This window comes from Legionella qingyii (assembly GCF_003184185.1).
Genome location: NZ_QHJG01000015.1, coordinates 8,137 through 65,807, shown reverse-complemented (window position 1 = coordinate 65,807; position 57,671 = coordinate 8,137). Strand labels below are relative to the sequence as shown.

Sequence of the window (57,671 nt, the reverse complement as noted above, 5' to 3'; positions counted from 1 at the left end):
AATTCTTCTGTTTTTAGAATACGGCGGTGCAGGGTTCCATTAAGATCCACAAAGGCTACTTCACCGGGTAAAATATCTCCGCGAGGTTCGAAGCCCAATGCATAAAAAGGAGTAGTTTCTGATGCAAAAATAGTATCAACCGTTCCATCGGGATTTTCACGGGTTCCCCAAACCAGTGGGCGGATACCATGAGGGTCGCGGAAGGCAACAAGACCCTTGCCAATAATCACAGATACAATCGAATAGGCCCCTTCAATTCGTTCAAAAATATGCGAGACGGCTTGAGTCAGCAGTTCGAAAAAGCTATCCGTATTTTCTTCATTACTGGACGCATTACTGGCCAGATTATCTGCAAGCATGAGCAATAGTGCTTCAGAATCAAGAGAAGTATTAAGATGACGATGTTGTTTTAAACGAATCTCATCCGCCAGTTCTTGGTAATTGGACAGGTTGCCATTGTGGGCAAGCGCGATGCCGCGCGGACTTCCAATCCATAATGGCTGGACATCTGTTGCCGTATAGCCACCGGCAGTAGGATAGCGTACGTGACCAATGCCGATGTTACCTTCTAATGCGGAAACGTTATCGGATGTAAAAATTTCCCGCACCAAACCTAATCCATGTTTCGTATAGAAACGCTGATCACAAGTGAGTATGCCCGCAGCATCTTGTCCACGATGTTGTAAATGGATGAGACTCTCATACAATTCGGAGGCTACTGGTTCATGACTGTAAATACCTACTATCCCGCACATTCCTTACTCTACCTTAAATAACTTGCGACATGGCGCATGATCCGTTGCTCTACAGGTTCTTTATGTTCTGCAAAACTGAATTTTGTTCCTGTGATACGTTCATACAATTGAATATATCGTGAGGAAAGTTCTTCAATTAATTCTTGTGGTGCTTGAGGAAGTTGCTCATCGTGATAAGGATCTGAATTTTTTGCAAACCATAGCCGCAAGAATTCCTTATCAATATTTTCTGGTTCTAGGCCCTCAGCAATGCGTTTTTCATAGCTTTCGGCAAGCCAATAGCGGCTTGAATCAGGAGTATGGATTTCATCCACTACTATAATGTTCCCATCCGCATCGCGACCGAACTCATATTTAGTATCTACTAAAATCAAACCATGATCTTTAGCAATTTCAGTACCACGTTGGTAGAGTTTAAGTGCTAATGCACTGGCTTCTAACCAGTCTTCTTCAGTCATCCATCCGTCCGCAATAATTTCTGCTGGAGAGATAGGGCGGTCATGAATTTTTTCTTTAGTCGTGGGGGTTAAAACAGGTTGTTCCAGTTTTTGATTTTTTCTTAATCCTTCAGGAAAAGTAATTCCGCAATACTCACGGGTCCCATTTTGATACTGAGTCCATAAAGAAGTGCTGGTTGTACCACTAATATACCCTCTTACTACAAACTCAATCGGAAAAACGGTGCATTTTTTGGCAATAACGACATTCGGATCAGGAACTGCAATGATGTGGTTAGGGACAAGATGTTTGGTTTGTTCAAACCACCATGCACTGGTTAAATTAAGTACGGCACCTTTATAGGGAATCAATGCAAGATGTCTATCAAATGCGGTGAGTCTATCTGTTGTAACCAGCATGATGGAATCACCCAAATCATATGAGTCCCTTACTTTTCCTTGATATTTTTTGCCCACAGGCAAATTTGTTTGGTCCAAGCAAAAAGCTAAGGCTTCTCGAATTTCATTGTCATAATGAGTGGTCGTAGCGGTAGCATTCATGAGCATAAGGGTTCCCGATAATATGAGTTAATAAAATATGGTCTATTAATGCAGATACATTGGTTTCATCGCTGGTAAATTGCCATAGAACACCATGATTTATTTTATTGATTTTAGGCACTGCGTAATGGGTATTAAGAGTTTGTAATGTTTGCTGTCCCTTCAAGTCTTCTTTTGCGCGAACAAGATAAGCCAAGGTATTTGGAGCGTCCAGTTCGTTTAAAGAAACTTCTCGTTCTTTGCGATCAGAATATAAAAGGCCAGTTTTTTTGAGTTGAGCGAAACTCTCTGCCGAGTCACACTCAACTTCCCAGTGTTCAAAACGATGTACGGTTACTGGAAAACCTAAGCGTCTTAACGTTTTTTGTACGGTCAAGGCTTGGTTATCGGTGATAATCAGTTTAACAAGGCTGATATGGTTACTTGGAGTTTTGCTGAAGTGTTTGAGGTTGACCGCCATTTCGTCCGGCAACGTGTTCGAGGGATCCCATTCTGGACGTGGACAAGCCGCGGAGCGTAGGTTCTGCGGAGCTGCTTTATCTTCACCCAGGCCAAAATTACGTTCTTTTATGTAATCACGCATTGAAGCAAAAATCGGATCACCATTTTTCGTGCGTTCAGGATGTGGCATCATGGCCATGACATTGCCAGCATGGTTGGTAATTGCCGCAATATTGCCCGCAGAGCCATTTGGATTAATTGGGAAATTATCAATGATATGGCCTTCGGCATCACAATATTGAAATAAATTTAAACCGTGTTGCTCTATCTCCTTCAACAAGGAGTCTGGCATAAGAAAACGTCCCTGGGCGTGAGCTATAGGCAGATGAATAAAATCTTTAGTTGTAAGATGGCGAGTAAACGCATTATGTTGATGATTATCCGCCAAGCGCATATGCACCCAGGCATTATAAAAACCTGTTCCAACTATTTTTCCATGGGCAATACGCTTATTTTCTGTGAGCGCCATACTGATTTCATGATGATTTAAGTCCGGCACCAAACCTGATTCAACGAGTATTTGTGCGCCATTGCAGATTCCTAATATGGGCTTTCCTTGTTCGCTTTGGGCTTTGATTTCCCCAATCACGGGATCAAGTGCGGCGATGATTCCTGCACGAGAGCGATCTTCATAGGAAAAACCGCCGATAAGGATATAACCATCGAGAGTACGTAGTTTTTCTAAAGGTTCATTCCACAAAAACTCAACAGGTTCCATTCCGACCCGTTTTACAGCGAGTGCAGTTTCGCGTTCACAATTGGAGCCTGGGAATTGAATTAAGCCAATACGTATCATAACAGCCTCACCTTTTGATCTCCTTTTACTACGCGTCCGATTTCATAAAGAGGGAAGGAAGGAAAATCGCGGAGTACTTCGCGAATAGCCGATAATGTATCTGGTGCGATAAAAAGAACTAAACCTGCACCCATATTAAAAGTACGATACATGTGTTCATCATCTAGATTTCCTAACTTGCGCAATAGATTAAATATAGCTAGTTCAGGAATCTCTTTTTTATGAATTTCGACACCGCATTGTTTGGGTAAAATACGGGGAATATTTTCCAGTAATCCTCCACCCGTGATGTGTGCCATTCCTTTAACAGGTATGTTTTTTTCCAAAATACTTAAAATCGGTCTAGTATAATTCAGATGCGGTGTTAAGAGTTCTTCACCAATGCTCTGTGAGAACTCTGGAAATTGAGATTCTACTTTATAACCAGCAACGTCAAAAAGCAGCTTTCTTGCTAATGAATAACCATTAGTATGCAAACCACTTGAAGGAAAAGTCACGACGAGATCCCCTTCACAGATCGTTTTGCCTTCAATCGCTTTATTTTTTTCGACCACACCCGTAATGACACCAACTAAATCCAGCTCGCCTGGCAAGTATGTACCTGGCATCTCGGCGGTTTCACCGCCAACTAAAGAAATGTTGTTTTCTTTGCAGGCTTTGACCATGCCGTTAATGATTTGTTCGATAATTTCGGGTTTTAATTTGTCGTTTGCAATATAATCAAGGAGGGTAAGCGGTTTTGCTCCCAAAACAATAATGTCATTCGTCGTTGCACTGACTAAATCAATCCCGATGGTATCGAATTTTTGCATCATTTTCGCAACCATCATTTTGGTGCCTACGCCATCAATACTTTGCACGAGAACAGGATGCTCATAATCTTGCAGCAGGTTTTTAAGATCATACATGGCGCCAAAGCTGCCGATCCCGGTAAGAACTCGCGGTGAAAAGGTACTTTCTACCGCTTTTTTAATACTACGAACTGCTTCATTACCTGCTTCTATATCTACACCTGCAGCTTTGTAATCAATAATTGACATTATATGAGCCTCTCAACTAAACCATTTTCCCAGGCAGTTTTGGCTGCACTGATTGATAGATTGATAACCGAATTGATTACCAGGGTTGGGGTTGCTGTTGTTTCACCTATGGGCTGAAATGCTAGAGAATAATTCCGGAATATTTGTTCTAGTGCGCTTAATTTTTCCAGCGGGACTTCGAGGATAAATCCACCGCTTTCCGCAAACAGCTTTTTATCATTGGGTAAATCACCAGGAATAAAAACATTCACCCCAATTTCATTTTTAAAACTCATTTCTGCTAGAGCAACGGCAATACCACCTTCAGAGATATCATGTGCTGATAACACCAGACCGGCTTGCATGGCTGCATGTATGGCGCTGATTTCATCAGCAAATGTAGCAAGATTGGGTTTAGGTAGTTGACTGCCTAGTTGGTTGTGTAATTGGTAATACACACTACCCCCACATTCATTTTTGCGTTCACCAATCATTAAAAGAACCGAATTAGGCTGCTTGAAGTCATAGGTTATGGTTTTGGAATAATCGTTGATTGAACCGATACAACTGATAATCGGACTCGGTGGAATTGCACCTTGAGCTGACTCATTATAGAGCGACACATTACCCGATATAATGGGTAGGGTCACATTGCGATCAGTAAACATTTTTACCGCGGAGCATGCATCGACTATGCCGCGTACTGCATCAACAAACTCGCCCATTTGTTCTGGATTTTCAGGATTACCAAAACACAGACAATCAGTTAAAGCAAGGGGCCAGGCGCCTACGGCAACGATGTTACGTACTGATTCGACAACGGCATTAACTGCACCCCAATACGCATCAATTTTGTTATAACGCGGATTATGATCGACGGATAAGGCGACACCAGTATACTGAATTTCTAGCGGATATTTATCTTCATTAAATGGCGCAATTACTCCGGCATCAGCCCATCCTGGTTCAACGACCGAACGACCTTGAACTTGTTTGTCATAACTTTCATAAATTGGAGCACGGGAAGCAATGTTTTCATGAGCAAGTAAATTCAATAATTGTTCATTGAAATCGCCCACTGCAATGTGCTCTGGTTCGCTATGAATGTTTTGTTTCGCACTGTAAGGGCGATCATAAAGAATCCCCTTGGTAATGTCTTCTGCGCGAGCGGAGACAATTTCTTTTCCTTGGGCCTTCACAACGTATAAGCCATCGGTTCTAATTGTTCCCACCACAGTTGCTTGTGCACCATCGCAGATTTCTGGCAGGGCAAACCGTTCGTTATAATGTTTTAAGAAGGTATCAACCAGTTCTTGAGGAACAACCCACATAAAGCGTTCCTGTGTTTCTGAACAAAGGACCACCGCGGGTAGTAAATTATTCATGCTGGTTGGTACAAGATCAAGGTTGATTTCTGCTCCATAGCCACTGGCTTCTGCCAATTCAACGCTGGCACAAGCAATTCCTCCTGCCCCTAAATCTTTGAAGCCAACGCGATCAATGAGATTGTTTTCGCGCAAGAATTCAAACATGGCGTAATTGGCTTTAAGAATATGTCGTTGTAAGAACGCATTAGGTTCCTGGACTGCTCCCTTATTTTGCTCTTGTTGTTCTTCACTCAATGTTGCTGAAGCAAATGCCGCGCCGCCAAAGCCGCTATTATCTGTGGGCTTACCAACCAATATAAATTGATAGCCATCTGCATTGGCTGGAGCATAGGAATGGATTATTTGATCTTCCCTGACTACACCTAAAGTAACTACAGTAACCAGACAATTTTCATTGTAGGCTTCATCGTAATAGGTATCACCACCCAAATTTGCGATACCAAGAGGATTCGCATAACCCGCAATTCCCTGAACTACTCCGTGATGTATCCATTTTGTTTTTGGGCGATCAATATCGCCGAAACGCAAACTATCAGCCACTGCAATTACTTCCGCTCCCATGCAGCAGACGTCGCGCACATTCCCACCCACCCCTGTTGCAGCACCTTCAAATGGTACAAGTTGTGAAGGGTGATTATGCGATTCATGACTTACCACGATGCCATAACGTCTGCTTTGTTTGTCCATCGCTACAGCAACAATTCCGGCATCCTCTTTGGGACCTAGAATGACGTGGGGGGCTTTCGTTGAGAACTGGTTAAGGTGTTTGCGGCTGCTTTTATAGGAACAATGTTCGGAACCCTGAATAGACCATAAGATACATTCTGCATAAGTTGGTGGTCGTTTTAATAGGGAATTTTGAATGGTGAGGGCTTCATCAGGAGTTAGGCGCACGCTAAAACGTTGGAGTAAATTAGTTATTTCCTCCAAGGACAGCTGCGAAAAATCAAAATAATCGGGGATTTCTTGCATTTTAGGGGATCTGACCTATAGCTAAAACGTCACTAATTTTAAGCGTATTTTGAGTTTAAAGCAATACATTTTTTTCATTTACTTAACAAATTGATCAAAAATTCACAAATTTTGAGCGCGAAAGAACGTAGCCTGGATGAAGGCATCAGCCGTAATCCCAGGTTTGAGCTGCTGAGTCCTTGGCTTACGGCTGTGCCTTCACCAAGGCTGCGTTTAATAAAGAAATGAATTCATTAGAATTGACTCGATTCCCTCCATAATTTTTCCACGATTTGTGGATTTGCTAAAGTGGATATATCCCCTAATTCGTCCAGGCTTTGTATTTCTTTTCCTGCAATTTTACGCAAAATACGGCGCATGATTTTACCCGAACGTGTTTTGGGTAAATCATTAACGATATGGATTACATCTGGTTTTGCAATAGGGCTTATTTCCTTATTCACCTGTAGGATTAATTGAGCTTTTAAGGAGTCATCTGCCGTTATATCTTGTTTTAAAACAACATAGGCATAAATACCCTGGCCTTTAAGATCATGGGGGATGCCTACTACTGCTGCTTCAGCGACAGCGGGATGACTCACAAGCGCACTTTCGATTTCTGCTGTACCCAAGCGATGCCCTGAAACATTGATGACATCATCGACCCGACCCGTAATCCAATAATCACCATCCTCATCTCGTCTCGCACCATCTCCCGTAATGTAATAACCATGATGTAAATACGTCATACAATAACGTTGGTGATCGCCCGCGATGGTTCGCGCCATAGAAGGCCAGGGATATTTTATTGTTAAAAACCCTTCACCTGCTCCGGTTATTTCGTGGCCATTTTCATTGAGTAATACAGGAATAATGCCTGGTATAGGTTGGCGTGCCGAACCTGGTTTATTAATTGAATCATCAGCTCTGGGACTAATCATCACCGCACCAGTTTCGGTTTGCCACCAAGTATCCACAATTGGACATCTGGCTTGACCTACTTTTTGATAATACCATTGCCATGCTTCGGGGTTAATGGGCTCCCCAACAGAGCCAAGCAAGCGTAAGGAACTTCGTGAGCTGGAAGCCAACCATTCATCGCCGGCACGCATTAACGCACGGATGGCGGTGGGGGCTGTATAAAATACGTTCACCTGATGCTTGTCAACGATTTGCCAATTCCGAGAGAAATCAGGCCAGGTAGGAATTCCTTCATAAATTAGGGTTGTAATTCCATTACAAAGAGGACCATATACTACATAACTATGCCCCGTAACCCATCCTATATCTGCGGTACACCAAAATACTTCATCCTGTTGACAATTGAAAATTAATTGATGTGTATATGCTGTTTGTACTAAATAACCTCCAGTGGTGTGAACTACTCCCTTGGGCTGGCCAGTACTTCCTGATGTGTACAATATAAATAACGGATCTTCTGCATCCATAGGTTCCGGATCACAGTGTGCGCTCACTTGTTCTTTGAGCTCATGCCACCAATAATCCTTATCTTTATCAATAGCAACAAGATCATCACTCGTTTTGATGATCAGCCTTTTTAATGATAAATCACTGCATGCCTCGTCAACTTGTTCCTTTAAGCCAACCAACTTACCACCCCGATTAAAATGGTTTGCAGTGATTAGGCAGGCACATTCAGAAGCAAGTAGGCGTTGTCTTAATGCATGGGCTGAAAATCCAGCAAAAATTACCGTATGTATGGCGCCAATACGTGTGCATGCCAGCATGGCAATTGCTGCCTCAGGAATCATCGGTAGATAGATGGCAACTTTATCTCCTTTGTTCACTTTTAACTGTTTGAGTACATTACTCATCCGACACACTTCGGCATGTAATTCAGCAAAGGTCAGTATTTTATGCTGACTTGGATCATCTCCTTCCCAGATAATTGCTGGTTGATTTGCTTTGTGGGGTAAGTGTCTGTCTAAACAGTTACTACTGACATTTAATTTTCCACCTTTGAACCACGTTACATCACCATGTTTTAACCCGCCGGTGAGTACTGTATCCCAAGGTTGAAGCCAATCAACCGTCTGTTGGGCTACTTCAGACCAAAACTCGCTTATTGAATCTTCTGTTGGCGTTAATTTGGGGTTGCGCAAATGAGAATGCATGTTATACCTCTGTGCCTTGGGAAATTAGTTTAATAATTGCAGAAAAATCTAAATCGCCCTGGCCCTGGTCAATAAAGTGCTGATAAAGAGTAGCTGCTTTAGCTCCCAAAGGAGTATTTACATTGACCGACTGAGCTGAATCTTGGCTGAGTAACAGATCCTTAAGCATCATGGCCGCAGCAAATCCAGGTTGGTACTCGTTGTTTGCAGGGACGTTTTCCAATACTCCGGGAACAGGTGCATATTTGCTCATTGCCCAGCATTGTCCGGATGCGTTAGTCACTACTTCAAAAAGTTTTTGAGGAGACAATTGCAGTTGTTCTGCAAGGACAAACGCTTCTGAGATGGCAATCATGGAGATCCCCAGGATCATGTTATTACATATTTTTGCTGCTTGTCCGCTTCCTGCGCTGCCAGTATGAATTATTTTTTGTCCCATAGCGGCTAAAATAGGTTGCGCCTCATGGAACGCTGGTTCTTCGCCGCCAACCATGAACGTTAATGTGGCCGCTCCTGCTCCGGCAACGCCACCAGATACCGGTGCATCAACAACCTGGAGGTGGTGTTGTTTGGCCAGATGATGCAGCTCACGCGAACTGTTGACATCAATGGTGGAGCAATCGATAAATAAAGCTCCTTTTTTTGCCGCTTGGAACAATCCATTACTGCCATGACACACGTTCAATACTTGTTGTCCATTTTGCAGCATAGTAATCAATACATCTTTTTCTTTAGCAATTTCTTGAGCATTTTGTGCGATAAGACCACCAGATTGGGAAAAGTGTTGCAAGGCAGTTTGTTGTAAGTCATATCCCGTGACTTGATGCCCCGCTTTAACAAGATTAATTGCCATGGGTAATCCCATATGCCCCAGTCCCACAAATCCTATTTTTGCCATTGAGTTCTCCATGTATCAAGACTTACGAAAACCCCCAATCTCTTCGTTAAAAAATGTTTTTACTTCAGTCATTTAATCTATCAAAACTCCCTCATTAAAAACATTTTTTGCCTCGAATTTGGGGTTTTTCGTAAGTCCTGTGTATGCAAAATTTAGCCTGAGGTTAAGACCCTCGCCATTTAAAACTTATGTCATTCCCGCGAAGGCGGGAATCTATCCCTAAAATAGGCATGGATTCCCGCCTCCGCGGGAATGACAGCTTATTTAGCGGGAATGACAGCTTATTTAACGGTAGTGGGAATTATGGCTTCGCTTTTACCCAGGCTACATTAATTATTCTATTTTTAATCATGCGTTGGCATGATAAAAGCACTTTCTTTGATTTCACTAACAGGCCATTTGCTGGTGACTGTTTTGCGTCGAGTATAAAAATTGACGCTTTCTTGCCCGTGCATGTTGGTGTCACCAAAAGAAGAATGTTTCCAGCCGCCAAATGGATGATTGGCAATAGGAACAGGAATAGGAATGTTAATTCCTACCATTCCAACTTGTACGCGTTGACTGTATTCACGCGCACTAAATCCATCGCGCGTGAAAATTGCTGTTCCATTGCCATATTGATTTCTATTCACCAAAGCGAGTGCTTCTTCAAAATTATTGGCTCGAACAATTACGAGAACTGGCCCAAAAATTTCATTTTGATAAATGGACATATTTTCATGAACATGATCAAACAGGCACGGTCCCATGAAGAAACCTTGTGGATGTTCAGGATGTTTAAATGTTCTACCATCGATAATTAATTTGGCACCTTCGTTTATCCCTTTATCGACGGCTGCGAGTACTTTCTCTCGATGTGCCCCACTAATCAATGGCCCCATATCTGTACCAGGTACATCACCCGCATTGATCCGCGTTGCTTTAATTTGCGGTGTCATTTTTTCAATTAAGGCATCAGCGGTGTGATCCCCTACAGTCACAACAACAGATATCGCCATGCATCGCTCACCTGCGGAACCGTAGGCTGCGCCCACAATTGCAGAAGCGGCTTGATTGAGATCGGCATCAGGCATCACGATGCAATGGTTTTTAGCACCACCAAATGTATGGGCCCGTTTTCCATGAGCTGTTGCTGTAGTATAAATATATTGCGCAACTGGTGTTGATGCTACAGCAGTAAAGGCGGCGATGTCTGGATGAGCCAGTAAATGATCTACTGTAGTTTTATCGCCATGCAAGCAATTGGCAACGCCAGCAGGCAATCCTGCATCACTTAATAATTCAAGGAGACGAACTGGAGCGGAAGGGTCCTGTTCGGAAGGCTTCAAGATGAAGGTGTTGCCACATGCAATTGCCGGAATCATCATCCAAACCGGAACCATAACAGGGAAATTAAAAGGAGAGACACCAGCACAAACACCTATTGGTTGGCGTAATGTATGGCAATCAATGCCATTGGTTACATCTGCTGAGAAATCTCCTTTGAGTTGATTGACTAGGCCGCAATGTAATTCAACTACTTCTATAGCACGTGCTACAGAACCTTTTGCATCATCCAAAGTCTTGCCATGTTCACGAGTGACGATCCGTGCCAGATCCAATTGATTTTTTTCTAATAAATCGCGGAATTTAAAAAGAATTCGTGCTCTTTTTATTGCAGGAGTTTGTGCCCATTCTGCTCCAGCTTCTTTGGCAGTAGCGATCGTTTTATCGCACAGTGATTTGGATGCAAAATGAACTTGGCCGATTACTTCCCCTAATGCTGGATTATAAATAGGATGGGTAGTCGTATTCGTTTCATTGATTAATTGTCCACCAATATAATGTTGTACAATGTAGCTCATTAACAAACTCCTTTTTATTATTTTTATCAAATTAAGTGATTATTGTAATTGTTTCATGGAATTATTTATACAATAATAACGAAGAGATTAGGACTAATATAACCTCTTTTTGAATAATCCTAAGGGAGTTTTTTAAACCGAGGTAAGTCGTTAAGGAAATTAATCGATGGGAAAAGGAATTATTTTACGTGTACCGCATGGTACCGAATTATCAGCTGAATTACTCGAAGCCTTAGCAATTCGCTTTCCTGGCTATATTCTAGAAACTTACCACAAGAAGCCTGATAATCACCGCAGTTTCGTACGTCGGGTTAATAGTCTCCATAAGGCGTTCTCCTTTCTTCTTGATGCTTATCCATTAGCGCCGCAAAGCCGTTTTTTGCTCAAAAGCACCTTAGAAGAGTATGTGAACGAATGCGAAGAAGATGCTTTGCATGCAAAAGGCTCAATGGATGAATTGCATAAGGAATTAGAAAAATACACTGCGAAATTAATTGAATTGATTGCTTTGGGGTGGGGTACTTCCATTAAAGAAGCAATTGAGTTATTGAATGAAGCAGAACAATATGAATTAATGCGTCAAGGTCGCTACGATCTGGCAACATTAACGCCCATGAAGTTGAATGATGACGATTACATTCTCCAGATCGACGAATCGCTTCCTCCTTACTATGAACAATTTATAAATGAATTAAAACAAATTAAGGCGAGCAAATATCCCAAAACTCCATCCTGGGTTTGTAAACTTGAAGAGTATCAGCAAGCCTATTTTTGTAATCTGAATCGATCAATTGGCAGCTATATTGAAGTCGTTCAGGACTTTAATAGTTTTTTAATCGAATGGGCATTAATAAAAAAAAGAGCAATTAATTTTAATGTTGATCTAAAACAAATTGCTACGAACTCGTTACCACTTCCTGCCTGGTTTAATGAGTTGGGCCCGCATTTGCAAGAAATGATCCGTGTCTTGGCATTAGACCCATCGAACTTGGAATACAACTTAAGCAAGTTTAAGAAGCTAATTTTCTCAGAAAGTTTTAAGAAGGAATGCTCCTCTACGGTGGGAGGCATTTCAAGTATTCCACAATGGTATTGGGTATTGTCCGAGCATCAACAGTTTTTCCTGGAACATGTGCTGAAAGGATGCAAACGAGTCGAAGATGCAGTTACTTATTTATCCAGTCGTCATCGAACGCTGCCTCTGCCTGCAAATTATGCTGTTCATAGTTTATTAGCAGTGAGTCAAGATGGAAAATTTCGTGAACTGTCAAAGAAGCGATATCGCTCCAGTCACGTTGCAACTCGAGATGGATTAACATGGCCTGGAGCGGTGCAACAACGCCATATCGATTCGAATCTGGCTAAAGTGATGGAAAATGCACAACCGGATCAACTTGCAATATTACAAACGCTGATTAGTCCAATTCATGCAGCCGATTATGTGCCGACTTGGATTACCGACTATTTGCCCACATTACCTCCAGATTTAGAGCTGTATAAATTAGCGCGGGCAGCGGTAGAACGACGCGCAGCGACACAAACGATTCTCCAGAATAATCATCCCTATAATTTAGCAAAACGACTCTATTATACGCAGTCAAATGATAAAGACAGTTTGAATTTATTGGCTGTAGCGGAGAAATATGTTTCTTCGACTCCAGGCCTAAAGACTCTTTTGGAGGAATATAAAAGTGTCTTAGAGTCAGCTACAGGGACCGCAACTATTTTTGATTATGCAGGCAGGGAATTATTTTTGAGCTCTCTGGAGCAGTTAATTATTTTGAGCATTGGAGGGCATTCTTATGGATCGTGCGTTAGTGGCAAGGATAGAAAAGCCATAGAGCTTATTCATACTGATGCGATGATTCTTTATAAAGAACTCTATGGATGTTGGCCTGTATTTGATGAGCTCTATGATAAAAAGAATCGCATTCGTTTTGTCTCCTTAGTAGCTGATCTGTATATGAGTCGTCATCATCATGAACATGCAGGACAGAATGCGCCAGGTTCTGAAGGCATCAAGACCCCAGACTGGTACTTACCCGAGGATATTGCTACAGAAATTAAAAAACGGTTGGATAACGAGCGAGCACTTAAAGACGATGATCGGGTTGCAACGGATAACGAAGTAAAAAATATTTTTATTGGCGGCTCTAAAAAGGTAAAAGAATATGTACTCCCCAAAAATACATTGCTCTGTCGTTTGGTTGCTCGCCAATTAGGTAAAACAAATTGTAATCGACTTTACGACTCGTTACATCTATTAATCAATGAAAAAAGTCTATTTACCCCAGTCCCAGTAGGAGAATTAAACGGGCGTTGGTCTGTAAAATTCTTTTCTGAGACAGTACCAATAAAATATTTTTCTGAGCCGGTAACCATTCCTGATGGAATAAAACAAATTTTCGACTTAATGCTAAGCCCTACATCTGGAAAAGATAATATTGAGCGGTTTGAAAAGATATTCCAAATTATATTAGACAGGCCTGAATCAGATGAAAGCCGTGCTGAGGCAACCAATTCCGTTTATGGACGTGCACGCGATTTTTTCAAACCGCATGATGATACTGATTTTACGGAAATGGTTGAAAAGACGGTAGAGGAATGGTCGAACTTGTTTACTAAATCCAAAGAGTCTCATCTTGGTGAAACATGTCTCCATAATTAAGTGAATTTCTCCGTGGCAAGCACTGTCGCTTGATCACATATGTTACCCCGCGGACATGCCGGGATGTCGGATTAGCGATGGACTGGTTTTTTAGCGATGATAGGCGATTCAGGGCCAAGCAACGGAGGAAATTTGCGGTGAGCGAATCAGCTCCTTATGAAGGTTTGAGGCACTCGAAAGGTACAATAAAGCAACTATTGCATATCGTTGGTATAAAGGTAGTCCATTAAACTGTAGTACTAATATTACAGTAAAAGTCATCAATTCCTTTGCTATTGCTGCCTTGGGTATTTTTGTCTGTGGTGATCCTGTTTTTTCTAGACTATTATATCTTATAAATTACTAATTTCTGAAAATAAATTAATGATACCCAAAGAATATGGTTGTTTTAAATTTGCAGTAATTAGTACAAGCCCAACAATTTTTCCAATGTGGCAAGCGAATTGTTTAACTCAGCTGCTTGATTCTCAGTATGCTGAACTTGCACTTATCATCGTTCCGCAATATAAAAAAAAGAGGCTTAGTAAGTGGCGTTATCTTTTAAAAAATTCTCGATTTTTATTCTGGATGTTGTTCTATAAGTATCTAGTCTTACCTAAATTAAAAGCTATGGTTCGTACAGATATGAGTAGTACATTGCAAAATACTGAAATAAAAAAAATTAGATTTCACAGTATTAATCGTAGGGCAGATACTATTTATTGTGATGATGAAGATTTAAAAGATCTTAAGATCAGAGAGTTAGACTTTATATTACATTTTGAAGACAGCATTTTAAAAGGTGATTTTTTGAATGCCGCAAAATTCGGGGTTTGGCGATTTCATTATGGAGATCCTGAATATCATGGAGACTTACCTCCGGCATTTTGGGAAACGTTTGATAAGAAAGATTGCATTACTGTTACATTACAACGTTTGACTGAACACCAGGATAGAGGCTACATCCTGCATAGAGGAGAATTATTTTGTAGTCATTTTAGTTGTAAAGGGACTTACAGAACTAACCTGGATACAATACTCTTAAGTACTACATATTTCCCAAAACGAGTTTGCCAAGAATTAATTCATTCTAATAAAGATATTGTTCGCGATTATCCAGCTCAAGAAAAAAAAGTAGCTATAAAAAAGAAACCCAGTAATGTCGACATGTTAAAATATTTTTTTCATGTAAGCAGCCGTATTTATTCCTGGTTGGTAACACATCCTAAAATTACAATGATGAGTTGGCGAATTGGTGTTGTTGAAAAAACCATTGAATCTTTTGTTCAAACAACATCAATAGATGAAAATTTAATAAAATATGTGAATTCTGACCTAAAAAAATATTTTATGGCAGATCCTTTTGGAGTATATCCTTATGAAGAGGGGGCAGGAATAATATTATTTGAAAAATTTGATCAAATACAAGAAGAAGGAAAAATCTCCTATTTAAAATGGGATAATGGAAGGGAATTTCAAGGAGAAGATAATATCTTGGAAACTCCAGGACATTTATCTTATCCTTATCTTATCTGTGAAAATGGGGCGCTTTATTGCATTCCGGAATCTTCCGCATCGAACCAAGTATCACTCTGGAAGCGAACACCCACTGGAAAATGGTATCAAAAAGCTGTTTTGATACATGATTTCCCCGCAGTTGATATAACAATCATGCATAGTAAGGATTATTGGTGGTTATTTTGTACCCATAAAGAAATTGGAGATAACTCTCATCTTTTCATTTGGTACTCTAAAACACTAACAGGTGCATGGCAACAACATGCACTTAATCCAGTAAAATGTGATATTAGATCAAGTCGACCAGCAGGAACGCCGTTTATTATAAACGATATAATTTATCGACCTTCACAAAACTGCGCTGGTAGATATGGGAAATCCATTATGGTTAATCGAATCAAAACTCTTAGCCCCACATCGTTTCAAGAAGAGTTTTGTTGCGAAATTCAACCGCCGCCAGGAAAACAAGGAATGCACACCATTTCAAAATTTGGCGCAAATGCCGTGTTAATTGATGTTTATTCCAAGCCTATATTTTCTTTTAGAAAATTAAAAAAACTATGGATTTAAAAAAATATTTGTGACGTTTGATTCAACCAATAACATTAAGATTTATGGAGTTTAGCGAAACTATTTTTCCAAATAAACTGAATCAAAGAATGAATTTTGTGGGATAAACTCCATTTTTTTATGAAAGGAACAGGATCATTCCAGTACCAACTGTTAATTACAGTACTTTTTCTCCATCGTTGTAAAAATGTAAAAAATGCATTCAATTTGTTTGGTTCTTGAGATATTAAGGTTGCTTCACTCACCGGATCAATCCAAGTAATGGGAGAATATTTGGAACAATTCTTATAGGAAAATGGAAGTTTTGTATCGGTTAGAAGTTGAAACAGGAGATATGGGAAGTTACCACCAATACATCGAGTTATCCCAATTTGATCCCAGCTTCTAAGATTGGTTTCAATATAATAAGCTAATCCATTTTTTTCATTTAATTTAAATTCCATATTTAAAATACCACTTAACTTATTCTTTTGAACAAATTTTATGGCTAGCTTTTCTATCTCGGGGAAATGACTTTCTTCAACCAAACAACCTGTACCATATTTCCGCGGAAACTGATGAATTTTTCGAACGGTAATAGAGCTTACTATGTCACTTTTTTGAGTGGCTATCATAGAAACCTCTATTAAATTAGACTCTGGTCCTGGAATGATTTCTTGGAGAATAACACTTTGTTGCGTTTTCAAAAGCTCACAAACTAACGGTTCAAGATCTGCCTTCCTGGAAATTTCTATCCCTTTTTCGTGAATATTTTTTTTCCAAGTAGTTGAGTCGGCCCCTTTTACTAATAAAGGGAAACTAAGCTTTTCTAAGTGAGGAAGATCATTAAGATGTTTGATTTCTATTGTCCAAGGTATGTTTAAACCTGCATTAAGCGCTAACTGGCTCTGTACATTTTTATTTTTGAAAAGAAGGGTTATTTCTTTAGAGGGTTGCTCAAATAAAAAATACTTTTTTAGTATATCTTCATTTTCTGCTATCCAATAAACAAATAGATCTGTTGTAGGAAATAACACCGGGCGATAAAGGCTGGTCCAATTATTATCCTGTATAAATTTAAGAAGAAAGTCTAATAGTGCATCCTCACGTCCTATGGGATAAGGGATCTGATGGACCTTGCATTTTCGTGTGTATACTCCGATTTCACCTGCAGAAAAAGTTGAAAAACCGATAACATTAACTTTGGCATCCGCAAGAAGATGTACCACAGCAAGTCCAGGATCAAACAAACCTAAAATAAAAGCAGGATTATTCAACTTATAATTCTCCCCTTTAATGAGGTTGCTCATTGATTCAACTCCCCAGACAAGATTTTAAATATATACAGCAAATTAAAACAACCGGTTCTTGTAAACTGTTTAATCCTTATCTATCTCAATTAAGTTTTATAGTGGTTTATTCATCCATTTTTTTACAAAACCGAATCTTCTCTGCATAAAAATTGAACTTCGATATTGAAACCCCGCTTGTTCTATAGCATGGCGGAAAGGTAAATTACTCGCTAAAACAAAAACATAAATAGATTTAATGTCCGTGAAAGTAAATGCTTCATGTATCATATGGGCAAGCATTATTTTATAAAGACCTTTTCTTCTAAATTTTGGATGTATCGATGAGTCATAAAATAAGATGCTCTTTTCAGGAATATTAACTGAATATTGGAAAATAGAAAAAAAACTGCGGTTCTTCGTCATCCAAATATAAATCGCAAGGTAATTATCAATAGTCATAGTATAGATATATTCCTTTGCGTTGAATCGTTTTAATGCGGTTGATAAAAAATCATATTGATTGTGCCATGGCTCACAATGGAGTAAATCAGAGATTGAATTGCATTTGACTCGTTCATCAGACTTAAAATTCTGTGCAGAAGACCGCTCAAAAAAGTAGATACACATTTCGTTATCTTCTTTAATCCAATTTTTTATTCTATAAATTAATTTTGCAATGCATTGATTGGATCCTTTATGAATGAAGGATCTAACCTTATTTAAAGAGTTTTTATAAGGTTTTAAGAGTTTTTTCAAACCATCAAAAAGCTTTACAAGAAAACGTAAATAGCTGAATTTATAAAGGATAACTTCAGAAACTTCATCATGCGCATTGGCAAAACGCTCTTTCCAGGCATCATCACCAGGGGTTAGATCAAACTGTTTATAGCCCTGACTAATAAGGTACTCGCCTAATAGCATTAGATGCAATTTTCCAGGTGAACATTCTGCTAAAAATGGGGAGCTGGGTAACAAATCCAAGTGTATCATCTTGTTGCTAATCATTCCTATCATGGCAGCAATAGGAGTATTGTTAAGATAAGTTACTGTAATGCAAATCTTATCAGGAGCAGATACAAATAATTGTACTAAGAAAGAGCGTTTTTTGTCATCATCTCGAAAGGGAGTAACTTGATGAAGCGCGCCTTGACGAAAATCATAATAATTTATTAATTCAGGGAGGACTCGCTCTAACTCAACCAATTCAGTAATTCTTAAAAATTTTAATTCCCCTAATTTTTTGAGATGATTAAGTTTGCTTTTATTTTTCTTTTTCATAAAAGACTTTTGCAACTCATGGGCATTTAATTGGATTAAAGGCCTATTTTTTTTCCGCACAATAAGATTGTACGTCATCTCGGGGATGGACTGAAGAATAGGAAGAAGAGATGGCGGAAGATAGGTAAATCTTAGTATTGAAAATCTAAAATGATTTTTCAATTGAAACCATGCCGTTTTAATAAACCAATCAGATACTTCGGGTACAGCTAACCAAGCATGGTATTCTGCTTGAATTGTTCCGGCATGAGCAAGGGTGTTGGTTTTTAAGGAAAAAGCAAGAGTCCATAAAGCAGTGAGGTCATTGTCTTTGTTCCACAAAGTAACCAGCACTGGTTGCCATTCAGAATAATATACTTCATACCAAGAGCAGACGAAATCAGGAGATTGATATACAGTGCCATACAAACAGGAATCATATAAAATTGACCATTTTTTTATAAATTTTATATCATTCAACAGCTGCTTGGCTTGGTCTCCAACAGTTAATTCTATGCGACCATTCATGCTTTATTTTCTCCGCGGTAAATAGAAAAATAAATCGCTTTATTTTTTTGCTCGCTGGAATAATTTATTAATTAAAAAAAGAGCGCGTCTATGCCTAAACTCATCTGCTCCATCAATGTAAATGGATAAATTCTAATCGTTAGATACTGATGATTGTCATTAGTCCAATAGGTTTTCCATGGTTCATCTTGGCCAAGAAACTCAAGGGCTTCCAGACCTTGTGCAAACGAATAACGTATCGCTTCATATCCAAGAAGTACTCCTGGAGAATATTTTGCATAGGTTTCATTGTATGCCATGACTTTTCACTAAAACAAGCAGTGCAATTGCATCGATTTCATTATTTGATTTACTGACAATAAATTGCAGCTGTTCAGGTTGATAAGTCGCTGCACATGCAGTGAACCACTGATTAAGTAATAAGGGAGATTTGAATCGTTTGGCTAATTCATTCCAGCTTGAGGCCAAAGATTTTAATTCATTTAAATCATGAATGATTTCTATCATGATTTGTTCCATGCTTCATAAAGTATGACAAACTCCTTTTTCAATTTTTGATACTCCATCTAATGAATGTAACCCATATTTTATGCCGCTTTATACATTGAGTTTAGTTTTTTCTAGGAAATATGCAAAATAGGTGAAGCATTTAAAAATGAGGTGTGCTTGAATATTGCCAAGCATCATGAATAATATCTTTTATAGTATATTTGGCATGCCAACCTAATAATCGGTTGGCTTTGGTTGGATCGGCAATAACAGAGCACAAATCTCCTCGACGGCGTGGTTTAAAATGATATGGGATCTTAGCATGAAGTTCATTTTCCAGAGTGTTGACCAAATTCAAAACGGAACAGCCCTCGCCACGTCCTAGATTAAATACATCAAACCCTGAATGATTGTCCAAATAGTTTAAAGCATCCAGATGTCCCTGAATCAGATCCATAACATGAATATAATCTCTAATTGCTGTACCATCAGGGGTGGGGTAGTCATTACCATAGATATCTAAATATTTTTTTCGTTTAGTTGCTACTTTAAGCAGCTCGGGAAATATACCCGAACTGTTTAATAATGATTCGCCAAGCAATGCAGAGGGATGTGCTCCAGCCACGTTAAAATAGCGTAACGATATTGCTGAAAATTTTTTTTCAGCACGGCAATAGTCATTTAGCATCGTTTCAAACATGAACTTTGAATGACTATAAGGAGAGGATGGATTACATACGGGGAATGTCTCTTTATACAGTTTATCACCCGCATCTATATAAACAGCAGCTGTAGAAGAAAATAGAAATTTATTGATATTATTTTTTTGTAATGCCTTCAATAAGAAAAAACTCGCTATGACATTATCTCTGTAATAATTCAGCGGGTTATGTATTGAATCATATACATTTTTTTTAGCTGCAAGATGAACGACAACATCAATGTCTTGGTTTTTACTAATAAATCGATCCACCGATTCTTCATCACATAAATCGAGTTGTACAAAATTACATTTTCTTTGGGTCAACGTTTCGATCGCGTTTAGTGTTTTTATGGAGCTATTTGACAAATCATCAACCATTACTAAATCATAGTGATTTTGAAGAGCTGATACGCAAAAATGACTGCCTATATAGCCAGTTGCTCCTGTCACTAAAAGTTTCATATATAGTCCCTTAAGTATTTACCTGTCATTATATTACTAAGATAGCAGCAGTCTTTGTTGCATGCCAAACAATAGCGAGAAAAATCAATCCGTTAAATTGATGTATTGGATCTATCTTGTGCTATCATGAAAATAAGAATTTTATTTCCAACTTACACGACTTCTATAACATAAGAGAATTTTTCTAGTCAGAGGAGTACTCTACGTTAGAAGTATTTTAGTGTGAAATTTAAACATGATTAATCGATGGACAAATGAACGGTTAGGACAATCATTAGTCGCTATTGGCGTAGCCAGTTTAATATTTATCCTCTCTTTGAATACTACATATGGCTTTATTTTAGCCCCATTCGGTATCATGATGTTGGTTTTTTCTTTCGCATATCCTTACTTGTTTGGCATACTGTTTTTTATATTATGTTTATTTCGCTTTCATGAGATTATCCCAGGACTTTATTCACTTCATCTGCCATTAATTTTTGCAATTTTAGGCATACTTAGCTTAAGTATCAATGCTCAATTAGGGCGAGTAAAAATTTATTGGCGTAGAGAAATGACCTATTTTATGCTCTTCTTTGTATGGGTTAGCACGAGTATGGTATTGGCTTATAGCCTCCAAACTTCATTTGGCTACTGGAAGGATACATACATTAAAATTTTCATTGTTTTTTTTATGATAACATGGACGGTGACAAGCGAAAAAGCATATAAGTTAATTGTGTTTTTAATTGTATTAAGTGGTATTTCTCTCTCTTTGTTGACACATTATTATTTTGCTGAGGGCAAACATCTTGTGGAAGTAGTAAGAGCAACTCTTGGGGGTTACTCTGCAATTGCAGACCCAAATGATTTAGCTTTAACACTATTATTTCCTTTTAGTTTTTGTTGTAGTATGGTCGTCAGCTCATCTAGTTCCTTTCTAATAAGATTCATTGGTTTTTTTGGGGCAATCATTGTTATTGGAGCTATTTTTGAAACTCAAAGTCGTGGCGGATTAATGGCATTAATTGTTATCGTTAGTTATTTTGCTACACATCAAATAAAGCCCAAATCATTAGTAATTTTTTTAACTATTTTTATGATGCTTCTATTCTATTTGTTTATCAGTAGTTTATTTGTCCGTGTTGGAGGTATCGAGCCAGGGACACTTGATGAATCGGCCATGGGGCGAATTTATGCCTGGGAAACTGCCGTTAATATGGCAATACATCATCCTGTTTTTGGTGTTGGTATCAATGGGTTTCTAGACAATTATTATAATTATGCTCTTGTATGGGACAACCAACAACACGCCGTGCATAGTAGTTGGTTCGGGGTGCTTGCAGAATCTGGTTTTATAGGTTTAATTTTATATATTTGCTGCATCATTTCTGCAATAAAAACTGCGCATAAAAATATTGTATATATTACAGAAAAGCATCTGTCGCAATTTGAGCAAAAAACTATTTATCCAATTTTGGCACGAGGATTGTATTCCGGACTTATTGGTTTTTGTATTTCAAGTACTTTTCTAACCCAAGGGTTTACTTGGCCTTTTTACATTTTTTTTGCTCTGACTATTGCATTGGCACAAAGCATCAATACAACGATCGGTGATACTGTAGGAAAGGCTAGATGAAGCAGATCTTCTATTATGGAATAGGTCTTGTTATTGCGAAGCTTGTTGCAATATTTATGCTGCCAATTATGACAAGAATATTAAGTCCTGCTGAATATGGAACCTTGGAAATTTTACAAACGTTTATTAATATTTTGCTCACCATTTTTTGTCTTGGACAGGGTGATGCAATCTTTCGTTTTGGAGGTGTAGCGTCAACAAAACAAGCTATGGACAGTATTTGCTTAAATGCTGGATTTCTGGTTTTCTCAAGCAGTTTCTTCTTATGCATTCCAATGATTTTATTTGCAAGTCAAATAAGCTCTATGCTTCCTGGTAATACGAATTATTGGCAAATCATTTATTTAGCTTTACTCATGATCCCAAGCAATATTTTAGCGATCCAACTTGATTGGCTTAGGCTCCAAGAAAATGCATTGGCTTTTGTTTGGATCAATTTAATTAGAACATTTATTCAAGCTGGACTCGTTCTGATAGTGTTATATGCTGGTTATGGAGTGACAGGCATTATGTTTGTTTCCGTAGTTTCTAATACATTAAATTTTTTATATTTTCTTCCAACTCAATTAAAAGGGTTATCACAAGTCGATCTTAATATTCAAAAGCGTTTATTTTTTTACGGAGTTCCTTTAATTTTTGCAGGATTAGGTGATTTTGTAATCATGTCATTGGATATCTGGTGGCTTGGTTATGCTATAGGAGCGGCTGAAATGGCCAAATTTGCTTTGGCTATAAAGTTTGCAATGGTAACGATTTTTCTCATACAACCATTCACGATGTGGTGGTATCCAAAACGCTTTAAATACATTAATCGTCGTGATTATTGTGCAAAAACAACAGAGCTTGGCGTGATTTTGGGAATGATATGTGCCTTTTCTGTCACTTTAGGTGGAAGTTTATTTATTCATTTATTCATTTCTAAAAATTACCAGGATGCTATTTTGTATTTACCTCTGTGCGCTTTTGTTTTTCCATTGAAAATTGCTGGAGATATAATGAGCGTGGGATTATTTTTAGAAAAAACAAAAAAAATTATGTTGATTAATAATATGATTGCTGTATTAACGGTGATCGGATTTTATTTTTTCATCCCGTTATGGCATGTTTGGGGGGCGCTTTACATTTTGTGTTCAGTGCTCTTTTTAAGATGGCTTATATTTTTTTATTTCAGCCAAAAAGAATTATATTTACCTTATCGATATTTAAGATTAAGCCTTTTTATCGTTGTTTATGCTATTTGCCAATCAAGTATTTGGTTTATGGGGAGCGCCACCGCATATATTATTTGTGGGGGGGGATTGTGGTTCTTTCTAATTGCTATAGCATATTATTTAAAATTTATTCCTCCTTTGGCTGTACTCTTAAAAAGTTAAGCTCGCTAAGAATTCAAATTTCTAACTTGTTTTCAATGACACTTAATCAAGTCACCACACGAAGGCTGATCCTGCCCTGATTTGTCGGACACCTTGCTAGAGAGCGCATACATAGATAATCAAAAAATTTTTTATTAACATCGATTGCTGTCAAGTCATCTTTTTCATTTGGTTTTTCATATGCAAGAAAAGGGGAATTTAATCGAACAATAGGGCTAAAAATTGCAAAGATCGCTACTTCTATTTGAGCTATAGGGAATGCCCTCAAAATTTATTATTATTTTCTTTACATCCGCATTATACTTGAAGTCTTTTGCAATAGCGTATATATCATAACGTCGGCATTTTTCTTTGTGATGATTTAAATTTAGTAATTGGAGAAGCTGATTGCTAAGTAATTGTCCATGTATAAATGGAACTAAATAGATATCATATCTTTCAGAAAGAATATATGAAGTTAATACACGACATTGATTTTCCCATGCCCTTTCTTCAATAAAATAAGTTTTTATTATGCCACTATCTAGCATTGATATGGGACAATGAGCGACAATTAAATTATAATGCCCGTTGTAAAGATCCAATGTATTTATAAGCCTATGTGCATATCTAGGTGTATTTAGACCCCAACTATCCTCAGTATCCCAATTAGAATAATAACTTAATCGTCCAGCTTCTGTAGTAAGCATCCTACCATGGAATTTTGACAAGCTTTTAGACAAATTAATGATGTTTTCATTATAATCATTTACATCAATAAAACTCAAAAAAGTCCAAAAAGTTAATTTAATACCATATAAAAGCGAAGTTACAATGAATGCCCAACTTGCCATTGCTTCTTTTTTTTCTGCAATGAGCATTAATGAACCAAAAAACATTGGGGCTAAAAAACGATTACCATTATTTTGTTCTAGATGCATACAACTAAAAAATATTATTGGAATAAAAAATAATAAAAATATTCTTTTAATATATTGATTTTTACTTTTCAAAAAAAATACTGTAATTAACATCGGAATCAAAGGATATTGTATCATTTTTAAAGAGTCTAAAAAAAAGATCCCATAATCTCTTTGACTTGAGCTTTTTACAAGAAAAGGCAAGGGAAGCCATTCTGCAAAATACCAAACTCGCCATCCAAAATAGAATAAGCCTGGGATAATCAAATAAATTAAAAATTTAAATAAATCATCCTTTAGCTTAAAGTTACTTTCTGCCAAGTATATATGAAGAAATATGAGTCCAATTCCCCAAATAACCCCATCAGGACGAATTAAACAAAGAATAAAAATAAAAAAATAACATTCAGACTTTCTTAGTAAAACAAAATATAATGCGCAAACATATATAGCTGAATAAAAAAGTGTACTAAAACCTATTAAAGCAGAATATAAGTAAGGCGTACCTAATATTCCCATAATTATTAGAATAAGAGGGAAATCGCGCTTTTTCATACAATAAAAAATTAGACATACCCCCAAATAGTTCAGAATTAATGCTGATTCAAATTCATCTATATGTACTTTTTTCAAAACAGCTAGAATCACCATCCAAAGAAAATCTGTAGCTCCTTCAATTGGGTAGGACGAATTGCTATAAGTAATGATCCCTCTCATGGAAAGGTTTTTTGCGTAATCGTATAATATGATTGCATCTTCCGCGGGAACCATATATTTGTAAGTTAGATAGAAAATTATTGCCAAAAGAAAAAGAAATAATAAATTTGCGATGCTACTTATTTTTATATTTTCAGATTGTTTATTCATTATAAATTTAACTCTTTTAGCTCTACTCCAAAAAGGATACATCTAAACTTTTACATAGAGTTGATAATAATGGTTTATTAGAGTATCAAAACTGAAATTTTTAAGAATATACTCGCGAGGCTTTTCAGTTTTTTGGTTGATTTTCATGCAGGCCTCGGCGATTGCTTTAGGGTTTTGAGAAGGTATCAATAAACCCGATTCCGGATCAACTTCCTCAGCACAGCCTCCAACATTACTGCATACGACCGGAACACTACAGGCTTGGGCTTCTAACAAAGAAAGTGGCATCCCTTCGTTCAGTGAAGGGAGACAAAAAATATCACAAGCCTGATAAAATAAATTCATAGGCTCAACCATACCCAATAGACATATTCTATCTGATAAGTCGAGTGTCTGAATGTGAGTTAAAAGAGTCTGATATAAACTGCCAATACCTGCAATTACCAAGAAATAATTTAATGGCATAAGACGTATGGCTTCGATTAAATAGATATGTCCTTTGACTGTTTCAAGGCGTCCCGCACTACCAATGATTGTTGAGCTCTCAGGCAACTTGAAGTATTTGCGAGCATTTGTTTGATTTCCTGGTATAAAAAAACGCGTATCTACGGCATTAGGAATAGTGCTTATATCCATTTTAGGAAAATAACTTTTTAATTGTGTATATATATCTTTTGAAACAGCGACTAAATGAATTTGTTTTTTCCAGTTAAATAAAAAATATTGAATTAACCAATCTTTGTAGTGTTGTAAATGCCATATATCGTGTTCTGTATGGATATGCTTTATCGATGCACGCTGAGAGGTTGCTAAACAACCATAGATTAATGGACCAAGATGATGTGTGTGAATCACTGAAATGCTTAAAGTGCGACAGATGTCTTTAATAAAATTCACGGTTTTTAAGCTAAACCCCTTTGTTTTATCCGCAAAGAATAAATTGTTTTGGTATTCTTTTAATTTTGGCCATTGGCGAAATGACTCTTCGGATGGATCTTCGAGCGCTAGAATGTATACATTTTTAACATCATGGCATAACATTGAAAAAACGAGATGCTCTAAGCCACCATATTTAAGTCTCTGGATTATATGAAGGATTTTCATGTATTCCCTCTATAAATGAGAGCATGTTCTAAAGCGCTCGAAGCTTACGAGACCATCGCTCATGCTAACGTTTCCACACGACAGATAACTTTTACATCGCCTATTGCTTCGATATCGCGTCTACGACGTACCGTGTTATCCATAAACTCAAATATTATTGCAAGGCCAAATCCAAGAAAAATTCCAGAGAAAATACCAATCACAAAGAAAAATAAAGGTGGTCTTGCAAGTGATTTTATGGGTTTTTGTGGATAAGCGACAATTTGAGCGCTTCTAGACCCATTAGTTTTATTTAAATTGAGTGTCATTTTTAACAGATTATAACGGGTTAAAAGATCGTTATAGGCGTTTTGATTATTTTTTACTGTTTGATTTAGTTTTGTTATAGTTTTGCTGGTAGTATCTATGAGTCTTAATTTTTTATTTATGTCTTTTTGCTGATTGGTTAAATCATTAATTTGTTGAGACAGCCCTTTAGTTTTAAGTTGCATATTGCGTAATTTTTCTAATTGTGAGGTTAAAGTTGGGTTGGGCTGTCCATTTTTATTATTAGGCGGGACAATAGCCATATTCCATAATGCCTGGATGGTGTTGTCGTCTATATTTTGATATTGTTTATACAACTTGTCGCGCTCAGCTCTCAGTGATTCTCCAAGTTGAATGAGTGCTTTGACACCAGGAAAATTGTCTGTATAAGTAAGTCGCATTACGAATAGTTTATTGTCATTTTCAAGAATAGCATTTTCAATTTGCCCAATTTGAGGATTCAGTTTAACGATCATACCATACAGCTCTTTTTGCTCGGTGAGCGTGGTATTGTACTGGATTTTATTCTCTCCTAGTTCTGATGTAATCTCACGTAAACGTGCAAAATATATATCACGATAGGCGGGGGTTAGATCCGCATGAGCATCGATATAATGATTTAGTGCATCAATTGATTTATTAGTGGTTTCTTCTTGATTTTTTAGTTCATTTTCTAAAACGATTAAGGATGAATTAGTAACGCTTAAATTCTGAGCATTTAAGCGTTCAATTAATTTATTACCTAAAGTATTTAGAATAATGGACAGATAATTAGGAGTATTTTGAGACAAATCTATTTGTACCACATCTTCTCCAACTAGAGTTATCTTGAGTTTTTTCTTTAACTCATCTGCTGCTTGTTGGACAGTTTTCTCACTGGAATCTGCAGGTACGAGATTGGTTTCAACAACAATTTTTTCTAAAACACTCGGTGAGCTAAGATAAGCTTTTACCCCCGCGAATTGTTGAGTGATATCAATGGTGCTACTTACATCTTTCAGTGACGGTGTTTCAATTTTATTAATAGCAATAGAAATACTGGCTTTATAAGTCTTGGGCAAGAGTGTGGCGCTTAAAAGAGCAAGGAATGGGGTAATAAGAATACACGTCACAATCAAATATCTACGCCGCCAAAAGGCGTCAAGATAGATGTAAAGCGCATAATAGTTGTCAGTTATTGCTTCCATTTTTTCATTATCTTCCGTGAGACCTATGCTAAAAGTCTGATATAAACACAATCAGGTTTTTGATTTTTTAAATAAGCAACCTTAATTTCTTTTACTCGTTTACTATATCTGCTTTTTATATCTTCTGCACGTTTAAAAACGGGCGCTAGGTTAACGACCTGATTTTTTTCACCACTTGAGCCAAAGCTAGCGTATATTTTATATTCATCAGGATAAACAATCTTTTTCAACATCGCGTCTACTTTTTTTACTTGTGCAGGACTTAGATTTGTTTGTCCTTGTTCGTATTCAAGTTCAATGAAATAACTTGGCATTTGTAAGGCCGCTTGTTTGTCATGAGAACTTTGTTCTTTTTTTTGATAAAGAACTTGGGCATTAGAGAAAACCCTGTCGGAACTTATCTTTGAATTTGTGCAGGCACTTAGGCCAAATAAGACAACAAGCCATAGTTCCTTTTTCATAATTATGCTCTACTCCTTGGGCGCGATATTTGAAGTGAAAAATATTTATCTTTGTCAATCAAATGACTTTGGTATTAATCGTCAGACAAAAAATATAACATAAAACCTGTTGCTACTCCAAATTGGCACTGATTTGTTCTTTGTAAAACGCTTCAATTTTAGATACAACAATTGATGCGGAAAAATTTTTTATGATTCTACTTCTTTCTTTTGTTGCGATGATTTGACGTTCTTCGATTGTTTTTAAAAAATAAGAAGTGATGCGTTTTTGCATTTGCTTTAGATTAAAGCATTCAATAATAAATCCGGTGTTTGATAATACCTTTTTAACAGCCCCCACATTAAATGATACTACTGGTATGCCCCGCGACATTGCTTCAAGTAAAACGAATGGTAGTCCTTCATAGCTCGAAGTGATACACAATAAGTCAACTTTAGGCCAGATCCTCTCCATATCAACTACATTGCCATGAAATTGAACTTTTGTTTGATACTTATTTCGACACTGATCCAATAAGGGACCAGTGCCTACCATATGCCACTCAAAATCAGATGATGTGTGTTCTGCCAGCTGACAAAAGCGTATGGGACCTTTTTCAGGACTTACTCTTCCAATAAAATAAATTTGAAATGGTTTCGTCGTTCTTAATGGGTTAGGGTGTTCTGGAACGTCAACGAAATTGGGAATTATTTTAGCTTTACTTGGAAGACGTTTGGCAATCTCTGCATTAATACAAATGTTTTTTGAAAGAAAACTACTCCAACGATCGAGAAAATTGTATAAAATAAGCCTTCCTATCGGTTTTTCACCCGCATGAAACGTTGTCACAATAGATGCTTTATTGAATATTCCGAATAGGCGGGCTAATATGTTCGCTTTATAGCCATGCGCATGAATTACATCGGGTTGCTCTTTGAGTAATAGATGGAAGAGCGCTCTGTATGATTTGCAACCATGATAGCGAATGTTTTTTTTCTCACAAAGAGTATATAAAACATTATTGGGATAATCACAAACAAAGATAATGCTGCAATCATGTTTTCTCTTTGTTAATTCTTCACAGAGATTCATGACATGTATTTCAATACCACCAATATGTTTCGAGTCAACTAATAGTCTAATCTTCATGCCTAAAGCTCTTATGATTTTCCCAGTATTTTGACAACGTCAAGGTGGCTCTCATGATACAGAGAATTTCCATTTCAATACGATCTCCTTTTCAATGGAATGAGCACAAATCAAGCAACTGTTCTTCTAGAGCTAATGCTCTGTTATCCCAACTTTGATCTTTGACCAGATTTTTTCTAATTTCTTCTTTGTTATCATGTAAGGAAGATACTATTCCATTGATGAAATCATCGGTGTCTTTGGCAATATATATGTGTTTTTTATAAATATGCAAAGCAGGAATATTCGTCGTAACAACAGGCTTGCCTGCTGAAAGATATTCTTTAAATGTTAATGGATTGCATGCTGCAATTTGTTGATTGTAAATAAATGGAATCAATCCCACATCCCAATGTTGAGAATAGGCAGGAATATCAGCATAAGCCTTAGGTCCTAAATAAAAAAAATTACTTAATGTTTCTAATTTTTTTAAATCAATATTTTTAGGTCCAATGAAAACAAAATTCCAGTTTTTTAAGCGAATTGCGCACTGATAAATTAGATTGATATCAACCCAACTGCACAGGCTTCCATAGAAGCCTGCAATTGGCTTTCCAGTTGGTAAATCATTAGGTCGTGCATAGGGTTTAGTAAAAAGCTCGATATCAATGGCATGATCGAGATAATGTGTTTTGTTCTTAGGCATTTTTTTAGCTAAAACTGCACTTGTTACTAATATTAGAGCTGCTTTCTCGATTAATTGTTTCTCAAAGAAATCAAGCTTAGAAAGAGGATGCTTTGCTAAAGCAGAATAATCATCACAACAATAATAAACGAGTGGACAATTATTAAAAATTTTTATAAATGGATAGGCACTGGGTAAGGTTACCCAAATAATGGGTTGTTTCATTTTTTTTAGGGCAGGCTTAAGTTGTTTTTTTAGAATGAAACAATTTAATGTGTCAATTATTGAATTGCCAATGAAGGGGATAATCAAAGGGTGAATTACAGTAAGATGTTCAGGAAGAGATAAACGATACTTGGATTTTTTTCCCAGGACGTATTGAGCTAATTTTTCTAAAATTCTTTTGAAGTAAGAGATACTCAAACTGGGTTTACGCAAGCCAATAGAATTAATCCAGGTAACGTGCCAATCTTGTTTTAACAAGGCACTTATTAGACTCTGAGTGCTGCTTGGGAATCGTCCCCAGTCTTCTGCGAAGACTATAAGTGTTTTATTCGCATTCATAGTGTTCTCAAGATTAAAATCTTTTGATGAGATGATCATCTTACTACAGCAGCTATCTGTAAATATAATTGATCCTCAACATCGATATAAACTAACTCATTACTGTCTGCGGATATTGGAGCGTTGTTGTCACACCCAATCAATGTTCCGTTATGATAATTATTCAGCAAATCATACGATCGGGTGAATTAGCATCGTCTGATTAAGCCCCAATGATTTTAGCTTTCGCCATGGTTGCCCATGCAAACCGATTAATTCTAGTGCATAACCAGCCATGCGCAGTCGTTTGAATAAAAATACAAGAGCGCCAATTCCCGATGTGTCAATTCTTGTGGCTTTGCTTAAATCAACGATGATATTTCTATCAATATGCTCGATTAATTCATTAAAAATGGGTTGTGCATGCACGCTCGTCGCTGTATTAAAAGCACCCGAAATCTTAATTAAGATGTTGTTATCAAAATATTTAACTGAAATACTCATGATGTTTACATCGTGTAATAAATGCGGACCCTAATTCTGATTATAGAATAAATTAATGAGAAGAATATGCTTTTGAAGAAAGTGTCAATTCTAGAAAAAAACATCGACACTTTTAAATTTATTAAATTATACTTAATTGTAATTTAGTGTAATTTTGTCTAATTCAAGAAATTTAACCAAGATATTCATAAAGACAGATTGTGCAAAAATAGAATATTTTACCCGCATTAAAAGAATAACTTTTGAGAGAAAAATATGGGTGTTAAAACGTTCGCTATATGTCTTTTCCTTCTCTTCTATCATCACATTGGCTACCCGTTATTACTCACCTTTATTGCAAAAACACGAAAGCAAATTCATACAGGAAAAAACCTGCCGCTGCACCAATTTATTTTTATTATTCCTATGTACAATGAAGCAAAATATATTGCTAAAAAAATAGCGAATTTGGCAAAAATATCCTATCCTGCCGATCACTATGAAGTTTGGTTGCTTGATGATGGCAGTGTCGATAAAACAGCAAATCAGGCCCAAGCGGCTATAAAAAAATATCCCCAATTAAAAATAAAAATTTTTTCATCACCAACCAATCAGGGAAAAGTTGCTTGGTTTAACCAAATTATTCCTAAAATTGATGATGATTTTATTATCTTTTTTTCTGATGTTTCAGCAACTCTATCTCGTAATGTACTAAAGAAAGCTAATGCTTATTTTAATAATCCTCAAGTAGGCGTCTATTGCACGAGTTATAAGCTACGAAAAAAAGAAGTGGAAGGAGAAAAATATTATTGGCAATATCAAAATGATTTAAAGGCTAAAGAATCGAAGTTGGGCACACCGATTGGCTATCATGGAACTGGATATGCTCTTCGCAAATTACTTTGGAAAAAAATTCCTCCTAATACAATTAATGAAGATTTTGTAATTCCCCTGCAAGTTATTGCACAAACCTATACTCCTAAAGATCTCGGTAAGATGTCTTTGTCTATTAACAAAAAGAGTAAACAGAGATATAAAAATAAATTCATTAAAGTAACGATAAAAAATTTTGTTACCAAGAGCATCCGAAGGATAAATCAGGCGTGGAAGAGTTTTATGCTCAGAAAGAGGTATTGGGGGGTTTATGATCCTTCCTGTGCGTCTGTAGAAAATGAAATTTCAACAATGGAAATTATTTTTCAACGGCGGATTCGCCTGGCTGCTGGGAATATTCAACAAGTTTTCTTGCTTTTTAGGCTTTTATCACCCAGCCAAGGTTGGGTTGCCTGGATGTTCTTTAGTTGTAAAGTACTCCGAATATTTATGCCTTGGTTGTTAATATTCCTATTCATCAGCAATGTATATTTAGCTCATGATTCATTCATATTTTTAATTTTTTTAATAGGCCAGATTCTTTTTTATTTCAGTTGTTTGTCTAACATTCTCTACAAAACCAAGATCACGGAGATTACCAGTTATTTTATTTATGGACATTTGGCAATGCTTTTAGGCTGGTTTTATTTTTTTAAGCTTAATAGGACGGGGCGTTGGAAACGATCCAATAAAGCAGTAAGGCACTACTACATCCATCCTATTGTTTACATAGGGAAATGGTTTACGGATAAAGTTTTTGCGTTGACAGGATTGTTGCTACTGCTTTGTATTGGCCCATTGGTTGCGATAATTATTAAAGTTTTTTCCCCTGGCCCTATTTTTTATAAACAATTGCGTGTTGGGCTTAGTAATGAAAAACAAACAAAGATGTTTTATTTGTACAAGTTTAGAACAATGAACATTAATACTCGTTTTAGACATCGTCGTTGGACAAGCAAAAATGATCCAAGAGTATTTCGTTTTGGCTATTTTATGCGTAAAACTCATCTTGATGAGCTCCCACAAGTTATTAATATTCTTAAAGGAGATATGTCATTGATTGGTCCTCGCCCAGAACGACCTTCGCTATTTCCTTATATCGTTAAAAATATCCCTTTTTATCAAGAGCGACTATTTGGGGTGCGCCCAGGGTTAACTGGTCTTGCACAAGTCAGTTGTCATTATGATAGAACAATTGAGGACGTAAAAAGAAAAGTGGCATTCGATCATGCTTATGCAACTTATTTGACTAAGCCCTGGATATGGTTTAAAACAGATATGTATATATTAAGCAAAACGATCATCATGATTTTATTTGGAAAAAGTCCCTAGAAAACGTATTATATCCTTTAAATATCATTATTTTTATTGGTGATGTCTCGTAGTTTGATAGGGAACGTTCTCGATGGATTTTTAAAGCCATTTGTAATACCGCAGGATACAGACTCTCTAGAAATTTTGAGCAGGAAATATGAGTAATGGTTAAGGACGCAAAGACAATGACTTACCGATATCCAATTAAATGGTATTTTAATCTGGGCCTGCTTTTCTTTATGGTATGTCTTCTAGGTTGCACTTCATATCCGCCACCTTCTACTGGAGGATATGCGGCACACTATTACTTAATACATTATCCTTTTCAAAATCCGCATTTATCGTATCGGCCAGATATCCAGAAATATGGTCCTTTACGTGCGCAACTTAATCAATTATTCCAGAGTAAAGTTTGGCGTTGTTATCCAGCACGCATGGTTGAAATGAACCTCTTGGCACAGCAAATCGCCCAAGAAATTGTCGCGGGTTTGTTGGTATCCGCTCGACGTGATATGAATTTACTAGAAAATAATATAAGAATTCTTTGGCCACTCCAGGAAGTTAAAGGGTGCCCTAAGCTTAAAAACGATCAATATTGGCAAATATTGAAGGCGAGGATTCAATGACCAAACGTTTGATTCGATATTTATTGCTTTTCTGTTTGAGCATCACTACTGTTTTTGCAGCTGAAGCAGATGAACAACTGTACCCAGGTAATCTTCTTGGTTTTTCACTTTATGGAAATGCAACGCTTTCAAAAGAAGTTCGTATTGATCCACAAGGCCATATCCAATTACCCGATGTTGGGCAATTCAATTGCCAAGGACAAACTCTATCCAGTTTGCGATTGTTAGTAGTGAATAAGTTACGCACGATTTATAAAAATGCTAATGACTTAAGCATTTCCAGAAAGAGTGACGAGATTTATGTTCAGGTCCTTGGTATGGTTCAAAATCCTGGGCAATATCTTGTGCCGGCAAATGCCAATATTCAAATTGCAATACGAAAAGCAGGGGACTTGCTTGATGGGGCACAAATGAATCAAATTCAGCTCCGTCGTAATGGAAAAGTCACTGTTATTGATTATAAAAAATATCTTGACTCTGGGAATAACTCTATTCTGCGCTCGCTTAGAGCGAGTGATGAGATTTTTGTGCCGAGCTCACAACTCGTGAGTAATGTGAAGGTAGATAATCGTTATTTAGTACCCAAACAAGATATTGATGTTGCTACCCTGAAAGACTCCATCAAAATTTTTGGGGCAGTAACTAAGCCGGGTGTGTATGCATATAATTCTCAATTTTCAGTACTTGATTATCTTCTCAAGGCTGGGGGTACAACCTATTTAGCGGATACAACACAAATTAAAATCATTAACAATGCAACTGCATCCGTTTTTAACATGAGTGAATATTTAAACACAGGCAATAAAAAACTCATTCCTGCTCTTAGCGGTGGCGCTACAATTTTTATTCCACAAACAAGTGAAACTGCAAAGCCCGGCTCAACCACAATTTATGTAATGGGACAAGTGCAAAAACCAGGGACTTATGAACTTGGCAAGAATGCTACGTTCATGGATGCCGTGGCCAATGCAGGGGGGCCGGATCAATATGCAGAAACACGTAAAATTCGTATCATTCATAATGATGGAACGACTGAAGATTTCGACCTTCAGGCCTTTACCGAGGGGCTCACAGCAGCAAAACTACCTGTTTTGCATTTGGGGGATGTGATTTATTTTCCCATAAAAGCGGATCTGAATGAGAAATCATGGCTTAATACGGCCCCCAATCGTGCAATTAAAATTATTGGTGCGGTTCAGAAACCCGGACGATATGACTGGGCTGATGAAATGTCGATTATGGATTTAATTTCTAATGTTGGCGGCCCAACCAAAGATGCTGATACAGCGCATATCCGTATCGTGAGTAATGACAGTAATGTTGCCCCAGTTGAATTTAACTTAAAGCAGATGATTGCTACGGGCATTGGTGCAAAAGGATTACCCAAACTTAAGGCCGGTGACACAGTTGTAGTACCGGAACTTGCCAGTACACCTTTAAACATAAATCAGTCCGTTAAGATATTAGGAGAGGTATTCAAACCGGGGGCTTATACCTATAATCCGAAATATAATGTAGTCGACTATTTGCTTTTAGCTGGGGGAATTACCCATTATGCTGCTCCTGAACAGGTCAAGGTTCTTGATCATGAAACTTCTGTTGTGTTCAATTTAAAGGATTATCTAGAGACTGCTAAATCAAGCCATATTCCTATAATCAATAAAGGGGCTACTATTTTTGTTCCTGTGGCTACAAGCCAAATGCAAGCAGGTGCTCAAACGGTTTATGTGATGGGACAAGTACAAAAACCAGGTGCATATGAACTCCTTAAGTCATCAACGTTTATGGATGCTATCGCTAATGCGGGGGGGCCGGATAATTATGCGGAAACACGTAAAATCCGCATTATTCATACTAATGGCACGGTTAGCTTTTTTGACATGCAGGCATTTACCGATGGATTGAGCTCCGCAAAGCTTCCAATACTTCAAGCAGGGGATGTTATTTATTTTCCACTCAAAACAGATTTGAATGAAAAATCATGGCTTCATATTGCTCCTAAACGTGCGATTAAAGTTATGGGTGCAGTCGAGCGGCCTGGGAGATACGAGTGGGCCGATGAAATGTCTATTTTAGATTTAATGGCTAATGTTGGGGGGCCAACTCAAAATGCGGATACGGCCAATGTTAAAATTATAGGCAATGACAATACAAAACCGCCATTAGTCTTTAATCTAAAGAAAGCCCTTGCTAAAGGGGTGGGAGCTGAGGGATTACCAGAACTTAAAGGTGGTTATACCGTTTTTGTGCCAGAAATGGATACTATCCCTTTGGACATGAAAAAAGCTATTAAAATTTTTGGAGAAGTATTCAAGCCCGGTGCATATGCATATAATCCCAAATATTCACCAGTAGATTATCTGCTTTTGGCTGGAGGACCAACTCACTATGCTGCGCCTGATCAAATTAAAATTATTGATGACAAGGCTTCAGTGACTTTTAATTTAAAAGAGTACATGGATAGCGGAAAATCAAAAAATATGCCTCCTATTAGTATTGGCGCCACTATTTTTGTTCCCGTGGTTACTGAGCAGGTAAAGTCGGGACAGCCGGTGGTCTATGTTATGGGGCAAGTTCAAAAACCTGGGGCCTATGAACTGGGTAAAAAGTCTACATTTCTGGATGCATTAGCCAATGCAGGAGGCCCAGATCAATACGCAGATCCTTCTAAAATTCGTATCATAAGAAAAAATGGTGGGATTGTTGTTTTTGATATGCAAGCTTATGTAGAAGGACTTCCTAAAAAAACATTACCTAATATAGAAGCTGGTGATGTGATTTATGTTCCTCAGAAAAGTGCAGAAGAAGAGCGAGGGTGGTTAAGTCTAGCCCCTGGACGAGCTGTAAAGGTGATGGGCGCGGTGAAACAACCCGGACGATTTGAATGGTCTGATGAAATGAGTTTAATCGATCTTTTAGCCCACGCTGGGGGGCCGACAGACCATGCAGACATTGCCAACATCCGTATTATTAGCAATGAGCATGATAAGAAGGGACGGTTGATTACAAAACGTTTTGATTTGCGTAAGTTTTCTGAAAAAGGCGGTGAGTTATCTTCTGTGCCAGTAATTAAGGCAGGCTATACCATACAAGTTCCCGAGCTTCCTCAATCACCTATTGATAATAAAGCGATGTGGACCCAGATTGATAAAAAGAATAGTATTTATATTTTTGGTGAAGTTGGAAAACCGGGGCGTTACAAATTTAGTAATCAGCTGAATTTTCTTGATATTTTATCAGCAGCGGATGGTCCCACGCCAAAAGCGGATTTACGCGATGTACATGTAATTGATAGGCAGGGTATTTACCCGCAAGTGGTACATGTGAATCTTGCGTTATACTTTCAAACAGGCGATTCGGAATTAATACCCAAAGTGTTACCTGGGGATGCGATTTATCTTCCCCCCAAAAGTAACGATGCTGTTGAAATTAATACCAAGCATGTGGTTAAAGTTTTAGGAGAAGTTAAAAATCCTGGTCGTTATCGTTTTACTAGTGATCTGACGATTCTGGATTTACTTGCAGCTGCGGGTGGCCCAACCAATTCGGCGTTGGTTTCGAAAATTTTAATTGTCAATATGGGTACTGGACTGGAAGCGAAGGCGAGTGTCTTTGATTTATTAAAATTTTCAAAAACAGGCGATATCAGGATGTTACCTGCTATTCGTGAGGGTGATGTTATTTATGTACCCAACAATGATGAAGATTATAGAAAACAATTCACTCAATTCTTGCAAAATGTTGCAAATGTTGCTCTTGTTATCTATTCACTAGGCTCACTGAAATTATGACGCAATTAGCAAAAAGCAGTAAGGCGATTAATAAGCTTTATATTGAAATTTTGGCTCATGAAAGTAAAACTATTTGCTTTACCTCGCCTTTATTTACTGAAGGAATTACCACCATAGCCAGTGCCGTAGCACGGGCTGCTACAGCCTTTGGTCGTAAAGTTCTTTATTGTGATTTTGGAAATTACAATACCTCGTTGAGTAAGCAATTGAATCTTGAATTCAAAGCAACCCAAGGCAGTATTTTGGAGCAAGCTTGTGATAACATCAAATACAGTGACCAAGAAGGTTTTTACATAATGCCCCTTCCTGGGCCACGCCCTTTCGAGCTCAGCTTGATTGAAAAAGAAACATTGAATGATTTCTTTAATAAATTAAAGGAACAATTTGATTTAATCATCATCGATTGTCACTGCTTTAATAAATATCAACCACATACGATTTCAACCAGATATTTAAGCGAGGCAGCTAATGCAACAGTCCTTATTGTTCTTTCTGGTGTTACGACTAAAGAAGCGGTAGAGGAAACAGTGGAGGAAATGAAAAAAATTGGCACTCACTTAATCGGTTGTGTCATGAATGATTTCAAGTACCCACGACTCATAGATGAGCTTTATAAAGAAACCAGCCGTTTGGACCGATATGTTCCTAAATTTGCTGAATATCTCCGCCAAAAAATACGTAATTCAGTTATATTAAATATGGAAATTTGATATCAATGAAACATGTAACGAAGCCCTGTGCACAATCGGTTACACAATCTTAAGGATGAGCATGAAATTTTTAAAAATTATTTTAGCATTCATTCTGACCCAACAATCATATGCATCTGTAATTGGTATTGGAATTGGAGGCGGGGGAGCAAGGGTGGAATTAGCTTTGATCCTCTTTCTCCAGGCCATGTATATATTGGCAGTGATATGGGGCTAGTCTATGAATCTTTTGATTTAGGCACTACTTGGACCCCTATTAGTCGGAAAAAAATAGCCTTTAATGTTGATTTGAATCATCAAAGTCATATGGGGTTTGATAACTCAGGTGGATTATATTGGGCATCAGGAGGATGTAATCCACAAATCAGTTTAGACAGAGGTAAGTCATGGCAATCCATGAAGACACTTGCGGACATGTTTCCTGAGAATTGCCTTGCTGAGAGTACAAGGATTAAATATTGGTTTTTCTCCAATGATGACTTAAAAATGGTAGGTGTTGGAACTACGTCTGGTTTATTAATTAGTCGCGATCTTGGGAAAACCTGGACACGACTTTTTACTAATCAAGACAGTCTAACATCCTTAATGGTTGATAAGAACACACTCTACCATGCAACAAATGCAGGTATTTTTAAATTTAACCTGCAAACAGCACAAGTAGCCCCCCTTTTATCTGAATCTTTATCTGCAGCGGCGATGGGTAAAGACAGCAAAGGTTTAACTCTTGTTGGTGTTGAAAAAACAGACAATGCAAGAAAGAAAATGTTCATTAAACCAGCTAAAGAAGAGGTGTTCTCTCAGCAAACACAACCTGTTGGAACATTTGTCCGCATGAGTCCAAATAATTCCTCTATTATTTATTTTACCGGGAATTCAAATATTGGCGAAGGCGCTGCTATTTGGATGACGGAAGATAGTGGCTCTCATTGGACACAGCGCTATACAGACGATTCAATAGCTTATCGTGAGGGCAAAATCAATCCTAATCCGGTAGGTCTCTATGTGGGCTTTTGGGATAGCGGATATAATGATTTTCAGGTAGCGCCTAATGATCCAAATCTTATAGCCGGTAGTGCAAACTTCTTTTTTAAATTGTCCACGAATGCAGGAGAACAATGGAAATTTCCATATACAAAATTAAGTCCAGCAACGAATAATGTGAGTAAGAGCAATTTTTGGACTTCAACAGCGCTTAACCCTGTAAGTGCTTTTTTTATAAAACAAAATCCCTCAAACAGCAATATGATTGTTGCAGGATTAGCGGATATTGGATGTGTTTTAAGTTTAGATCATGGGGTTACATGGCGTATGTGCAATATCCCTGACATGAACACTACATATGATATAGCATTTAATCCTGCAAATCCCAATCAACTCTTTGCTGCCGCTTCATCCAGGCATGATTTTCCGAATGATTGGTATGGGGATATTAATAATGATGCTCCTGGTGGAATTTTTGTCTCTGATGATGCGGGGGTTAATTGGCAACAATTGTCACCTGATGATAGCGAATATCAAAATCCCTATTTAACATTAGCGATTGATTTCAAAAAGTCACCTTGCCACATGTATGCAGGCACAATGGGTAAAGGTATTATTGCCAGTTTTGATTGTGGCAGCAATTGGCAGAGGCTAAATGATGGGTTTGAACCTTTAGCAACTTCTGTTGACTCATCAGAACAAAAAGGGTCTTTGATTTTCCCAAGTATTAAAATCTCCCCCGTAACAGGTGATGTTTATGCGATTCATGCAGGTAATCGATTGTGGCAACATGCAGATAATCCTTTCATAAAATATACCGGAATTTATAAACTCAATAAAAATACGAATACTTGGATACAATTGGGAAGACCTCCGAAGGTACAAGGGCCTGGCCCTGTTTTAGGTAATTTATATTGGAAATACCCACTGGATTTTGCGGTTGATTGGAGTAATCCCAAGCAACTGTATTTAGTTGACATGGCAACGGCAGGAACATGGAAAATTAATGGTCTTTGGTCAAGTTCTGACGAAGGAGTAACATGGCAACAAGTCTTGAATTTTGATGGAGCACGAAAGGTTATAATTAAGAATCAAGATGTTTTTGTTGCTGGCTGGTCTGATCCAGATGAACCTTTTATGTATCATGCAGCCCAAGGTAGTCAGTTTGAGCCAGTAAATCTAGAGCTACCTTTACAGCGAGTGAATGATTTTCTAATTGATGAACAGGGCTTTATTTTTGCGACTTTTGGCGGGGGGCTATTTAGGCTGAACACACTAACTGATTGAGAGTACTGACGCATGTATTCTGATGACTGCCCCCTATAGCCCCCTTTTATCTATCTTAGATATTAGATCGCATAATATTTGCGCATAATTATTTATCATAGACTCATTGCTTCCTTCGACCATAATTCGTAATATTTGTTCTGTGCCTGAAGGTCTAAGCACTATTCGGCCATTACTTTTCAAAGTCTTTTCCAGATTTTTAACTGCTTGAATGACTTCGGGATGAGATACCAATAACGTGGCGTTATTGGTATTTAAATTGATTAAAGTTTGCGGTAATAAATGAAGGCTTTGTGTCAGCTCATGCAGTGATTTATTCTGCATAACCATAATCAAAAGAACTTGTAATGCGGTTATAATTCCGTCTCCTGTCCTGGCTTTATCGGAACAAATAATATGACCAGAGGTTTCGCCGCCGAGTGTCCAATTTTTCTTTGTCAGCATTTCCTGAACGTATCGATCTCCTACTTGAGAGCGTAAAAAAGGGATACCTAATGATTTAAGTGCTTGTTCAAGACTATAATTACTCATCAAAGTACCTATCACTCCGCCATTGAGTACACCCCGTTGATATCTGTCTTCAGCAATAATGTAAATAATCTGATCACCATTAACAAGATTGCCTAGCGAGTCTACTAAAATAACCCTATCTCCATCACCATCCAGACCAATACCCACATCAGCACCAACATCAAGAACTTTATTTCTTAATAACTCAGGTGCTGTGGAGCCACAATTTTGATTGATATTAAAACCATCAGGTTTTACTCCTATGGAAATTACTTTAGCGCCTAATTCAGAAAATACATTGGGTGCAATATGATAAGTTGCGCCATTGGCACAATCGACGACTATTTTGAAATTGGTTAATCGAGACCTGAACGGAATTGTGGACTTACAAAATTCGATGTAGCGACCCGCCGCATCATGAATCCGAGTCGCTTTACCTAACTGAGCTGAAGGTACAGTTTGCAATTTTTTCTCTAATTCAGCTTCTATTGCAAACTCCATACTCTCAGGAAACTTACTTCCTTCTGATGAAAAAAATTTAATTCCATTATCTTCAAAATGATTATGGGAAGCACTAATTACAATGCCTATGTCTGCTCTTAGAGTCTGGGTAAAATAAGCAATTCCAGGGGTAGGCATCGGACCTAATAAGGCTATATCAACCCCCGATGCGGATAATCCTGCTTGCAGAGCAGACTCCAGCATATAGCCAGATATTCGGGTGTCTTTTCCAACAACTACTTTGCTTTTGGCTTTTTGGGTAAGCAAACTTCCTACTGCCCAGCCTAATTTCAAAACAAACTCAGGGTTGATATTTGATAGCCCAACTCGGCCTCGTATCCCGTCTGTTCCAAAATATTTACGTTGACGCATCCTTTCCACCTTAGTATTTAATTTGAGAGTGGAGTCTCTTTTGGCAAATTTCTAAATTAAATATTACTAGCATCTAGATGCATTATAGCTAAAAAAAAAGGTGTGGAGGCAAAATCGATTAAATCGAATGCTCGATTACTGAGGGGTAACCCACCAAATGCTTTTTTTATGTGAGATTGCCATTAATTTTTTTCCGAACAGCTTCCCTTGAAGGGCGAGGCTAAGTCAAGATATGTTCCTATATTTTCTCTCTGTCTACGTCCCGCAGGATCCCGCTACGAAGCTATATTCCATGGTTTTGTCGAACAGGTCGCGGAACATAGGTCAGGGGGAATAAGCTTAACTTAGTGTGATTGTCCCTTGATTGAATGTTATGGTTGAGCATTTAGGTTAGAGTAAATGTTCAAGTCCATAGATCAATGTAGATAATCCTGTAACTTTCTGACACGACAAAATTATCCCGGGCATAAAAGAGCGTCGGTCAATGCAGTCATCCGTAATGGTCAGTGTTTCACCTATACTGCCAAAAATGACTTGTTGACGAGCAATAACGCCAGGAAGACGCAAGGAATGGATGTTAATATCGCAATGAACTCCGCCACGAGCGCCAGGAATTAATTCTTTGAGATTTAATTTGTTTTTAGGATTTTTCCGAGCTGCAGCAATCATTTCAGCAGTTTTTAAGGCAGTCCCTGATGGCGCATCCAGCTTTTGTTGATGATGTGCTTCAATAATTTCTACTTCGGGAAAATATTCAGCCGCTTTAGCAGCAAAGACCATCATCAAAACCGCACTAATCGAAAAATTAGGTACAATGATTCCACCCAGAAGACGGCTTTCACAAAAAGCAGTTAACTCCTTTATTTGGCCGGGGAGAAGTCCGGAGGTTCCAATAACTGGATGTGCCCCATGATTTATAATGGTGAGACAATTTTGATAAACACAATCTGCGCGAGTAAGATCAACAACAATTTGCGCCTTGGTATCTTTAATGGCTTGCGCCAAATTATCCTCTTTACCAAGTTGTGCGACTAATTCAAATTCGTGGTGGTTATTTAGGGTCTCACAGGCGAGAGAGCCCATCTTACCATGAGCCCCATTGACAATAACGCGAGTTAACATAGTTCTCCTTATGATCTCAGTTTTGCTTTTCTTTTTTGGGAGGATATTGTGTTCGCAAAGCCCAAACGGTTGCAAATGGCCATCCAATTACGGTGGCTTGTAATGCCAAGGCGACGAAGGCACCTCCAGGATTATCATTCATAAGAAATATGACCCATGGAAAGAATAATGCAATAAATAACATAAATAATTTTTTTAGGAAATCGGTCATATGTTGCTCCATCAGTTGTATCAAAAGGGCATAATAATCGAGACATAAAGATAGTATCGCATCGCTACTAAAGAATTAAAGAGTACGATCTATAAAAATTCCTGTTTTCATTATAGGACTATCATCGCCTATTTTTCTACTTTGATTTCTTATTTTTATACACTGTATGGAACATGTTTCAGAGTGCTTGCAAACAATCATCAAACATTGTACATTGTGCGCTCATTCTTAAGGCGAATGATTTCATTTTCCGGATATGACATTCAATATCTAACAAGGGTACACTAATGAGAAAACAGGAGCTGCACCCACGCACTGCCGTAATTAATAAAGCTCAAAAAATTAGGTCTAAAAAAGCGCGAACAGACGCATTATTGTGGCTCGCTGCACATTTTCCCGCAGCATTTGATAATTCATTACGAATCCGTCCATTAAAAGTGGGGATTATGGATGACATTTTGCTGCATGCAGATAAGGCTGAAGAAGCAGGGATTTCCAAAAGTAAATTAAGAGAAGCAGTGGTTTTATTTACCCGGCGACTTGATTATTTGGCCTGCCTGAAGCTACGAGAAATGCGTGTTGACTTGCAAGGTAATGAAGTCGCCGCGGTGACTGAAGAAGAAGCGGAGCATGCAGCAACCAAAATTAGAAAGCGTGTTGAAAAAAGTGTAAGAAATGCTCGAAAAACTCAGGTAGAAAAGACGATAAGCCAAACATCTTCGGCTCAACAAAGTACAGCTTTTCAATCGCAGATAACGGGACAATCGTCCACTTCTACAGAGACTCACTTTCCAACCTACCCAGTACGTTCTTCAACGTATAACACCTTGAATACTCCAGCACAACCAGCTAGAACAACAGCTGTAGTCGTAAAAAATAAAACGGCAAGACAATATGATCCGGATGCTGTGGCTCGTTTGAAAGAGAAATTGGGATTATCTCGAAGCGAAAAAAAGGAAATTGTCGAATAGTTCATTTTTTACATCGAATAATATAGCCTGGGTGCCGCGTGCAAAACCCGGGCACCTTTCTCGAATTCCACTTCGTTACACGCGAGTTCAATAAGCTCTTTCCCGAATAAAACACTAAGCATCCCTATATATAGGAGACAGGGATATTCATTATTTGTGATTCAAATTAATTAAATGAAAGATAATGAAATAACTATTTGAATATGAAATATTATTGGATAATATCAATTGAACTGAAAGCGACATTCCTTTTTTTAATCGTTTTGATGGGGGGGTTGTGTTTACAAAAAGAGCAGAACAAAAAATTGCTACAAATAAAGGAAGCTTTTCTCAAGTTCCTAATGACGTAACGTACCTGGTGATGTTTTTTCTTGACGTGAAGTCGTTAAATCATTTAGCTATGACCAATTCAACGTTCAAAGAACTGGTTTCTCATTATCCAAATCAAATTTACGTTAAAATATGTAATAAAGAATATAGAGGAACCTATACACAAATACATACCCAATTTAAAGATTATCTACGAATCAAGCAGGCAGAAATTGTTCGCCAAAAGCGGAGTGCAGGAGAAAAAGCGATTGAGGAACTTAAACACTCTATTAAATCCCAAAAATATAGCATAAGACAAACCTGGGATGTTCCACTTAAAAAGTCATGTATCACCCAAGATGAAAAAGCTGTAGTAGGATGCTGTTGTACCTTGGGTTTAATCGGTGGCATTTTAGTTTCCTGTTTTACTCCGTTGCCTTGGTTCTTAACTACGTGTTTAGGTATGGGGGCCGGAGGAGCAACACCTTTAGTTGTTTCTCGAACGATCCGTTGTTGTTGTGGAAAATGCTTGCAGTGTAAGGAACAACAGCTGGCCACAAAAGAAGAAAATCTGAATAAAGATTATCCTTCTTCCCCAAGTATGAAAATGTGAAATGAGGCATTGATGCGGGTAACTGTAATTTGAGGCTCGAATTCAGCTCTTAACTTCCTATTTTTCAAGGTAAAAATCTTATATTTTTGCCTACTTCCTGACCTTTCACAATTGAGCGGGTGATGGGAATCGAACCCACGCCATCAGCTTGGGAAGCTGAGGTTCTACCATTGAACTACACCCGCAAAAGGAAGGAGTATTCTACTTTTGCTTTTACCAGATAGTATATCCTACAAGCGGCATTTAGACCCGAATAATCTCCATACTGTTTGTACCACCTGCTGTACCTATCATGCGACCACGTGTTAATAAGACAAAGTTTTGGGGTTCAAGATGGCCCGATTTTACTAACTCTTCAAGTACTTGTTGATTCAAGGTTTCAGCGGCAAATTGATGATAATTCATGAACACTGGAAAAACATTTTGGGCAAGGCACAAGCGACCTATGGTTCGCTTATTAGCAGATACAGCGATAATAGGGACTGTACTTTGTTGCCTGGATATCCATAATGCGGTATCCCCTGATTCGGTCAAGGTGATAATTGCTTGGATGGGGAAATGGTTGGCTGCATGCATTGTTGCCATGGCGATCGCCTGATCCGCGCGTTGATAATGGCAGGTTTCAGCATTACTATGATAATAAAAACTGGCATGTTTTTCGGTGCTTAAGCAGATCTTGTTGACCATGGTTAACACTTTTACTGGAAATTGGCCACTGGCTGTTTCTGCAGACAACATCACCGCATCTGTCCCATCTAATATCGCATTGGCAACATCAGAGACTTCTGCGCGGGTAGGTTGAGGATTGTTAATCATCGATTCCATCATTTGCGTTGCGGTAATCACCACTTTGTCTAATCGACGGGCTTCGCCAATGATGTGTTTTTGGATTGCAGGTACTTCCGCCGCGCCTATTTCAACACCTAAATCGCCTCGGGCAACCATAATTGCATCAGCTTCTTGAATAATTTCTGTTAAATAGTGCAATGCTTCTGTTCGTTCAATTTTGGCAATTACAGGTATTTTTTTACCAAATTCAGTCATGAGCTCACGGGCATGACGAATATCATCTGCATCTTTTACGAAAGACAAGCTGATGTAATCTACTTCAGCTTCAATCGCTGTGCGTAAATCACGCTTGTCTTTATCCGTCATGGTTCTGGCGGCTAACCCGCCTCCTTTTCTGTTTAATCCTTTAAGATCACTCAAGACACCGCCTTCAATCACGGTACAGTGAATTTTGGAACCAGAAATACTCGTAACCTCCAATTCAACCAACCCATCATTAAGCAGCAAATGATCTTCTGGAGCCAGTTCACGGGAAAGATTGGGGTATGCGACAGAAACTTCATGATTATCGCCTAACATTTCTGAGGCATTACAATCCAAAGTGAAGGCTTGGCCTTCAACCAAAGTGATTGATTTATCTTTAAAACGGCCAATACGAATTTTAGGCCCTTGTAAATCAGCCATTACTGCCAATGGACGATTTAATTCTTCAGCAATTTCTCGAACCAAGGCAATGAGCTGTAATGCGGATGCATCAGCATGAGAAAAATTAATGCGTACCACGTCAACACCTGCGGTTAACATGGCATGAAGAGTTGCCGGATTACTACTGGTCGGTCCTAATGTGGCAACGATTTTAGTTTGTCTTAACATCTTTTGCTCGCTCCTGCAAAATGGCAACAGCTGGCAAGGTTTTTCCTTCTAAACACTCAAGAAATGCCCCACCACCTGTGGAAACATACGAAATTTGCTGATTCAGATCATAGAGATCAATCGCGGCAAGGGTATCACCACCACCCGCAATTGAAAAGGCATCGCTTTCAGCAATAGCAATCGCTAACGCCCGTGTTCCATAGGCAAATTGTGCAAATTCGAAAACACCAACCGGGCCATTCCAAATGATGGTTTTAGCCTCATTAATAATATCTACATACTCACTAACCGTTATGGGGCCAATATCAAGGATCATGTCATCAGTGGCAACATTTTGTAATGACTTATTATAGGCAGGACAGTGTTCGCTAAACGATTTACCTACTACAACATCAGTTGGCAATGGAATGCGGCAACCTTTTTCTTCTGCTATTTTAAGAATTTCTCGTGCTTCATCCAGCAAATCCTCTTCATAAAGAGAAACGCCAATTTCAAATCCCTGGGCTTTGAGGAATGTATTTGCAATACCGCCGCCAGGGATTAAATAATCGACAAGGGTGACTAACTGGCGTAGCAAACTGAGCTTAGTTGAAACTTTGGCGCCACCAACAATAGCGACAATCGGTTTCTCTGGTGCGGCGAGGGCCTTTTCTAAAGCATTAAGCTCGCGAACTAATAACGGACCTGCAACGGCAATCGGTGCAAATTGAGCAACACCGTATGTAGAAGCCTGGGCTCGATGCGCTGTACCAAAAGCATCCATCACAAAGACATCACAAAGGCTGGCAAGTTTTTTGGCCAGTTGTTCTTCATTATTCTTTTCGCCAACATTAAAGCGTACGTTTTCACAAACGACTAGCTCTCCTGGCTTAACATCCACACCATTGAGGTAATCGCTTACGAAATGTACAGGATAGTCCAGATTGTTTTGCAAGTATTCTGCAATGGGTTCCATAGAAAAGCGTCGCTCAAACTTTCCTTCTTCAGGACGGCCTAAATGAGATAAAACCATCACCGCCGCACCAGCATCCAAGGCAGCTTTTAAAGTGGGTAATGCTGCTTGCAAGCGTTGATCACTGGTAATAATTCCTTCTTTGATTGGAACATTCAGATCTTCACGAATTAGTACCCGTTTCCCAGACAGGTCTATATCGCTCATTTGTATCAGACTCATCAATATCTCCATGCAGGGGTTTTAGCAACTCATCATTTGTTGTGCTGTATCAAGCATACGATTAGAAAAGCCCCACTCGTTATCATACCAGGCGACGATTTTCACTAGATTGCCAAATACCTTGGTTTGAGTAGTATCAAAAATGGACGATGCAGGATTATGGTTGAAATCACATGATACTAACGGATCATCATTGATTTGCAAGATGCGACTTTTAGCCTGGCGTACGATGTCATTGACTTCTTTTACCGTAGTTTCACGCTTTGCGGTAAAGGTCAAATCAATCACTGAAACGTTAAGAACTGGAACTCGCATCGCAAAGCCATCGAGTTTTCCTGCTAACTCAGGTAATACTAATCCTACAGCTGCTGCAGCGCCTGTTTTTGTTGGAATAATGGAGTGAGCTGCTGCACGAGCGCGGCGTAAATCTTCATGACTTCCATCTAAAAGCATTTGGTCATTAGTATAGGCATGCACTGTATTCAATAAACCGTGTTCAATACCTAAAGCATCATTTAAAGGTTTCACAACGGGTGCCAGGCAATTGGTGGTGCAAGAAGCATTGGAAACGATAAGATCGGAAGCTTTCAGCGTGTGGTGGTTCACTCCATAAACGATGGTTGCATCCACATTTTTTCCTGGAGCGGAAATCAATACTTTTTTTGCACCAGCAGTAATATGCTGCATTGCTTTTTCTCGTTCAGTAAAGAAGCCGGTACATTCTAAAACCAAATCAATGTTTAATTCTTTCCATGGCAGGTTTAGGGGATTACGCTCAGCGATGATTTTGATTGCATGGCCATCAATTACTAACATGTCGCCTTCAACGCTCACATCGGATGCAAAACGGCCATGTGTTGTGTCATAACGGGTCAGATGGGCTGTAGTTTCAATTGCAGATAAATCATTGATTGCAACGATTTCAAGTTCATTTTGCTTTTTGGATTCAAAAATTGCCCTTAAGATACAACGGCCAATGCGGCCATAGCCATTAATAGCGACACGTATTGTCATATTATACTTCTCCAATTTTAGTAATGAGTTTCTTATCTCAAGTTAAGCGTCTAATCGTAGCTTCACAGCCATTAAGTTAAGGATTTTTGTCATTCCCGCGAAGCTGGGAAGCAATTCTTAAAAAGGCATTGTGCCTCGCTAGAAATTGGTTCCCGACTTCGCGGGAACGACAGGTTTTTCTTAATGGCAGTGGAGTTTTACTTCATCCACGCTACATTTATTATTTGTTTACTAACGTATCCAACGTTTTAATTATTCGCTCTACAGTAATATCAAAGTATTGGTATGCCTGATCTGCTGGAGCCGATACACCAAAACTATCTAGGCCAATTACGGCACCTTGTAAGCCAACGAATTGATACCAATAAGCGGAACTAGCTGCTTCAATTGCTATACGATTGTTGATGTTTTGGGGCAATACCTGATTTTTATAGTTTTGGTCTTGCTCCAGGAATCGATCTGCACAAGGCATGGAAACCACTCTCACCTTAAGTCCTTGTGATTTCACTTGCTCTGCTGCCGCGATTGCCAACTGCACTTCCGAGCCTGTTGCAATCAAGATAGCATCAGGCGTGCCATCACAATCCACAATGATATAACCTCCTTTTTTAATCAACTCTGCCGCGCTTGCGCTATGGGGCAATGCAGGTAAATTTTGTCTTGAAAGCAGTAAGGATGTTGGCCCATTATGATGCTCCAAAGCGAGCTTCCATGCAACGGCTGTTTCCATTAAATCTGCAGGACGCCACACACTCATCCCAGGGGTCATACGCAACATGGATGCATGTTCTACTGGCTGATGTGTTGGACCGTCTTCACCTAAACCAATCGAATCATGGGTAAAGACATAAATGACGCGTTGTTTCATTAACGCACTTAAACGTATTGCATTGCGTGCATAATCTGCAAAAACCAGGAAGGTGCCACCGTAAGGAATAAATCCTCCATGGACTGCCACGCCATTCATGATTGCGGCCATACCAAATTCCCGCACCCCATAGTACAGATAATTACCCGAATAGTCCTCGCCGGTGATGGCTTTGCTGCCTGACCAATCGGTATTATTGGAGCCAGTTAAATCGGCTGACCCACCAAGCATTTCCGGAAGGATACGGGCAAAATGTTCAATACATTGTTGTGACGATTTACGAGTCGCAATTGCTTTGTCATTGCTAAGACATTGCTCAAAAAACGCATTGCATTGATCTTGCCAATTATCAGGGAGATCGCCATTAATGCGGCGTAAAAATTCATAATGTTCTTGAGGATATTGTTGTTGGTATTGATTTAAGAGAGTTAGCCATTGCTGTTCTTCTTTTTCCCCTTGTTCTTTATGACTCCATTGCTTATAAATTGTATCAGGGATAACAAAAGGCTCATGTTTCCAGTTGAAAAATTCGCGCACATTGGCAACGTCTTTTGCGCCTAAGGCAGAGCCATGGGCTTTTTCACTACCTGCTACGGAAGAGCCAAGTCCTATTATTGTTTTGCAGATAATCAGTGTGGGTTGGGTGGTATTGGCTTGTGCTTTAAGAATGGCTTGCTCAACCGCATCCATATCATGGCCATCTACGGCTTCGATGACTTGCCAACGGTATGCTCTAAAACGTTGTGCGGTATCATCACTAAACCAAGACTCAACCTTACCATCAATAGAAATCCCATTGTCATCATAGAAAACAATCAGTTTTCCTAGACCTAAAGTACCAGCGAGTGAACAGGCTTCATGCGAAATGCCTTCCATGAGACATCCATCACCAGTAAAGGTATATGTATAGTGATCTACAAGATTAAAACCATCACGGTTGAAGTGCGTTGCCAGAACGCGCTCAGCTAAAGCCATACCCACTGCATTTGCCAAACCTTGCCCTAAAGGACCTGTAGTGGTCTCTACTCCAGGGGTATGACCAAGCTCTGGGTGTCCGGGTGTTTTGGAATTTAATTGGCGAAAATGTTTCAAATCGTCTACGGAGAGGTTATATCCAGCCAGATGTAGTAATGAATAAATCAACATGGAACCATGTCCATTAGATAATACAAACCGATCGCGATTAAACCAATGAGGATTTTGTGGATTGTGTTTTAAAAATTTGTTCCATAACACAGTGGCAATATCTGCCATACCCAAAGGCATTCCTGGATGTCCTGATTTGGCTAGTTCTACTGCGTCTACACTTAAAATGCGAATGGCATTAGCTAATTCTTTGGAAAGATTCATGGGTTCTCTTGTACTCTTAACTAGGTGTGATATTGTCGCTCAGAAGACATGAATCAGCAAGAAAATAAGTGCATTTTTGATCATTTTTTTGCAAAAAGACCTAATTTTGTCCTATTAACTTGTTTTGTGAGCAAGCTGATGCGACGAATTATCCTATCTATAGTATAGATCGAATTAGTCTAAATAAAGGACTTCATTGGCGATGAAAGAGCATGTATATTTTTATTGATAAATATGCATGCATAGTAACAATAAATAGTTAAAATAGTTCATAAATTTTCTTTTCGTGTAATTTTTATATATAATCAGACCTATTTTTTTACTTCCAAAGTTATTTATAGACAATAAACAAATGATCAATATAGAATTGTTTATTTGATATCCCGAAATTCCAAATTCATTTTAGGACATCATGACCCCATTAATTCGACATTTACAAGAAACCTTCCCTGAATTATCTATCCCTCAGGCCGGGCAAATTCCTTTGGACTGGACATTCAAAGAATCTATTAAGAAGCTAGGTCCTGATTTTTATCGGAAGATAATCCCTCTTCATTTGGTGATGAATCTTGAATACAGTCTTTTAGGGCAACAACTTAGAGCTAAATTCCTGTCCAGGCAGGAAATCGATCGTGAAGCACTCCAAGAGCAGCTTTTCGCTGCATTGATAATGGCTGAGCTGTTGGAAGAGATATATGAGCACTACTTGATCATTCCAAGAGAAGTGACGCGTTTACGTCAGCAACAAAATTTATATCGTGAATTGTTAAAATTAATAGGAGCACCTTCACAGCGGCAGAAAAAAGTCGAAGACTGTCCTTCGTTTACTCAACAAATACGTAATACGACGCTCGAGATAAATTTATATCGTTTGTTATTAACTCGCTCCAAACGAGCACTGGATCTGTTGGCTCTCCTTAATACCAGCTCGGAATCATATCGACATTTTGTCAGAATAATGGACAAACTTATGGATCCTATTTTGACACATGTAGCATGGTTTTTTTGGTTACCCCGTTTGCTAGTGAATCTTTTCGTGTTAATAAAGCATACGTTGCCTGGGTGGTGGATGAAAGATGAAGAATACTCTTTAGGGTGGTCTGTGCGTCTTAGTGCCCAAATAAAGCGGCGTTGGTTTGAATTAGGTAATGACATTGCCTGGGTTGGAACAGGGGTCGTTAATTGTTTTTTCTTAACTGGTGCACTGGCTCCATTGGCAATTTATGTATCGCTTGCAGTTTTCGCATTTGATGTCATCATGGCGACGACTAGGGCTTATATCGAATTGAGTCGTTTAAATGAATTGCGAACGCACTATACCGCAATGCTCAGTAACACACGTAATGTGAAAGAGCAAAGGGAAATAAAAGAGCATATTAAAGCCATTGATAACCAAATTGCTTTTGAGCGATTTCGGCTTGGCTCCCATGTAACCACTACGACGCTTATTTTTTTGGCAATGTGTTCTGCTCTTCCCATGTTTGCAGCGAATCCAATTATTCCGTTGATTGCCGCAATGTGTTTGGTTACGATTTGTTTGGTTAATTTTGCTTTAGCAGAACAGCTTAACTTGCGTCGACCTAACGATACAATCGAGCGTCCAGCCGCCTTGGAAAAATTGGGATTTTTTAGCAAAAAAGAACCAGCACTGGTTGATTTGGATTTAGAGCATGATGAAGAGGACGACTTGGCATTTGATAATCCACTGTGTTGTGTCTAAACAAAGCCTGGTGAAGGCGTAAGCCGTAACCCGGAACATCGGAGCAAAGCCCCAGTTTTCACTATACCTCACTCAGGCTATATGAATGATTTCATTGAAGTATAGAGGCTTTATTAATTGAATGTTATGCTTTATGTCTTGTATCTATTTTCAAAGGTAAAGCATGTCAGCATTAGTAGGGTTACCCCAATTTAGTCGTATTGATGTTAATCATTTTCAAACCCATCTTGATGCCATATTAAAAAAGCATTTGGATGAAGTCGAACGTTTGCTCAAAGAAAACCCTCATTATACCTGGGATAATTTAATGTATCCCTTAGAGGATATGGCAGATGAGTTGGAGCGTTTTTGGTCGCCAATGTCTCATTTGCATGGTGTAATGGATTCTCCTGAGTTACGCAAATGCTATGATGCGTGCTTGCCGCTTCTTTCAGCATATGAATCTGCAATGGGCCATAATCATGAGCTGTATGAGGCCATCAAATCAATTGATAAACATTCGTTGAATACGATACAGCAAAAGTTGATCGCCGACAGTTTGCGTGATTTTGAATTATCAGGAGTTGCCCTGGACAAAGAACGTAAAAAACGATTTGAAACAATTCAGACGCGCCTGGATGAGTTAACCAATCAATTTGAACATAACATTCTGGACGCTACCCAAGCATTTACTTTGCACATTAAAGATTCAACGCGCTTGGCAGGTTTACCCGCACATGCTTTAAGTACCGCGAAAGAAGTCGCAGCCGAAAAGGGGCTTGACGGACATGTGCTTACCCTTGAATACCCTTGTTATCAAGCGGTAATGACCTATGCTGAAGATCGTGCGTTACGCGAAGAAATGTATCAAGCCTATATTACCCGAGCCTCAGATCAAGGCCCAAATGCAGGAACCTACGACAATACGCCTTTAATGAAGGAAATTTTAGCGTTACGCCATGAAAAAGCCGAGCTTTTAGGTTTTAACAACTATGCAGAATTGTCGATCGCGACCAAAATGGCAGAATCCACTAACCAGGTTAGAGATTTTATGAATGACTTGGTTAATCGCATCCACACCCAAGCAACAACGGAGTTTAAGCAACTGGAGCAATTTGCTGCGGAACAATTTAAAATTAATCCCGTCAAACCATGGGATGTCGGGTATTTGTCTGAAAAGCGACGACAAGCTCTATTCACTTTGTCACAAGAAGATCTCCGCCCTTATTTCCCACAACCCAAGGTGATGCAGGGTTTATTCGATTTAGTTAAAAAACTTTATGGAATGTCCATTGAAGAAGTAAAGGGCGTTGATATTTGGCATAAGGATGTCCAATGTTATTGTGTGGTCGACGAACACAACACGGTTCGTGGTTATGTGTACACTGACTTATTTGCAAGACCAAACAAACACAGTGGGGCGTGGATGGATTCATTGCAAAGCCGCAGAAGATTGGAAGATGGTAGGGTGCAGTTGCCTATTGCAACCTTGACTTGTAATTTTGCCAAAGCATCCGCCAATAAACCTGCGATGTTATCGCATGAGGAAGTAGTGACTTTATTCCATGAATTTGGTCATTGCCTGCATCACATTTTAACTCAGGTCGATTATCTGGGGGCATCAGGCATTAACGGCGTAGAGTGGGATGCTGTGGAGTTACCCAGTCAATTTTTTGAAAATTGGTGTTGGGAGAAAAGTGGTTTGGATGTTTTGACCGCGCATGTGGACAGCGGCGAACCGATTCCAGAGTCACTTTTTGAACGCTTGATCGCCGCAAAGAATTTCCAATCAGCAATGGCGATGTTACGGCAAATGGAATTTTCAATATTCGATTTTCGTATTCATCAAGAGTATACGCCGAAACAGGACGCTTTGGTTGAGAATATCCTGGCTGACGTACGTTCTAAAACAAGTGTTGTTCCTGTGGTCCCGTACAATCGTTTTCCACAGAGTTTTAGTCATATATTTGCTGGTGGATATGCTGCAGGGTACTACAGTTACAGTTGGGCAGAGGTTTTATCCAGCGACGCTTTTTCTCGTTTTGAAGAAGAAGGCGTTTTAAATCCTCAAACAGGACATGATTTCCTGCATCACATTTTAGAAGCAGGCAGCTCAAAGAAAGCCGCTGAGGCCTATAAAGAATTCCGCGGCCGCCCGGCAACTGTTGATGCCTTATTACGCCATAATGGGATTCAAGGTTAAAGTAAACCCTGGGTGAGGGCAAAGCCCTAGCCCGGGAAATTAGTTCCCGAATTTTCAAAAGAAAACTGCTAATCTGTGCACATTTTATGTTATACTTAAAGTGTACAAAGGGGGCGACCTGGCTTCGACGTGGGTTGCAAAACCAGAGGTGCATGCCGAGAATGAGAACTCTCGTAAATCAGACTCAACTAAATATAAATGCAAACGATGAAAACTTTGCTGGTGGAGAAGCTATCGCTGCCTAATAAGCACTTTAGTTAAACCATCACTGTGTACTGGCCAATAAACCCAGTATCCCGTTCGACCGAGCCCGCTTATCGGTATCGAATCAACGGTCATAAGAGATAAGCTAGTGTCTTAATCCATCCCGTATTAAGATGCGAAATTTAGGGAATCGCTGTGTAGTATCCTGCCCGTCGGAGAATGCACAGTTAAATCAAAAGACACGGCTACGCATGTAGAGCTGAAGGCAGAGGATTTGCGGACGCGGGTTCGATTCCCGCCGCCTCCACCATAACTTATTGATTGATATAGTTATTTTTCATTAAATTTTTCAAGCGGCACCATTAATTTATTTTCTAGTTTTTATGAATTAATAGAATTTATTTTACACATTCGATTTCTTGGATCATGATTGCGCGTTGCTTCATCAAGGCTAAGCTAAATGAAGCATTTAATTTTTATGAGTGAGTATGGGCTGAAGAGCCTGGTTGCTATATCTCTTTTATGCTTTTGGTTGTACTTTCAGATTCATTTGTTCAAAAGCCCCTTTAACGGGATTCGGTGCATCTTGGTCTAACTTTCCATCTTCTTTTAACCATCCTAACTGAACACAAATACTTCGAGTTCTATTAGGCTTTTCTTGAGCATGCGTTAAGATGTCAGTTAAATCTGTATTTTCAAGAAGATTATAATTTCTATAACTTTTAAAACTATCTTTTTCTTTTCTTAGTTTATACTCATTGTTAAATAATTTCTTACATTCTTCAGCCGTAGTAAGTTGGGGTCTATTGGCCTGAGCCTTAGGGTCGGTTTTAATGGCCTGGAGCCTATCTTTAAAATCCTGTTGTGGACTTTTAAAACCAAAATCTGGAAGACCCTGTTTTGGACCTTGTGTAACAATGGGAGTCTCCGCTCGTACTGAGGCTAACGTTCCTTTCACGATTTTTTGTAAGCCAGACTGTGCAACGGATATATCTTCCTGAGATTCAGTCGTTTCGACCCCTTCTTAGTATACCTTTATTCATTTCAAGACATGGCTCAATAAATTTGTGAGGATGGCCATCAGGTAGGGCTATTTTATCCTTATTTAATAACTCCGAATGTAATTCTGGATAAATCATATTTTGTGGGGATAAGTATTGTTTTTTTAACTCTGTTTGTAACTCTGGAACGTGAGCATTAAGATTATCTTTAGTTATTGGAAGTACATCATCTTTATTATAGGGAGTTGCATATGGCTGCCAGCCATCTTTGGTTAGCCGCATAGCGATAGTTTCGTTTTCCCACTGCTTTTTAGATCTCTGCCAACGCATGGTTTCAATAACTAAAACCCCCTGATCCGATTCCGAACTCAGGCGTAGTAACCATAAACGAGCCTCTTGAGTATCTATTCTTCTCCGTTCCTGAGTGTCCATGAGATCAAAATTTTGAGAAATCAAACGTTTAGCTTCTACGGGAGACATTTTGGGATAGATGTCAAATCTAATGTCTTCCCATTTTTTCTCATTTTTCCAATACACTGTTATAGCCTCAATTAAATATTAACTTCGTAATATTATTATAGGTGTTTAGATAGCATTTCGTTCTATTATGTTAACTTTTACTCAAAACGATTAATTTTGCTTTTATTTATGACTTTTTTCCTTTGAATCTTTTTCTATCTGATATTCAAACTCCCTATAGGACTTATATAAATTTTAGCAAGCGTAGGCCGGGCTGAAAAGCTCAGCCTACGGGCTTTATCCATTAATCAATGGTTCAAATTAATACTAAAATAGTTGAATTAATGGAGGGATTTATCTAGTGGTTTCGTTGGCTTGAGATGTGATAAAAAGCACAATAAATTCTGATTACTTATAATGGCAATGGTGAATTGTGTTCCGAGGAGGCAGACCACATCCTTGTGGTAGTGCATCGTCCTTGA

The 57,671-nt window shown here is 38.5% G+C and carries 42 protein-coding genes, 1 tRNA gene and 1 other RNA gene (1 of these 44 running past the window's edge); 14 read left to right on the top strand and 30 right to left on the bottom strand.

Annotated elements, in window-relative coordinates; genetic code table 11:
* From purF to DGG96_RS10425, 8 genes are all read right to left on the bottom strand, one after another.
* A protein-coding gene (purF, locus tag DGG96_RS10460) for an amidophosphoribosyltransferase (protein WP_110142614.1) crosses the window boundary here: on the bottom strand, positions 1 to 755 show its 5' portion. Its footprint begins 736 nt before the window's first position; 755 of the gene's 1,491 nt are visible here — the first part of the coding sequence; its start codon is at positions 753 to 755; its stop codon lies beyond the left edge, outside the window.
* Between the two features lie 8 nt (positions 756 to 763).
* A complete protein-coding gene (locus DGG96_RS10455) occupies positions 764 to 1,759 on the bottom strand; it encodes a phosphoribosylaminoimidazolesuccinocarboxamide synthase (protein ID WP_110142613.1) in 996 nt (331 codons plus the stop codon).
* Positions 1,722 to 3,050: a phosphoribosylformylglycinamidine synthase I gene (gene purQ / locus DGG96_RS10450; RefSeq protein ID WP_110142612.1), complete on the bottom strand. Its 1,329-nt coding sequence runs from the start codon at positions 3,048 to 3,050 to the stop codon at positions 1,722 to 1,724. Before purQ ends, DGG96_RS10455 begins: the two co-directional genes overlap by 38 nt.
* The gene (purM, locus tag DGG96_RS10445; protein WP_110142611.1) at positions 3,047 to 4,090 is read right to left on the bottom strand and encodes a phosphoribosylformylglycinamidine cyclo-ligase; all 1,044 of its coding nucleotides are present in this window, start codon (positions 4,088 to 4,090) and stop codon (positions 3,047 to 3,049) included. The genes purQ and purM overlap by 4 nt, the downstream gene beginning before the upstream one ends.
* A complete protein-coding gene (gene purL / locus DGG96_RS10440; RefSeq protein ID WP_110142610.1) occupies positions 4,090 to 6,429 on the bottom strand; it encodes a phosphoribosylformylglycinamidine synthase subunit PurL in 2,340 nt (779 codons plus the stop codon). Before purL ends, purM begins: the two co-directional genes overlap by 1 nt.
* Positions 6,430 to 6,662: 233 nt before the next feature.
* Positions 6,663 to 8,543, bottom strand: a complete 1,881-nt coding sequence (gene acs / locus DGG96_RS10435) for an acetate--CoA ligase (RefSeq protein WP_110142609.1) — start codon at positions 8,541 to 8,543, stop codon at positions 6,663 to 6,665.
* A gap of 1 nt (position 8,544) precedes the next feature.
* The gene (gene mmsB, locus DGG96_RS10430) at positions 8,545 to 9,441 is read right to left on the bottom strand and encodes a 3-hydroxyisobutyrate dehydrogenase (RefSeq protein ID WP_110142608.1); all 897 of its coding nucleotides are present in this window, start codon (positions 9,439 to 9,441) and stop codon (positions 8,545 to 8,547) included.
* Positions 9,442 to 9,785: 344 nt separating this feature from the next.
* On the bottom strand, positions 9,786 to 11,285 hold the full coding sequence (locus DGG96_RS10425) for a CoA-acylating methylmalonate-semialdehyde dehydrogenase (protein ID WP_110142607.1): 1,500 nt from the start codon (positions 11,283 to 11,285) through the stop codon (positions 9,786 to 9,788).
* Between the two features lie 166 nt (positions 11,286 to 11,451).
* Between DGG96_RS10425 and DGG96_RS10420 the strand changes: the two genes are divergently transcribed.
* Together DGG96_RS10420 and DGG96_RS10415 are read left to right on the top strand one after the other, a co-directional pair.
* On the top strand, positions 11,452 to 13,953 hold the full coding sequence (locus DGG96_RS10420) for an oxidoreductase (protein ID WP_110142606.1): 2,502 nt from the start codon (positions 11,452 to 11,454) through the stop codon (positions 13,951 to 13,953).
* 363 nt (positions 13,954 to 14,316) lie between these two features.
* On the top strand, positions 14,317 to 16,020 hold the full coding sequence (locus tag DGG96_RS10415; RefSeq protein ID WP_110142605.1) for a glucosamine inositolphosphorylceramide transferase family protein: 1,704 nt from the start codon (positions 14,317 to 14,319) through the stop codon (positions 16,018 to 16,020).
* Positions 16,021 to 16,055: 35 nt separating this feature from the next.
* Here the strand turns inward: DGG96_RS10415 and DGG96_RS10410 are convergent, their stop codons facing one another.
* The 5 genes from DGG96_RS10410 to galE form a co-directional block, all read right to left on the bottom strand.
* Entirely contained in the window at positions 16,056 to 17,309 is a 1,254-nt protein-coding gene (locus DGG96_RS10410) for a hypothetical protein (protein WP_110142604.1), read from the bottom strand.
* 96 nt (positions 17,310 to 17,405) lie between these two features.
* On the bottom strand, positions 17,406 to 19,076 hold the full coding sequence (locus DGG96_RS10405; RefSeq protein WP_110142603.1) for a GNAT family N-acetyltransferase: 1,671 nt from the start codon (positions 19,074 to 19,076) through the stop codon (positions 17,406 to 17,408).
* Between the two features lie 71 nt (positions 19,077 to 19,147).
* A complete protein-coding gene (locus tag DGG96_RS10400; protein ID WP_110142602.1) occupies positions 19,148 to 19,375 on the bottom strand; it encodes a GNAT family N-acetyltransferase in 228 nt (75 codons plus the stop codon).
* Positions 19,362 to 19,583, bottom strand: a complete 222-nt coding sequence (locus DGG96_RS10395) for a hypothetical protein (protein ID WP_126955531.1) — start codon at positions 19,581 to 19,583, stop codon at positions 19,362 to 19,364. The genes DGG96_RS10400 and DGG96_RS10395 overlap by 14 nt, the downstream gene beginning before the upstream one ends.
* Positions 19,584 to 19,725: 142 nt before the next feature.
* Positions 19,726 to 20,730, bottom strand: a complete 1,005-nt coding sequence (gene galE / locus DGG96_RS10390) for a UDP-glucose 4-epimerase GalE (RefSeq protein ID WP_110142600.1) — start codon at positions 20,728 to 20,730, stop codon at positions 19,726 to 19,728.
* A gap of 235 nt (positions 20,731 to 20,965) precedes the next feature.
* On the opposite strand from galE, the gene DGG96_RS10385 reads away from it, so the two are divergent.
* Positions 20,966 to 22,348 (top strand): O-antigen ligase family protein, encoded by a 1,383-nt coding sequence (locus DGG96_RS10385; RefSeq protein WP_110142599.1) that lies wholly within the window; start codon positions 20,966 to 20,968, stop codon positions 22,346 to 22,348.
* Positions 22,345 to 23,721 carry a lipopolysaccharide biosynthesis protein gene (locus tag DGG96_RS10380; RefSeq protein ID WP_110142598.1) on the top strand — a complete coding sequence of 459 codons (1,377 nt, stop codon included), beginning with the start codon at positions 22,345 to 22,347 and terminating at the stop codon, positions 23,719 to 23,721. The genes DGG96_RS10385 and DGG96_RS10380 overlap by 4 nt, the downstream gene beginning before the upstream one ends.
* 215 nt (positions 23,722 to 23,936) lie before the next feature.
* Here DGG96_RS10380 and DGG96_RS10375 read toward each other — a convergent pair whose 3' ends face one another.
* The 7 genes from DGG96_RS10375 to DGG96_RS10345 all read right to left on the bottom strand — a co-directional run bounded on the left by DGG96_RS10375 (position 23,937) and on the right by DGG96_RS10345 (position 31,385).
* A complete protein-coding gene (locus DGG96_RS10375) occupies positions 23,937 to 25,487 on the bottom strand; it encodes a hypothetical protein (protein ID WP_110142597.1) in 1,551 nt (516 codons plus the stop codon).
* Positions 25,488 to 25,529: 42 nt separating this feature from the next.
* Positions 25,530 to 26,591, bottom strand: a complete 1,062-nt coding sequence (locus DGG96_RS10370) for a glycosyltransferase (RefSeq protein ID WP_110142596.1) — start codon at positions 26,589 to 26,591, stop codon at positions 25,530 to 25,532.
* Positions 26,592 to 26,650: 59 nt separating this feature from the next.
* On the bottom strand, positions 26,651 to 28,084 hold the full coding sequence (locus DGG96_RS10365; RefSeq protein ID WP_110142595.1) for a GumC family protein: 1,434 nt from the start codon (positions 28,082 to 28,084) through the stop codon (positions 26,651 to 26,653).
* Between the two features lie 23 nt (positions 28,085 to 28,107).
* Positions 28,108 to 28,545 (bottom strand): hypothetical protein, encoded by a 438-nt coding sequence (locus DGG96_RS10360; protein ID WP_110142594.1) that lies wholly within the window; start codon positions 28,543 to 28,545, stop codon positions 28,108 to 28,110.
* A gap of 112 nt (positions 28,546 to 28,657) precedes the next feature.
* Positions 28,658 to 29,674 (bottom strand): glycosyltransferase family 4 protein, encoded by a 1,017-nt coding sequence (locus tag DGG96_RS10355; RefSeq protein WP_110142593.1) that lies wholly within the window; start codon positions 29,672 to 29,674, stop codon positions 28,658 to 28,660.
* Positions 29,675 to 29,765: 91 nt separating this feature from the next.
* Entirely contained in the window at positions 29,766 to 30,902 is a 1,137-nt protein-coding gene (locus DGG96_RS10350; protein ID WP_158618877.1) for a glycosyltransferase, read from the bottom strand.
* Between the two features lie 171 nt (positions 30,903 to 31,073).
* Positions 31,074 to 31,385, bottom strand: a complete 312-nt coding sequence (locus tag DGG96_RS10345) for an STAS domain-containing protein (protein ID WP_110142591.1) — start codon at positions 31,383 to 31,385, stop codon at positions 31,074 to 31,076.
* A gap of 255 nt (positions 31,386 to 31,640) precedes the next feature.
* Here DGG96_RS10345 and DGG96_RS10340 point away from each other — a divergent pair, with 255 nt between their 5' ends.
* The 5 genes from DGG96_RS10340 to DGG96_RS10320 all read left to right on the top strand — a co-directional run bounded on the left by DGG96_RS10340 (position 31,641) and on the right by DGG96_RS10320 (position 40,946).
* Positions 31,641 to 33,569 carry a sugar transferase gene (locus tag DGG96_RS10340; protein WP_110142590.1) on the top strand — a complete coding sequence of 643 codons (1,929 nt, stop codon included), beginning with the start codon at positions 31,641 to 31,643 and terminating at the stop codon, positions 33,567 to 33,569.
* Positions 33,570 to 33,736: 167 nt separating this feature from the next.
* Positions 33,737 to 34,177 carry a hypothetical protein gene (locus DGG96_RS10335; protein ID WP_126955530.1) on the top strand — a complete coding sequence of 147 codons (441 nt, stop codon included), beginning with the start codon at positions 33,737 to 33,739 and terminating at the stop codon, positions 34,175 to 34,177.
* Positions 34,174 to 37,968: an SLBB domain-containing protein gene (locus tag DGG96_RS10330; RefSeq protein WP_110142588.1), complete on the top strand. Its 3,795-nt coding sequence runs from the start codon at positions 34,174 to 34,176 to the stop codon at positions 37,966 to 37,968. The genes DGG96_RS10335 and DGG96_RS10330 overlap by 4 nt, the downstream gene beginning before the upstream one ends.
* Positions 37,965 to 38,678 (top strand): P-loop NTPase family protein, encoded by a 714-nt coding sequence (locus DGG96_RS10325; RefSeq protein ID WP_110142587.1) that lies wholly within the window; start codon positions 37,965 to 37,967, stop codon positions 38,676 to 38,678. Before DGG96_RS10330 ends, DGG96_RS10325 begins: the two co-directional genes overlap by 4 nt.
* A 27-nt stretch (positions 38,679 to 38,705) precedes the next feature.
* Positions 38,706 to 40,946 carry a WD40/YVTN/BNR-like repeat-containing protein gene (locus tag DGG96_RS10320; protein ID WP_133249333.1) on the top strand — a complete coding sequence of 747 codons (2,241 nt, stop codon included), beginning with the start codon at positions 38,706 to 38,708 and terminating at the stop codon, positions 40,944 to 40,946.
* Positions 40,947 to 40,979: 33 nt separating this feature from the next.
* Here the strand turns inward: DGG96_RS10320 and glmM are convergent, their stop codons facing one another.
* The 3 genes from glmM to DGG96_RS10305 form a co-directional block, all read right to left on the bottom strand.
* Positions 40,980 to 42,329 carry a phosphoglucosamine mutase gene (gene glmM / locus DGG96_RS10315; RefSeq protein WP_110142585.1) on the bottom strand — a complete coding sequence of 450 codons (1,350 nt, stop codon included), beginning with the start codon at positions 42,327 to 42,329 and terminating at the stop codon, positions 40,980 to 40,982.
* A gap of 390 nt (positions 42,330 to 42,719) precedes the next feature.
* Entirely contained in the window at positions 42,720 to 43,451 is a 732-nt protein-coding gene (gene dapB, locus DGG96_RS10310; RefSeq protein ID WP_110142584.1) for a 4-hydroxy-tetrahydrodipicolinate reductase, read from the bottom strand.
* A 16-nt stretch (positions 43,452 to 43,467) separates the two neighbouring features.
* A complete protein-coding gene (locus DGG96_RS10305) occupies positions 43,468 to 43,662 on the bottom strand; it encodes a hypothetical protein (RefSeq protein ID WP_110142583.1) in 195 nt (64 codons plus the stop codon).
* Positions 43,663 to 43,949: 287 nt separating this feature from the next.
* Here DGG96_RS10305 and DGG96_RS10300 point away from each other — a divergent pair, with 287 nt between their 5' ends.
* Both DGG96_RS10300 and DGG96_RS10295 read left to right on the top strand, forming a co-directional pair.
* On the top strand, positions 43,950 to 44,633 hold the full coding sequence (locus tag DGG96_RS10300) for a ProQ/FinO family protein (protein WP_110142582.1): 684 nt from the start codon (positions 43,950 to 43,952) through the stop codon (positions 44,631 to 44,633).
* 277 nt (positions 44,634 to 44,910) lie between these two features.
* Positions 44,911 to 45,555, top strand: a complete 645-nt coding sequence (locus DGG96_RS10295) for an F-box protein (protein ID WP_110142581.1) — start codon at positions 44,911 to 44,913, stop codon at positions 45,553 to 45,555.
* A 114-nt stretch (positions 45,556 to 45,669) separates the two neighbouring features.
* Here DGG96_RS10295 and DGG96_RS10290 read toward each other — a convergent pair.
* From DGG96_RS10290 to tkt, 5 genes are all read right to left on the bottom strand, one after another.
* A tRNA-Gly gene (locus tag DGG96_RS10290) sits at positions 45,670 to 45,740 on the bottom strand.
* Positions 45,741 to 45,798: 58 nt separating this feature from the next.
* A complete protein-coding gene (gene pyk / locus DGG96_RS10285) occupies positions 45,799 to 47,217 on the bottom strand; it encodes a pyruvate kinase (protein ID WP_110142580.1) in 1,419 nt (472 codons plus the stop codon).
* On the bottom strand, positions 47,201 to 48,391 hold the full coding sequence (locus DGG96_RS10280) for a phosphoglycerate kinase (protein WP_110142579.1): 1,191 nt from the start codon (positions 48,389 to 48,391) through the stop codon (positions 47,201 to 47,203). Before DGG96_RS10280 ends, pyk begins: the two co-directional genes overlap by 17 nt.
* A gap of 21 nt (positions 48,392 to 48,412) precedes the next feature.
* Positions 48,413 to 49,405 carry a type I glyceraldehyde-3-phosphate dehydrogenase gene (gene gap, locus DGG96_RS10275; RefSeq protein ID WP_110142578.1) on the bottom strand — a complete coding sequence of 331 codons (993 nt, stop codon included), beginning with the start codon at positions 49,403 to 49,405 and terminating at the stop codon, positions 48,413 to 48,415.
* Between the two features lie 220 nt (positions 49,406 to 49,625).
* Positions 49,626 to 51,623: a transketolase gene (gene tkt / locus DGG96_RS10270; protein WP_110142577.1), complete on the bottom strand. Its 1,998-nt coding sequence runs from the start codon at positions 51,621 to 51,623 to the stop codon at positions 49,626 to 49,628.
* A gap of 412 nt (positions 51,624 to 52,035) precedes the next feature.
* Here tkt and DGG96_RS10265 point away from each other — a divergent pair, with 412 nt between their 5' ends.
* The 3 genes from DGG96_RS10265 (at position 52,036) to ssrA (ending at position 56,039) form a co-directional block, all read left to right on the top strand.
* Positions 52,036 to 53,343 carry a hypothetical protein gene (locus DGG96_RS10265; protein ID WP_110142576.1) on the top strand — a complete coding sequence of 436 codons (1,308 nt, stop codon included), beginning with the start codon at positions 52,036 to 52,038 and terminating at the stop codon, positions 53,341 to 53,343.
* A 163-nt stretch (positions 53,344 to 53,506) separates the two neighbouring features.
* Positions 53,507 to 55,525: a M3 family metallopeptidase gene (locus DGG96_RS10260; protein ID WP_110142575.1), complete on the top strand. Its 2,019-nt coding sequence runs from the start codon at positions 53,507 to 53,509 to the stop codon at positions 55,523 to 55,525.
* Positions 55,526 to 55,634: 109 nt separating this feature from the next.
* Positions 55,635 to 56,039: a transfer-messenger RNA gene (gene ssrA, locus DGG96_RS10255) on the top strand.
* Between the two features lie 210 nt (positions 56,040 to 56,249).
* Here the strand turns inward: ssrA and DGG96_RS10250 are convergent.
* Positions 56,250 to 56,687 carry a hypothetical protein gene (locus DGG96_RS10250; RefSeq protein ID WP_110142574.1) on the bottom strand — a complete coding sequence of 146 codons (438 nt, stop codon included), beginning with the start codon at positions 56,685 to 56,687 and terminating at the stop codon, positions 56,250 to 56,252.
* A 46-nt stretch (positions 56,688 to 56,733) separates the two neighbouring features.
* The gene (locus DGG96_RS10245; protein WP_110142573.1) at positions 56,734 to 57,267 is read right to left on the bottom strand and encodes a hypothetical protein; all 534 of its coding nucleotides are present in this window, start codon (positions 57,265 to 57,267) and stop codon (positions 56,734 to 56,736) included.
* Positions 57,268 to 57,671: the final 404 nt, after the last annotated feature.

Coding starts and splice junctions, on each gene's coding strand:
- DGG96_RS10455 (WP_110142613.1), bottom strand. CDS start 1,759: ATGCTCATGAATGCTACCGCTACGACCACTCATTATGACAATGAAATT.
- purQ (WP_110142612.1), bottom strand. CDS start 3,050: ATGATACGTATTGGCTTAATTCAATTCCCAGGCTCCAATTGTGAACGC.
- purM (WP_110142611.1), bottom strand. CDS start 4,090: ATGTCAATTATTGATTACAAAGCTGCAGGTGTAGATATAGAAGCAGGT.
- purL (WP_110142610.1), bottom strand. CDS start 6,429: ATGCAAGAAATCCCCGATTATTTTGATTTTTCGCAGCTGTCCTTGGAG.
- acs (WP_110142609.1), bottom strand. CDS start 8,543: ATGCATTCTCATTTGCGCAACCCCAAATTAACGCCAACAGAAGATTCA.
- mmsB (WP_110142608.1), bottom strand. CDS start 9,441: ATGGCAAAAATAGGATTTGTGGGACTGGGGCATATGGGATTACCCATG.
- DGG96_RS10425 (WP_110142607.1), bottom strand. CDS start 11,285: ATGAGCTACATTGTACAACATTATATTGGTGGACAATTAATCAATGAA.
- DGG96_RS10420 (WP_110142606.1), top strand. CDS start 11,452: ATGGGAAAAGGAATTATTTTACGTGTACCGCATGGTACCGAATTATCA.
- DGG96_RS10415 (WP_110142605.1), top strand. CDS start 14,317: ATGATACCCAAAGAATATGGTTGTTTTAAATTTGCAGTAATTAGTACA.
- DGG96_RS10410 (WP_110142604.1), bottom strand. CDS start 17,309: ATGAGCAACCTCATTAAAGGGGAGAATTATAAGTTGAATAATCCTGCT.
- DGG96_RS10405 (WP_110142603.1), bottom strand. CDS start 19,076: ATGAATGGTCGCATAGAATTAACTGTTGGAGACCAAGCCAAGCAGCTG.
- DGG96_RS10400 (WP_110142602.1), bottom strand. CDS start 19,375: ATGGCATACAATGAAACCTATGCAAAATATTCTCCAGGAGTACTTCTT.
- DGG96_RS10395 (WP_126955531.1), bottom strand. CDS start 19,583: ATGATAGAAATCATTCATGATTTAAATGAATTAAAATCTTTGGCCTCA.
- galE (WP_110142600.1), bottom strand. CDS start 20,730: ATGAAACTTTTAGTGACAGGAGCAACTGGCTATATAGGCAGTCATTTT.
- DGG96_RS10385 (WP_110142599.1), top strand. CDS start 20,966: ATGATTAATCGATGGACAAATGAACGGTTAGGACAATCATTAGTCGCT.
- DGG96_RS10380 (WP_110142598.1), top strand. CDS start 22,345: ATGAAGCAGATCTTCTATTATGGAATAGGTCTTGTTATTGCGAAGCTT.
- DGG96_RS10375 (WP_110142597.1), bottom strand. CDS start 25,487: ATGAATAAACAATCTGAAAATATAAAAATAAGTAGCATCGCAAATTTA.
- DGG96_RS10370 (WP_110142596.1), bottom strand. CDS start 26,591: ATGAAAATCCTTCATATAATCCAGAGACTTAAATATGGTGGCTTAGAG.
- DGG96_RS10365 (WP_110142595.1), bottom strand. CDS start 28,084: ATGGAAGCAATAACTGACAACTATTATGCGCTTTACATCTATCTTGAC.
- DGG96_RS10360 (WP_110142594.1), bottom strand. CDS start 28,545: ATGAAAAAGGAACTATGGCTTGTTGTCTTATTTGGCCTAAGTGCCTGC.
- DGG96_RS10355 (WP_110142593.1), bottom strand. CDS start 29,674: ATGAAGATTAGACTATTAGTTGACTCGAAACATATTGGTGGTATTGAA.
- DGG96_RS10350 (WP_158618877.1), bottom strand. CDS start 30,902: ATGAATGCGAATAAAACACTTATAGTCTTCGCAGAAGACTGGGGACGA.
- DGG96_RS10345 (WP_110142591.1), bottom strand. CDS start 31,385: ATGAGTATTTCAGTTAAATATTTTGATAACAACATCTTAATTAAGATT.
- DGG96_RS10340 (WP_110142590.1), top strand. CDS start 31,641: ATGGGTGTTAAAACGTTCGCTATATGTCTTTTCCTTCTCTTCTATCAT.
- DGG96_RS10335 (WP_126955530.1), top strand. CDS start 33,737: ATGACTTACCGATATCCAATTAAATGGTATTTTAATCTGGGCCTGCTT.
- DGG96_RS10330 (WP_110142588.1), top strand. CDS start 34,174: ATGACCAAACGTTTGATTCGATATTTATTGCTTTTCTGTTTGAGCATC.
- DGG96_RS10325 (WP_110142587.1), top strand. CDS start 37,965: ATGACGCAATTAGCAAAAAGCAGTAAGGCGATTAATAAGCTTTATATT.
- glmM (WP_110142585.1), bottom strand. CDS start 42,329: ATGCGTCAACGTAAATATTTTGGAACAGACGGGATACGAGGCCGAGTT.
- dapB (WP_110142584.1), bottom strand. CDS start 43,451: ATGTTAACTCGCGTTATTGTCAATGGGGCTCATGGTAAGATGGGCTCT.
- DGG96_RS10305 (WP_110142583.1), bottom strand. CDS start 43,662: ATGACCGATTTCCTAAAAAAATTATTTATGTTATTTATTGCATTATTC.
- DGG96_RS10300 (WP_110142582.1), top strand. CDS start 43,950: ATGAGAAAACAGGAGCTGCACCCACGCACTGCCGTAATTAATAAAGCT.
- pyk (WP_110142580.1), bottom strand. CDS start 47,217: ATGTTAAGACAAACTAAAATCGTTGCCACATTAGGACCGACCAGTAGT.
- DGG96_RS10280 (WP_110142579.1), bottom strand. CDS start 48,391: ATGAGTCTGATACAAATGAGCGATATAGACCTGTCTGGGAAACGGGTA.
- gap (WP_110142578.1), bottom strand. CDS start 49,405: ATGACAATACGTGTCGCTATTAATGGCTATGGCCGCATTGGCCGTTGT.
- tkt (WP_110142577.1), bottom strand. CDS start 51,623: ATGAATCTTTCCAAAGAATTAGCTAATGCCATTCGCATTTTAAGTGTA.
- DGG96_RS10265 (WP_110142576.1), top strand. CDS start 52,036: ATGACCCCATTAATTCGACATTTACAAGAAACCTTCCCTGAATTATCT.
- DGG96_RS10260 (WP_110142575.1), top strand. CDS start 53,507: ATGTCAGCATTAGTAGGGTTACCCCAATTTAGTCGTATTGATGTTAAT.